The sequence below is a fragment of the Candidatus Merdisoma sp. HCP28S3_D10 genome (genome assembly GCF_052065835.1).
GTDB lineage: Bacteria > Bacillota > Clostridia > Lachnospirales > Lachnospiraceae > Laedolimicola.
In genome coordinates, this window is record NZ_JBQHTG010000001.1 from 687,851 (window position 1) to 745,521 (window position 57,671).

Annotated in this window: 48 protein-coding genes and 5 pseudogenes (2 of these 53 running past the window's edge); 7 read left to right on the forward strand and 46 right to left on the reverse strand. The window is 47.0% G+C overall.

Annotation, left to right across the window (positions count from 1 at the left end; all coding sequences use genetic code 11):
• The 3 genes from ACTNCH_RS03130 to agaV all read right to left on the reverse strand — a co-directional run.
• Positions 1–222: the beginning of a PTS system mannose/fructose/sorbose family transporter subunit IID gene (locus ACTNCH_RS03130; RefSeq protein WP_441014851.1), read on the reverse strand. The gene continues 600 nt to the left of window position 1, outside the view; the window shows 222 of its 822 coding nt (coding positions 1–222); it begins with the start codon at positions 220–222; its stop codon lies off the left edge, out of view.
• Complete coding sequence (locus ACTNCH_RS03135) at positions 212–1,021, reverse strand: PTS mannose/fructose/sorbose/N-acetylgalactosamine transporter subunit IIC (protein WP_441014849.1); 810 nt, start codon at positions 1,019–1,021, stop codon at positions 212–214. Before ACTNCH_RS03135 ends, ACTNCH_RS03130 begins: the two co-directional genes overlap by 11 nt.
• Positions 1,022–1,088: 67 nt before the next feature.
• A complete protein-coding gene (gene agaV / locus ACTNCH_RS03140) occupies positions 1,089–1,565 on the reverse strand; it encodes a PTS N-acetylgalactosamine transporter subunit IIB (RefSeq protein WP_441014847.1) in 477 nt (158 codons plus the stop codon).
• Between the two features lie 218 nt (positions 1,566–1,783).
• Here agaV and ACTNCH_RS03145 point away from each other — a divergent pair, with 218 nt between their 5' ends.
• Positions 1,784–2,980, forward strand: a complete 1,197-nt coding sequence (locus ACTNCH_RS03145) for an AraC family transcriptional regulator (protein ID WP_441014845.1) — start codon at positions 1,784–1,786, stop codon at positions 2,978–2,980.
• Positions 2,981–3,045: 65 nt separating this feature from the next.
• Here ACTNCH_RS03145 and yajC read toward each other — a convergent pair whose 3' ends face one another.
• The 3 genes from yajC to ACTNCH_RS03160 are packed head-to-tail and all read right to left on the reverse strand — an operon-like array spanning position 3,046 to position 4,964.
• Positions 3,046–3,330 carry a preprotein translocase subunit YajC gene (yajC, locus tag ACTNCH_RS03150; protein WP_441014843.1) on the reverse strand — a complete coding sequence of 95 codons (285 nt, stop codon included), beginning with the start codon at positions 3,328–3,330 and terminating at the stop codon, positions 3,046–3,048.
• 2 nt (positions 3,331–3,332) lie between these two features.
• Positions 3,333–3,767, reverse strand: a complete 435-nt coding sequence (locus tag ACTNCH_RS03155) for a PTS fructose transporter subunit IIA (protein ID WP_441014841.1) — start codon at positions 3,765–3,767, stop codon at positions 3,333–3,335.
• Positions 3,768–3,785: 18 nt separating this feature from the next.
• Positions 3,786–4,964, reverse strand: coding sequence for an SIS domain-containing protein (locus tag ACTNCH_RS03160; RefSeq protein ID WP_441014839.1), 1,179 nt, complete (start codon positions 4,962–4,964; stop codon positions 3,786–3,788).
• Between the two features lie 222 nt (positions 4,965–5,186).
• Between ACTNCH_RS03160 and nagA the strand changes: the two genes are divergently transcribed.
• Positions 5,187–6,326, forward strand: coding sequence for an N-acetylglucosamine-6-phosphate deacetylase (nagA, locus tag ACTNCH_RS03165; RefSeq protein ID WP_441014837.1), 1,140 nt, complete (start codon positions 5,187–5,189; stop codon positions 6,324–6,326).
• A gap of 120 nt (positions 6,327–6,446) precedes the next feature.
• Positions 6,447–7,742, forward strand: coding sequence for a class II D-tagatose-bisphosphate aldolase, non-catalytic subunit (locus tag ACTNCH_RS03170; RefSeq protein ID WP_441014835.1), 1,296 nt, complete (start codon positions 6,447–6,449; stop codon positions 7,740–7,742).
• 81 nt (positions 7,743–7,823) lie between these two features.
• Here the strand turns inward: ACTNCH_RS03170 and ACTNCH_RS03175 are convergent, their stop codons facing one another.
• Both ACTNCH_RS03175 and ACTNCH_RS03180 read right to left on the reverse strand, forming a co-directional pair.
• Positions 7,824–9,020 (reverse strand): hypothetical protein, encoded by a 1,197-nt coding sequence (locus tag ACTNCH_RS03175; RefSeq protein ID WP_441014833.1) that lies wholly within the window; start codon positions 9,018–9,020, stop codon positions 7,824–7,826.
• A gap of 96 nt (positions 9,021–9,116) precedes the next feature.
• The gene (locus ACTNCH_RS03180; RefSeq protein ID WP_441014831.1) at positions 9,117–9,965 is read right to left on the reverse strand and encodes a C39 family peptidase; all 849 of its coding nucleotides are present in this window, start codon (positions 9,963–9,965) and stop codon (positions 9,117–9,119) included.
• Positions 9,966–10,134: 169 nt separating this feature from the next.
• Here ACTNCH_RS03180 and ACTNCH_RS03185 point away from each other — a divergent pair, with 169 nt between their 5' ends.
• Positions 10,135–11,826 (forward strand): ABC-ATPase domain-containing protein, encoded by a 1,692-nt coding sequence (locus ACTNCH_RS03185; protein WP_441014829.1) that lies wholly within the window; start codon positions 10,135–10,137, stop codon positions 11,824–11,826.
• Positions 11,827–11,986: 160 nt separating this feature from the next.
• Here ACTNCH_RS03185 and ACTNCH_RS03190 read toward each other — a convergent pair.
• The 3 genes and pseudogenes from ACTNCH_RS03190 to ACTNCH_RS03200 form a co-directional block, all read right to left on the reverse strand.
• Positions 11,987–12,094, reverse strand: a pseudogene (locus ACTNCH_RS03190) (type II toxin-antitoxin system RelE/ParE family toxin); the annotation flags it as partial.
• Positions 12,095–12,142: 48 nt separating this feature from the next.
• A complete protein-coding gene (locus ACTNCH_RS03195; RefSeq protein WP_441014827.1) occupies positions 12,143–13,495 on the reverse strand; it encodes a sensor histidine kinase in 1,353 nt (450 codons plus the stop codon).
• The gene (locus ACTNCH_RS03200) at positions 13,492–14,166 is read right to left on the reverse strand and encodes a response regulator transcription factor (RefSeq protein ID WP_441014825.1); all 675 of its coding nucleotides are present in this window, start codon (positions 14,164–14,166) and stop codon (positions 13,492–13,494) included. The genes ACTNCH_RS03195 and ACTNCH_RS03200 overlap by 4 nt, the downstream gene beginning before the upstream one ends.
• A 157-nt stretch (positions 14,167–14,323) precedes the next feature.
• On the opposite strand from ACTNCH_RS03200, the gene ACTNCH_RS03205 reads away from it, so the two are divergent.
• On the forward strand, positions 14,324–14,809 hold the full coding sequence (locus ACTNCH_RS03205) for an entericidin EcnA/B family protein (RefSeq protein WP_441014823.1): 486 nt from the start codon (positions 14,324–14,326) through the stop codon (positions 14,807–14,809).
• Positions 14,810–14,891: 82 nt separating this feature from the next.
• Here ACTNCH_RS03205 and ACTNCH_RS03210 read toward each other — a convergent pair.
• From ACTNCH_RS03210 to ACTNCH_RS03225, 4 genes and pseudogenes are all read right to left on the reverse strand, one after another.
• Positions 14,892–15,173: pseudogene (locus ACTNCH_RS03210) on the reverse strand (VirB4-like conjugal transfer ATPase, CD1110 family); the annotation flags it as partial.
• Between the two features lie 74 nt (positions 15,174–15,247).
• The gene (locus ACTNCH_RS03215; protein ID WP_441014821.1) at positions 15,248–15,835 is read right to left on the reverse strand and encodes a hypothetical protein; all 588 of its coding nucleotides are present in this window, start codon (positions 15,833–15,835) and stop codon (positions 15,248–15,250) included.
• A 2-nt stretch (positions 15,836–15,837) separates the two neighbouring features.
• A pseudogene (locus ACTNCH_RS03220) lies at positions 15,838–16,119 on the reverse strand (recombinase family protein); the annotation flags it as partial.
• Positions 16,112–16,279, reverse strand: a pseudogene (locus ACTNCH_RS03225) (methionine--tRNA ligase subunit beta); the annotation flags it as partial. The pseudogenes ACTNCH_RS03220 and ACTNCH_RS03225, both read right to left, overlap by 8 nt.
• Before the next feature lie 93 nt (positions 16,280–16,372).
• Here ACTNCH_RS03225 and ACTNCH_RS03230 point away from each other — a divergent pair.
• Entirely contained in the window at positions 16,373–16,717 is a 345-nt protein-coding gene (locus tag ACTNCH_RS03230) for a S24 family peptidase (protein ID WP_441014819.1), read from the forward strand.
• 238 nt (positions 16,718–16,955) lie between these two features.
• Here the strand turns inward: ACTNCH_RS03230 and srtB (ACTNCH_RS03235) are convergent, their stop codons facing one another.
• From srtB (ACTNCH_RS03235) to ACTNCH_RS03365, 27 genes and pseudogenes are all read right to left on the reverse strand, one after another.
• On the reverse strand, positions 16,956–17,756 hold the full coding sequence (gene srtB, locus ACTNCH_RS03235; protein WP_441014817.1) for a class B sortase: 801 nt from the start codon (positions 17,754–17,756) through the stop codon (positions 16,956–16,958).
• A gap of 37 nt (positions 17,757–17,793) precedes the next feature.
• A complete protein-coding gene (gene srtB, locus ACTNCH_RS03240) occupies positions 17,794–18,729 on the reverse strand; it encodes a class B sortase (RefSeq protein WP_441014815.1) in 936 nt (311 codons plus the stop codon).
• A gap of 6 nt (positions 18,730–18,735) precedes the next feature.
• Positions 18,736–20,130: a DUF7601 domain-containing protein gene (locus tag ACTNCH_RS03245; protein ID WP_441014813.1), complete on the reverse strand. Its 1,395-nt coding sequence runs from the start codon at positions 20,128–20,130 to the stop codon at positions 18,736–18,738.
• Between the two features lie 144 nt (positions 20,131–20,274).
• Positions 20,275–20,829 (reverse strand): signal peptidase I, encoded by a 555-nt coding sequence (gene lepB, locus ACTNCH_RS03250; RefSeq protein ID WP_441014811.1) that lies wholly within the window; start codon positions 20,827–20,829, stop codon positions 20,275–20,277.
• Positions 20,819–21,040 (reverse strand): hypothetical protein, encoded by a 222-nt coding sequence (locus ACTNCH_RS03255; protein ID WP_441014809.1) that lies wholly within the window; start codon positions 21,038–21,040, stop codon positions 20,819–20,821. Before ACTNCH_RS03255 ends, lepB begins: the two co-directional genes overlap by 11 nt.
• 42 nt (positions 21,041–21,082) lie before the next feature.
• Positions 21,083–34,927, reverse strand: coding sequence for a SpaA isopeptide-forming pilin-related protein (locus ACTNCH_RS03260; RefSeq protein ID WP_441014807.1), 13,845 nt, complete (start codon positions 34,925–34,927; stop codon positions 21,083–21,085).
• Between the two features lie 306 nt (positions 34,928–35,233).
• The gene (locus ACTNCH_RS03265; protein WP_441038316.1) at positions 35,234–35,566 is read right to left on the reverse strand and encodes a hypothetical protein; all 333 of its coding nucleotides are present in this window, start codon (positions 35,564–35,566) and stop codon (positions 35,234–35,236) included.
• Positions 35,487–35,945, reverse strand: coding sequence for a LytR/AlgR family response regulator transcription factor (locus ACTNCH_RS03270; protein ID WP_441014803.1), 459 nt, complete (start codon positions 35,943–35,945; stop codon positions 35,487–35,489). The genes ACTNCH_RS03265 and ACTNCH_RS03270 overlap by 80 nt, the downstream gene beginning before the upstream one ends.
• A complete protein-coding gene (locus ACTNCH_RS03275) occupies positions 35,942–36,214 on the reverse strand; it encodes a hypothetical protein (RefSeq protein WP_441014801.1) in 273 nt (90 codons plus the stop codon). The genes ACTNCH_RS03270 and ACTNCH_RS03275 overlap by 4 nt, the downstream gene beginning before the upstream one ends.
• Positions 36,198–36,401, reverse strand: coding sequence for a histidine kinase (locus ACTNCH_RS03280; protein ID WP_441014799.1), 204 nt, complete (start codon positions 36,399–36,401; stop codon positions 36,198–36,200). The genes ACTNCH_RS03275 and ACTNCH_RS03280 overlap by 17 nt, the downstream gene beginning before the upstream one ends.
• A 27-nt stretch (positions 36,402–36,428) precedes the next feature.
• Positions 36,429–37,223, reverse strand: a complete 795-nt coding sequence (locus ACTNCH_RS03285; protein WP_441014797.1) for a hypothetical protein — start codon at positions 37,221–37,223, stop codon at positions 36,429–36,431.
• 172 nt (positions 37,224–37,395) lie between these two features.
• Entirely contained in the window at positions 37,396–38,091 is a 696-nt protein-coding gene (locus tag ACTNCH_RS03290) for a hypothetical protein (protein ID WP_441014795.1), read from the reverse strand.
• A gap of 230 nt (positions 38,092–38,321) precedes the next feature.
• Complete coding sequence (locus ACTNCH_RS03295; RefSeq protein WP_441014793.1) at positions 38,322–39,143, reverse strand: response regulator; 822 nt, start codon at positions 39,141–39,143, stop codon at positions 38,322–38,324.
• A 7-nt stretch (positions 39,144–39,150) separates the two neighbouring features.
• Positions 39,151–40,770 (reverse strand): sensor histidine kinase, encoded by a 1,620-nt coding sequence (locus tag ACTNCH_RS03300; RefSeq protein ID WP_441014791.1) that lies wholly within the window; start codon positions 40,768–40,770, stop codon positions 39,151–39,153.
• 198 nt (positions 40,771–40,968) lie between these two features.
• Positions 40,969–41,139 (reverse strand): hypothetical protein, encoded by a 171-nt coding sequence (locus ACTNCH_RS03305; RefSeq protein WP_441014789.1) that lies wholly within the window; start codon positions 41,137–41,139, stop codon positions 40,969–40,971.
• A 9-nt stretch (positions 41,140–41,148) separates the two neighbouring features.
• Positions 41,149–41,304: pseudogene (locus ACTNCH_RS03310) on the reverse strand (DUF6462 family protein); the annotation flags it as partial.
• 209 nt (positions 41,305–41,513) lie between these two features.
• Positions 41,514–43,466 (reverse strand): lysine--tRNA ligase, encoded by a 1,953-nt coding sequence (gene lysS / locus ACTNCH_RS03315; RefSeq protein ID WP_441014787.1) that lies wholly within the window; start codon positions 43,464–43,466, stop codon positions 41,514–41,516.
• Positions 43,467–43,490: 24 nt separating this feature from the next.
• Positions 43,491–43,973 (reverse strand): transcription elongation factor GreA, encoded by a 483-nt coding sequence (gene greA / locus ACTNCH_RS03320; protein WP_441014785.1) that lies wholly within the window; start codon positions 43,971–43,973, stop codon positions 43,491–43,493.
• Between the two features lie 168 nt (positions 43,974–44,141).
• Entirely contained in the window at positions 44,142–45,101 is a 960-nt protein-coding gene (gene dusB / locus ACTNCH_RS03325) for a tRNA dihydrouridine synthase DusB (protein ID WP_441014783.1), read from the reverse strand.
• A complete protein-coding gene (locus ACTNCH_RS03330; protein WP_441014781.1) occupies positions 45,102–45,866 on the reverse strand; it encodes a prolipoprotein diacylglyceryl transferase in 765 nt (254 codons plus the stop codon). It lies immediately after the preceding gene.
• Positions 45,859–46,221 carry a DUF6145 family protein gene (locus ACTNCH_RS03335; protein WP_441014779.1) on the reverse strand — a complete coding sequence of 121 codons (363 nt, stop codon included), beginning with the start codon at positions 46,219–46,221 and terminating at the stop codon, positions 45,859–45,861. The genes ACTNCH_RS03330 and ACTNCH_RS03335 overlap by 8 nt, the downstream gene beginning before the upstream one ends.
• The gene (locus tag ACTNCH_RS03340; RefSeq protein ID WP_441016118.1) at positions 46,208–47,188 is read right to left on the reverse strand and encodes a biotin--[acetyl-CoA-carboxylase] ligase; all 981 of its coding nucleotides are present in this window, start codon (positions 47,186–47,188) and stop codon (positions 46,208–46,210) included. Before ACTNCH_RS03340 ends, ACTNCH_RS03335 begins: the two co-directional genes overlap by 14 nt.
• Entirely contained in the window at positions 47,188–47,472 is a 285-nt protein-coding gene (locus ACTNCH_RS03345; RefSeq protein ID WP_441014777.1) for a hypothetical protein, read from the reverse strand. Before ACTNCH_RS03345 ends, ACTNCH_RS03340 begins: the two co-directional genes overlap by 1 nt.
• A 2-nt stretch (positions 47,473–47,474) precedes the next feature.
• A complete protein-coding gene (argF, locus tag ACTNCH_RS03350) occupies positions 47,475–48,464 on the reverse strand; it encodes an ornithine carbamoyltransferase (RefSeq protein WP_441014775.1) in 990 nt (329 codons plus the stop codon).
• Positions 48,465–48,496: 32 nt separating this feature from the next.
• Positions 48,497–49,432 (reverse strand): SPFH domain-containing protein, encoded by a 936-nt coding sequence (locus ACTNCH_RS03355; protein ID WP_441014773.1) that lies wholly within the window; start codon positions 49,430–49,432, stop codon positions 48,497–48,499.
• 2 nt (positions 49,433–49,434) lie between these two features.
• Positions 49,435–49,875 (reverse strand): NfeD family protein, encoded by a 441-nt coding sequence (locus tag ACTNCH_RS03360; RefSeq protein ID WP_441016116.1) that lies wholly within the window; start codon positions 49,873–49,875, stop codon positions 49,435–49,437.
• A 174-nt stretch (positions 49,876–50,049) separates the two neighbouring features.
• Positions 50,050–51,069 (reverse strand): SH3 domain-containing protein, encoded by a 1,020-nt coding sequence (locus ACTNCH_RS03365; RefSeq protein WP_441014771.1) that lies wholly within the window; start codon positions 51,067–51,069, stop codon positions 50,050–50,052.
• Positions 51,070–51,312: 243 nt separating this feature from the next.
• Here ACTNCH_RS03365 and ACTNCH_RS03370 point away from each other — a divergent pair, with 243 nt between their 5' ends.
• On the forward strand, positions 51,313–52,086 hold the full coding sequence (locus tag ACTNCH_RS03370) for a LytTR family DNA-binding domain-containing protein (RefSeq protein ID WP_441014769.1): 774 nt from the start codon (positions 51,313–51,315) through the stop codon (positions 52,084–52,086).
• On the opposite strand, the gene ACTNCH_RS03375 is transcribed toward ACTNCH_RS03370, so the two are convergent.
• The 4 genes from ACTNCH_RS03375 to coaBC form a co-directional block, all read right to left on the reverse strand.
• Positions 52,064–52,870, reverse strand: coding sequence for a TrmH family RNA methyltransferase (locus ACTNCH_RS03375; protein WP_441014767.1), 807 nt, complete (start codon positions 52,868–52,870; stop codon positions 52,064–52,066). The genes ACTNCH_RS03370 and ACTNCH_RS03375 overlap by 23 nt on opposite strands.
• A gap of 14 nt (positions 52,871–52,884) precedes the next feature.
• Complete coding sequence (gene pfkA / locus ACTNCH_RS03380; RefSeq protein ID WP_441014765.1) at positions 52,885–53,865, reverse strand: 6-phosphofructokinase; 981 nt, start codon at positions 53,863–53,865, stop codon at positions 52,885–52,887.
• A 224-nt stretch (positions 53,866–54,089) separates the two neighbouring features.
• Positions 54,090–57,572 (reverse strand): DNA polymerase III subunit alpha, encoded by a 3,483-nt coding sequence (locus ACTNCH_RS03385; RefSeq protein ID WP_441014763.1) that lies wholly within the window; start codon positions 57,570–57,572, stop codon positions 54,090–54,092.
• Positions 57,573–57,581: 9 nt separating this feature from the next.
• Positions 57,582–57,671: the 3' portion of a bifunctional phosphopantothenoylcysteine decarboxylase/phosphopantothenate--cysteine ligase CoaBC gene (gene coaBC / locus ACTNCH_RS03390; RefSeq protein WP_441014761.1), read on the reverse strand. It continues 1,122 nt past the right edge of the window; only the last 90 of its 1,212 coding nucleotides appear in the window; its start codon lies off the right edge, out of view; the stop codon is at positions 57,582–57,584.

The following is a 57,671-nucleotide window of genomic DNA, read 5'->3' on the forward strand; positions in this document are numbered from 1 at the left end:
GAACTCCAGGTTGTGCTGCATAGAAGCTGAAAGGTCTTCCTTATCGGTATGGATTTTCTCCAGTCCCGGAAGGATACAGTAGAGCCATCCTGCTGCCTGCATTCTCTCATAGTTGAAGGATGCCTGCAGATTCAGAGAACGCCATACCATTTTGTTCAGAGTTTTCTTATCAAGCGGCTGAGCCGGTGTTAAATTCTTGTAAGTTGTAGCATTAGATGCCATCCTCTTCACCTCCGTTTCCACCATTTCCAGCGTTCTGCTTAATAGCAACGCGTGTCTGGAAATCGTACAGTGCAATTGCGATACCAACAAAAGCAATCAGAAGCAGTGCAGAACCTGCCAGCTCCGGAATGTAGCCGATGATGGTTGCAAGTGCGAAACCTGCAAAATAAATTCCCCACAGGTCGTTGGAAAGCATGATACGAAGCAGGATAGCAAATCCAACGAAACGCATCATTCCACCAGCAGTGCTGAGACCAGTCATGATCCAAGCGTATTTCTCAGAAATAGCGGTCAGAGTCTCACCAAGTGCGCTTCCGCCGAGCAGACCAGCTACACAAACGATAGCGAACAGAAGTCCCAGAGCGCCCATAGCCAGGTAGTTCAGACGAACGATACCCTTTGTGTCTGCGTTCTCTGCCATCTTGTCTGCTGTAGACATCAGCGGAGACATAACGGTGAACAGAATGGTTACCATGTACTGTCCGATCAGAGCGAAGGGAACAGCCAGACCAACTGCTGCACTGGTATCAAGACCGGAAGAGATAGCGAATACAGTAGCCATAATTCCACCAATTACGGCGTTAGGCGGCTGAGCTCCACCAACCGGCATGTTACCGATAGTCATTAACTGATAAGTACCACCTACGATAAGACCTGTCTGCAGGTCACCAAGGATTGCTCCGATGACTGCTCCTGTTACGATAGGCTGGTACAGAGATTCCAATAAGTCGAACTGGTCGATGGCCACGATGAAGGACCATACAGCAACCAGTAAAATCTGAATTGCATTAAAACTCATGATTTATACAATCTCCTTTCCAATAAGTATAAAGCTGCTTAAAATCCCCCTCATAGGAATTCACAACTTATTTGAACAGCTTCTCAATGTTCTCCGCTGCCTCGGTCGGAACACGACGAATCTCGAGCTCCACACCCAGATCACGAAGCTTTGCAAATGCAGCTACATCTGCGTCGTCTACAGCTACAGAACCTGCAACCTGACGCTTGCCGTCTGCCATATGCATATTGCCGATGTTTACCTTCTTAATCGGCACGCCGCCTTCTACCAGCTTCAGTACATCCTGCGGATTCTCACATACGATGAAAATCAGCTGCTTATCAGATGCCTTGTGAATGGTAGAGATGGTCTTTTCAATGGTCCAGTAACGCATGGAAGCATAAGACGGAGCTGCCATATCCATCAGTCCCTGACGAAGCTTGTTTCCAGCTACTTCATCATTGGCAACCAGGATTAAGTTCGCGCCGATGCTTCCGCACCACTGTGTTGCAACCTGTCCGTGAACCAGACGGTTGTCAATACGTGTTAAAACGATATTGGGCATTTTCATTCCCTCCTTGTTATGATGTACCCCGAAAATCCCCTTCAAGGTGATTTTATTATATATCCTTTTACTTGCTTTGTATTTGTAGTTTTTAGTTGAGTTCGTGTTGTTTTTAGTTTCTGTTAATCAAGTTTATTCTTTTTTTATAATTGTTCTAGGGTTTTCTGGACATTTTGACTGAAAAAAGGTATAATATTCCCTATATATGGAGGTAATTTATGCAATTAAAGACATCCAGCCTGGAATTTGAACGTTTTGGTTCTATCTATGATCAGCCTGTTTCCCAGAATGAAACCGGCATGATCAGCCGTGAACTGCATCTGATTGCCAAGAGGAGCCTGAATCAGCTCTATCACTTCGACTGTGAAGTATATCTGGAGATCGAGGACGGTATGGCTGTCCTTATCGTAGGGGAAACCCTTGACTCTGGTAAGCTGCAGGAATTTGCGGTTCACCGTAATGTAAAGCTGAAACCCGGATTGTACTGGAATCTGATTGCGGTCACTTCCAATATGACCTGCAAGATGATCGCCACTTCCGATTACAGCTATTCTCTGGAGACCCTGTCCTCCCCCTACCTGTTCCGCCGGATTCTTCCCCGCGTGCGAATCAGCGAAATTCTCGGATATTATTACAATATCCGGAATTCGGGCTATTCCTTCAAAGGAGAGACACACGGATATTTTGAGCTGACCTATGTGGATCGGGGCGAGCTGCTCACGGAAGTGGATGGAAAAAGCTATACCATCCGGGAAAAGGAACTGATGATCTACGGTCCCGGCCAGTTTCATACGCAGAACATTGCCGAGGGACATTCCTGTTCTTATGTGACGATTATCTTTGATATGGAAACCATCGTCTACGATGTGGAGAGTACCCATTACGAGCTGCTGCTCAACAAGATCTTTTCTTACGATAAGAAGATCTATACGCTGATCAAGACCTTCGTATCAGAGAGCACCTCCGAGATTCCTTATATGAACAGTCTGATGCTCTGCCTGCTGCAGGAAACCATTATCCGTCTGCTGCAGTCTGAATTTATCGGCCAGAAGTCCGAAAAACCGGTCACTACGGCCCGGCAGCATTATGAAGACGAGCTGTTGGAGAAGATTCTTACTTATATTGATGAGACGCTCTATGAGCCTATCACAATTGCGGAGATCTGTCAGAAGTTCTCCATGTCCCGTTCTTCCCTGCAGATCCTGTTCAAGGAAAATATGGACATGCCGCCTAAAAAGTATATCAATGAGCTGAAGCTGGAAAAGAGCCGCCAGATGATTTGTGAAAACAAGTACACCATTAGCGAAATTGCCCTGATGCTCGGCTTCAATTCCATCCATTACTTTTCCAGGGCTTTTACCCAAAAATACAACATGGCGCCCAGCGAATACGCCAAAACCATTTATAAATCCTAAGAGAAAAACTGATACAAAAAGCGGAGGCCTTCCCGATTGGGAAAAGCCTCCGCTTTTTATACTTTTTAATTTTCCAGAGACTGGATTGCAAACCGGGAAATCTTAATGACGGTTCCCTTTGCCACCTCGACATTGACGGTCTCATCTTCGATTCCTACAACCTTACCGTAGATTCCGCCTCCAAACATGACCTGACTGCCAATCTTCAGTTCCGTGTGTACTTCTGTAAGCTCTGTACGGCGCTTCCGCACGTTTCTTGCGGAAATGACAGCCAGCACCAGGGCAATCACGCCCATGATAACTGCCAGTGTGATACAGGTCCAGCCAATTACTTCCCAGTTCATTCTCATACTTAGATACCATCCTCTTCTGTGTCGTCATTATGCTCGGCCAGCTCAAACCGGATGATGTAATCCTTTCCGGTCGGGATCAGAGCCTCTGCCATCTCCAGCGGATTCTCATAGATAGCCATGGACATGGAACCCTCAATCAGCATCGGCAGGTTGGAGCCTGCGATAACCTCGATCGCCTGATCCGGTCTTGCGAACTTGCACTCTACCGCTGTCTTGAAGGGTGAACCTCCTGCCAGGTCAGAAAGTACCAGTACGCCGTCGCAGTTTTTCAGTCTGTCGAAAGCCTGATTCAGATTGTGTGCCAGTGTCTCTGTGGAGTGGTCTGCCTCGAAATCCACATATTCAATGTTCTCTGTATTGCCGGTGATCAGGCGCAGGCTGGAGCCCAGTCCTGTGGCGAAATGGCCGTGGCCGGTAATCAGTAATCCTACCATAATCTTTGTCCTCCGAAATTATTTTACTGTGTACGGATACAGGGTTACGCCCTTCACGACACGGTTTACCTCACCTGTCGGGCAGGGGTTGTCCGGTGTGATACCTAAGGACAGAGACTTCAGGACTGCCAGAGTCTGTGCGAAGGTAATGTAGTTGAAGCCAAGCAGTACGTTCTCCAGAGACTGACCGATATGCATTTCTACGGTATAGTCTACCAGACCTTTGATCGCTTCGCAAGGAGTATTCATAACAGCTACGATGCGGTTCTTCTTTCTCTGGGGTCCCATTTCCTTAATCAGATCGATCTCGTACTGTCTCTGATACTCATTGTCGCTTAAGTATACAACAGTCAGTGTGCGGTCATCGATAATGGACTTCGGGCCATGACGGAAGCCAAGCGGTGTATCAAACATGGTTGCTACCTTACCGGCTGTCAGCTCCAGCATCTTCAGAGCGGACTCCTGGGATACGCCCTTCAGGCTTGCGGTTCCCAGATATACGATACGGTTGAAATCAAACTCGTCTACAATCGTCTTTGCGGCAGTCCAGTTCTGATCCAGGAATACTTCACCTGCTGCAGCGATCTTCTCAACTGCCTCGCAGATCTCATCCAGGCGATCCAGGTTGAATGCCAGGTAAGTTGCCAGATACATATTGGAGAAGCTGGAGGTCATAGCGAAGGACTGGTCATGAGTCTCCGGTGTCAGGTTGATAGCAAAGCAGTTATGTCTGTCATTTGCCAGCTTGGAAAGTGTTCCCTCATGGTTGCAGGTTACGAACAGATGATACAGATTCTTGCAGACTGCCTCAGCGTTCTCTACTGCGCCCAGGGACTCCGGTGAATTTCCGGAACGTCCGAAGCTTACCAGAAGGGTCGGCTTGGTTGCGGAAAGGAAGCACTCCGGTGACGGAACCAGGTCTGTCGTTCCGAAGGACTTTACCTTATAATTATACTTCTGATTCAGCGCCTGATACAGAGAGTTTCCTACGAACTCACTGGTTCCTGCTCCGGTCAGAACGATATCGAAATCATCCTGCTTTACAACCTGGTCGATGAACTTCTGAAGCTCATCCTTGCATGCCTTGATCTGCGCGCAGGTTTTTCTCCAGGTGGAGGGCTGCTGATGAATCTCAGTCAGCGTAAATGTGGAAGATGTTTCTTTCATTTTTTCATCGGTTACATTGAAAATGGTCATCTCATTTTCCCCCTTATTATGATATTTGTTTGTTGTGGGTTTGGGCACACCTCTTGTGGGTTCCCGTGTCTGATATCATTATATAGCACACCATTTTCAAAAAACAATATGGCTACTAAAACTCATAATCTTTGTCCTAAAAAATGCAAATTCATTTTAAAAACGGGTGTTATAATAGGGTTAGAACACATTTACGAAATAAAACAGGAGGGAATTTTTATTATGTTGATTCAGAGTAAAAAGGTTTGGATCGCAGATCAGTTCATTGCCGCAGAGCTTGAGATCGAAGATGGAAAGATTACAGAAGTTCTTCCTTATGGAAGCAAACCCGCTGACAAGGATTACGGCGATCTCCGCATCGTTCCGGGCTTTATGGATATCCACTGCCACGGCGCGTTCGGCTTCGACACCAACGACGCCAATGAAGCGGGGCTTCGCAACTGGACCAAGAATATCGTAAGCGAAGGCGTCACCTCTTTACTGGCTACTACCATTACCCAGAGTGAAGAAGTTCTGACCAACGCCGTTGCCAATGTGGCAAAGGTTATGGACGAGGGATACGAAGGAGCTGAAATTCTCGGTATCCACTTCGAGGGACCGTATCTGGATATGGTTTATAAGGGAGCGCAGCCGGAGCAGTACATCGTAAAACCCACCATTGAGCAGTTCAAGCGTTATCAGGAGGCTGCAAAGGGACATATTAAATACATTACCATGGCTACCGAAACCGACGATGATTTCGCCCTGACCCGTTACCTCACCGAGAACGGCGTTGTAGTCAGCATCGGACATTCCGCGGCAACCTATGAGCAGGCCGTGCTCGCTTATGCTCACGGCGCCCGTTCCATGACCCATGTATACAATGGCATGACTCCCTTTAAGCACCGTGATAACGGTCTGGTAGGCGCTGCTTACCGCCTGCGCACCATGTACGGCGAGATTATCTGCGACGGCAACCATTCCACACCGGCTGCCCTGAATAATTACTTTATGTCCAAGGGACCGGATTATAGCATCATGGTTTCCGACGCTTTGATGGCGAAGGGTTCTCCGGCCGGAAGCAAATACATCTTCGGCGGAAATGAGATTATCATTTATGAGGACGGAAGCGCTCACCTGACCTCCACCGGCGGTCTGGCAGGCTCCACTCTGTGCCTGAATCAGGGCCTTCGTATCCTGGTTGAGGAAGCTATGGTTCCCTTTAACTACGCCCTGAATGCCTGCACCATCAACCCGGCCCGCTGCCTGGGTCTCGACGATCACAAGGGTGCTATCGGCGTAGGCTACGACGCTGACATCGTAGTTCTGGAGAAGGATTACAGCGTTGTCCAGACCTACTGTAAAGGCGCAGCCCAGTTATAAAAAATGAATCCGATATGAGGTTTGCATTTTCCGTCTGATATCTCTATAATAAGACTGTATGAATACCATGCAGTCTTGTAGAGTTTTTTACAGATACATATATTAAGGAGGATTACCCACATGAAACACCCACTTCAGAAAATGATGGAAGACCGCCGCAATGGCATCAAGGCAGGCATTCCTTCCTACTGTACCGCTAACCCACTGGTTCTTGAGACGGCTCTGCGCCGCGCAAAGCTTCTGAACAGACCGGTTCTCATCGAAGCAACCGCCAATCAGGTAAACCAGTACGGCGGATATACCGGAATGCTCCCGAAGGATTTCTATAAGCTGGTTCTTGAGATAGCTGAAAAAATCGGCGTACCGGAGCATCAGATGATTCTGGCCGGCGACCACTTAGGACCGCTGACCTGGCAGAATCTGCCGGAGAAGGAAGCTATGGAAAAATCCATCGAGCTGGTATATGAATATGCCCGCGCAGGCTTCACCAAGATCCACCTGGATACCAGCATGAAAGTTGCCGATGATCCGGAAGGACTTCTTTCCACTGAGACCATCGCGCGCCGCGGCGCAATCCTTTACAAGTCCGCTATGAAAGGTTACGAAGAACTGAAGGCTGAGAAGCCGGACGCTATGCGCCCTGTATTTGTGATCGGAAGCGAAGTACCGATCCCGGGCGGCGCTCAGGAAGCTGAGGACACCCTGGCTGTTACCAGCCCGGACGCTTTCCGTGATACCGTAGCTACTTACCGCCGTGTCTTCAAAGAAGAAGGCATCGAGGATGGCATGAACGATGTCATCGCTGTTGTCGTACAGCCCGGCGTAGAGTTCGGCGACGATCAGGTATTCATGTACAATCATGACGCGGCCGTAGATCTGTGCGCAGCTCTGGAGGAATACCCGGAGGTCTGCTTCGAGGGACATTCCGCAGACTATCAGAGTCCCCAGAGTCTTCGCAACATGTGTCAGGACGGCATTGCTATTTTGAAAGTTGGACCGGCTCTGACCTATGGACTGCGCGAAGCGCTGTTTGCTTTAAGCTTCATGGAAAAGGAACTGGTTCCGGAAGCTGAGCAGGCTCACTTTATCGAAACTCTGGACGAGGTTATGCTGAAGAACCCGGCCAACTGGCAGAAGCACTATCACGGCGATGAAAAGCAGATGGCACAGGCAAGAAAATACAGCTTCTCTGACCGCGCGCGCTACTACATCGGCCAGCCGGAGGTAACGGAGGCTATGAATCAGCTTTTCGCAAACCTGCGCAAGTACCCTGTCCCGATGAATATGCTGCATCAGTATATGCCGATTTCCTACAATAAGATTCGCGATGGCGAGCTGGAACTGGATCCGCGGGAGCTGGCTATGGACGGCGTTACCAACTTTATGATGGATTACGAGTACGCAGTAACACTGTAACACTTTATTTCCAAAATCAACCGGATCAAAAAACAGCCCAGGCGACTATGCTGACCGCCTGGGCTGTTTGTATCAATTTGTCTACTTCATCTCTTCTTTTGCATGGGACATCACTTCATCAATATTCCTGTTATATCCATTGGCATTCAGCCAATCCATCCGGTCGCTGTCCAGTCGGAAGTCAGAACCCATATTCTGATAAAGGCGTACCTCATTGCTGATTCGATTCCCCGGTTCACCGTATAAATCATTATAGCTGCAGATGATAATCACATCTTTTTGCCCGTCCCCGTTATAATCCTGAAAGCTGACTGCCAGCACCTCCTGAAACAACAGCGGATCCCGGTAGCCATTTTCCGTAATTCCCGGAAAATCATAGATTTCCGCATTATCCTTTACCAAGGAAAAGCTCACGTCCTGATTGCCGTACATGGTCTGTCCCGGCGCATAGGAGGTAAATATCACCTCTCCCCAGCTTCCGCCCAGGTCTACCTTAAAGCTCTGGTTATCAATCCGGTAGATGGATTTGGAATAGGTCAGACTGTCGTCGAACACATTGGAAAGAATCCGGTAATCCTCTCCCTCCGCCTGCAAGGTCAGGTGACAGGAATGCACATAAGGCCGGTAATTCTCATCTCCCGGTACGCAGTCCAGCTCATAGACGCCCGCTGACAGCTCCCGTCCGCTGACGCAGGTAAAGTTTACATAATTCGTGTCTCCATGCTCCGTGACCCAGACCTTTGCCTTCTCCAGATAAAACCACGGCAATTCCTGGCTCATCTCGTCCAACGTACAGCCAAGCCTTTTGGTCAGAACACGGTTGATCTGTTCCGTCGTAAGCCGGACACAGTCCGTCTCTATATCTTCCCGACCGGATATCTTCAGATACTCCTGCTGCTCTGACTCCGTCAGCGGATCTGTCGCAATTCCCGCGCCGGAATAAAAGATTTCGCCCAGATCGGCGTCCTTCGGATTCCGGTAATCCGATAACAGGAAACCATAGTTACCGCCGTTATCGCCTTCGTTGATCCAGTCGGTAAATTCCTGCAATTCTGCAGCTGTCAATTCCCGGACCTCCGCACTGTCAGAGGTACTCTCTATTCCTTCTGATCCGACAGCTGCCTCCCCTGCTCCGTCGGCACTATCTGTCTGCTCCTCACCCACCTGAGCCACGCCCACGTCTGCACTTCCGGTATCTGACTTTTTAGAAGCTCCGCAGCCGCCAAGCACAAGCGCCGCGCTCAGGCCTCCTATAACAAAATACATCTTCTGTTTCATGCAGGCCCTCCTTTTAGCTGTTTTTTTTTTATTGTAACGTATTTCTGATTCTCTGACTATCTTTTCTTTCTGTTTGTTGCACTTTTTAGCAGGTCACTACACACTGTAAGCCCACAAGTTTTTCATCTGATTCATCAGCTTCTGCAGATCCCAGTGCTGCTTCGTCCGCTCCAGGCTGTTCGGATCCCTCAAAATAATATCGCCGTTCTTATCTACTCCCGTTAACACCAGAAAATGTCCTGCGTCCGTAAAGTCGCCCGGGCCCATCACGCAGATAATCGGCTGGCCCGCCTCCAAGGTGGAACGGATATGCTCCGCGTCAAAGGTCACGTTTGCTACGGTAATCCCCAGCTTTTCCGCTCCGCTGCTCATCAGTTCCCAGGAGGAGCCGGAACCGTCCACATAATAGCCATTGTCCTCGGCCATTTTCGCCACCTCGTAAGGATTCCATTTTGTATCGCCGGTCAGCCCGCAAGTCACCATAGACAGACAGGTGGGTCCGCAGCCTGTCACTGCCAGAAAATCGCTGCCATAGGTCTCGTATCCCCAGCGCTCATCCCACTGCAGGAAATGGGGAATCTCGCCCTTCGTCACCTCTTTCGAAATATCAATTTCTTCCAATCCCTTGTATTTCGGATAATCCAGCACGAAATCCTTCGTCTCCGGGTTACGCTCCACCAATGCGATCAGACTTTCGGGATATCCCTGTTCCTTAAGTTTCCCGGTATTTACTTTTCCAAACCCGCAAAAAAGATTTAACGCCGTATAGGCCACCAGAACCAGCAGAACTGCGCTAAGAAGCGTACCCAGCATGGACGCCAGAAACCGGACACGGGCTCTGCAGCGATTTCGGCGGCGCCTGCTCTTTCTCTTCTCATTCCATTTCTTTCCCGGCTCTGCTGCCCTCTCACCCCGGTAGCCTTCTCTGTGCTTCTGTCTGGTCATGATAGTCCCCTCTTCTTTCGTTCTATGGGTTCAGTATAACAGAGACATTTCCCTTCTTCTTGTACATTCTCTTTCGAATTTCTTATGTTTCTCTTATTTTTCTTTCTTATGGGAGCTTGGAAATGGTATAATAATATTCTCAGCAAATTTTTTCCAAAGGAGCTTTTTTATGAAATCATCAGAGGATTTGCGGAGCAGACTCCGCTCCATCGATCACCGGAGCTATCCGGCTTATAAAGATTTGAAAGGACAGTATGATTTTGGAACATATATACTGTCCATCGACCATGTGCAGGGGGATCCCTTCGCAGCGCCCTCCCGGCTGTCTGTGATTGTGTCCGGGAAAAAGGCAGGCTTTCCGGCTGAATATTATGACGCCCTGCCAAAACGGGTTACCCTGCAAGATCACCTGACCCGGCTTTTCGGCGCACAGCTTGCCCGGGGAAATAAGCAGGCCGGCGGCTCCGGAAAGAGCGGTCTCCTCGCCGTCTCCCGCTGTGGCCAGGAGGTGCTGGAGCGTACTGCCTGCCGGATGGAGCAGGGGACTGTAACACTCCGCTTCGAAGCCGGTTTTCCCGCCCACGGACGGACTATCGACGCACGGGGACTGGAAAAGATGCTCTTTGACATTCTGCCGGGCTGCGTACTGAACAGTCTCTATTTTCAGAATATCAATCAAAACCGCCTGAAGTCTGCCATAGAGCTCTGCGAGGATCAGCAGTACATCCGGGCAGAGCTTCCCACCCTTGGGCTTTGCGCTTTTCTGGCCAATGGCTCCATCCTGCCCCGTCAGAGCGGCGTCTCCGATAAACCTATGGAGCAGGCGGTTCCGTTTCGCTCTCCGGCTTCCATGGAAGTGACGCTTACGCTGCCTCACCGCGGAGCGGTCAGCGGTATGGGCATTCCCAAAGGCGTCACTCTCTTTGTGGGCGGCGGCTATCATGGAAAATCCACGGTGCTGCAGGCGCTGCAAAACGGCGTCTACAATCACATTGCGGGAGACGGACGGGAGCTTGTCATCACCGATGACAGCGCCTGGAAGCTTCGCTCCGAGGACGGACGCAGCATCACAGATGTGGATATCTCACCGTTTATTCGGCAGCTTCCGGGAGGGAAGGACACCGTTCACTTCTCTACCGAAGACGCCAGCGGAAGCACTTCTCAGGCTGCCAATCTGATAGAAGGGATCGAAAGTGGAAGCCGGTTGCTGTTAATCGACGAGGATACCTCTGCCACCAATTTTATGATTCGTGACCGGCTGATGCAGCAGGTGGTTTCCCCGAAAGAAGAACCGATTATCCCCTTTATTGAGCGGGTACGGAGCCTCTATGAGGATCTGGAAATTTCTTCCATCATTGTAGCCGGCAGCTCCGGTTCCTACTTTTCGGTGGCCGACCACGTTATCCAGATGAAGGAATATGTGCCCTATGATATCACCGAAAAAGCCCGGGCTGCAGCTGCGGAGTTTCCGGTTTTCTCGACTGTGCAGAGTTCCTTTTCCAGTCCTCAGCTGCCACGTTGTCCGCGCCCCTGCGCTGCCCTGAAAAAGGATGACCGCATAAAGCTGAAGACCCTTGGAACCAGTGAACTTTCTCTGAATTATGATTCCGTGGAGCTTCGCTACCTGGAGCAGCTCCGGGACAGCGAACAGACCATGGCTCTGGCTTATATTTTAAAATATCTGGAGCTGTCCGCTATGGACGGACGGAAAAGTATGAAGGAACTGGCTAATCTTATCGAAGACCGACTGAACCGCCAGGGACTGGAAAGCCTCTTTGCCGGGCAGGATATCCGGGCTTCCCTGGCACGGCCGCGAAGACAGGAGATTCTGGCCTGTGTGAACCGGTATCGGAGGCTATAATATTGCTCCAGAGATTGTTGTCTCACTAAGGCAGCAATCTCTGGAAAACACTTCTTGAATTTATATTTCCCTTTTCCGTGACCGGATACCGGCTCAATCATATCTGCCTGCACCAAATTGGAAGTCATTGAGAAATTCCAGATATCTCTTAAATGGATTATCTTTGGAATACCAGATAATTATCCATCGGAAAGAATCGAATTTCTCTGCTGTGCCACGGTTCTTCCTCATAGAGCCGATTTCTGTTCGGCATAGTATCCAGATCCCGGCAAAACTCTCTCGCCATTCTTCATGATGGATATACAGCGATAGCTCCTTATATTTTCGGAAATCGGAAAATAAAACTCGTTCCGATACCTTCAATACTTTCGACGTGAATGGTTCCATTGTGGAGGTTTACAATCCAGCGCACCATAGAAAGGCCGAGTCCGGTACCGCCATTTTCTCTGGAACGGCTTTTGTCTATACGATAGAAACGCTCCCAGATTTTGTCCAGGTGTTCCTCACTTATTCCAATACCATCATCTTTCACTTCACCGACAATCTGGTCATTTTCGACCTTCAGGATAACATGAATATGTCCATTTGCTTTTCCGTAATTGATAGCATTGGTTATTAAATTCATCATCATACGCAAAATCAATGTCTGGTCGCCGTTCATAAATAAGTCGTCCTGCTTTTGCAGGGTGATCTCGATATTTTTTTCCTGTGCTTTTGTCTGCAGTTCTTCTATTACAAGCTCGCTTAATAATCCAAAATCCAGTTTTTCCATCAGATGCTGCTCACCCTGTTCGTTTCTGGCGATCATTAACATTTCGCTTGTCAGCTTTGACATTCGTTTTGCCTGCTTTAAGATGACTGCAATCTCTTCCTTATCTTCCGCAGATAGGTTTTCATTTTCCAATAAGTACTCACACTGGGAAATGATAACAGTAACGGGAGTTCGCAGTTCATGAGATACGTCTGATGTGAATTGACGCTCCTTCTCAAACGAAAGTTCCAATCGTTCGAACATTTCGTTAAATTTCTCCGACAATTCGTACAATTCATCTTTTGCTTTTGGCAGAGACAATCGTTTGGAAAGATCTTTTCCATTGCTGATGTTTGCAACTTCATCGCAGATAAGATCCACCTGTCTCAATGCCCGCTTGAGCATAAAATATCCGATGGCCCCGATCAGAATAATGAGTAATGGGAATACAATCAACAGCATTTTCTCGGATGTCTGCATGAAAAGTTCTATAGAATGTACGGAGGTAATTCCTCGTACCCACATTTCGTCATCATCACCGTAAGTGTAAACGCTGTCATATACCATCCATTTTCGATTTGATCCGGTTATCATTCGCGGTGTATTCGACTTGAGGATAGTTTCTTCTGGAAATTGGGATGGAATCATTCCATAAAGCAATCGTCCGTTTTTGTCATAAATACAAAACATAATACCGTCATCGTAAAATTCGGTATCACCGTCAAGATAAAAGAAATCATCCTGAAAATTAATATTTGAAGAAAAACCTGTCACTGCGGCACTGATTTCTTCTTCTGTCGCAGAAATTCCAACCCTATCCACAAAAAGAAGGACGAGAACCAAAATAGTCCCAAGAACTACAGTGATGATACCGGTGTACCATAGCGTAATTTTTTTCTTGATCGTCATCTGTTTCATTCGTTTTCCCTCATTACATATCCGACACCGCGAACAGTGTGGATGAGTTTTTGTTCATATTGTGCATCGATTTTTTTTCGCAAATAGCGAATGTATACGTCGATCACATTGGAACCACCTTCAAAATCAAAGTCCCACGCATTCTGTTCAATCTGCTGTCTTGTCATTACGATATTTTTGTTGCGCATAAGACATTCCAGAACCATAAACTCTTTTGCTGAAAGATCAATCTCATTTCCGGCTCTTGTAACCTTTCTTGTGTCACGATCCAAAATAAGATCTGCTATTTTTAGTTGATTAGATGTAAATTGTGGCTTTCTACGCATCATGACACGGATTCTTGCAAGCAGTTCTTCAAATGCAAATGGTTTGATCAGGTAATCATCGGCACCAAGATCCAGTCCTTTGACACGGTCTTCAATGCTGTCTTTTGCTGTCAGTAACAGGACCGGTGTATCATTTTCTCGTCGCCTTAATTCTCTTAAGATTTCATATCCATCCTTTCCCGGCAACATGATATCAAGAATAATACCATCGTAGGAAGTCATATCGATATAATCCATCGCTTCCAGACCATCCCCACAGGCATCTACACTGTAATGTTCTTTGATTAGCCTTTTTTTGACAATGTTTCTTAAATCATTCTCGTCTTCTACAATCAGTAATCTCATAATGTAATTATTATAATACCAATCGTTTTCGGGTGCTAGGGTCCTTTTTTTCAATTTTTGAAATTACTATTTGTTTTAATCTTTTTTTAATCTTCCCCCTATATGATACATATAACAGCAAAAACAAAACACCCAAGAGACGGAAGGAGAACACGTTATGAAAAAATTATTAGTAGTTTTATTATCCCTCACATTAATATTTGCTTTTACAGGATGCACTTCATCCAATAATGAAACTGCAGAAGATATCGAAATTAAGACGCAGGAAGTTGTAACATCAAATACAGATTACGATGATGATAACATCAGCAACACAGAAAACGCAGTAGAGAATGTGGACGAAAAAGATTATGATTTTTCTTCTTATGAAAACGATATCCGCAATATAACAAAAAGTGTAAACAATGCAAAAACATCTGCAAATGCAGCTGAGAATCACGAACAATTCTACGCTTTGAAAAAACAGGTAGACACAGTTGAGGATGAACTGGATAAGCTTGACGATGAATTTGAGTATGCTTACCAGATGAAAGAGATTAGCTTCGAGACATACAAAGCGAGAGAACGCGCGATTGAAAAACTGGAAGATGAACTGGAATTAACAGAAGAAGCTCTGGAAAACAAATACGGCATTGATGATTAATTCCATCGAGACTATGAGAAAACCTCCCAATCGTTAGACTCAAAATCTAACAATTGGGAGGTTGGTACATATCCATCACTCCTCTGTTGAGCCGACGATTATTGATTGTGATTTTTGTCGTTGCACCACTATCAAGAGAGTTCAGAAGTTCGGAATATTCAAGGAACATCGCTTCCTTATCCTCACGGCTCGCCACTGCATAGTTAATATCCGTAAAGCGGTAGGTCTTTGAATATTTATCCTTTCCCACTTTGAAAATGCCATCATCAAAAATAGCTGCCACGGGAATCACGTCCTGCACCCCTTTCGGTACAACAAATTTTTCTTTGTCCTGCTTAAACAGGTTCGTAAGAGTCTTAATCATAAAAACTCATGACCTCCTTTTGGTAAAAAAATATCGCCACTAATTATAGTGACGATACATCAAATTGGTTTTATTTAGTTCCAGTGCTTTCTTGAATTATATACATTATTGACTGCTTCAATATAGCAAATGAAAGAGGAATGGTTGTAGTCGTTGGAAGTCAAATACTGATTTTTTATTCTCAGATACTGCTCTCTAACTAATGTCCATTTTCCTTTTTCTTTGATATACTTCGCTTTCTCTCTAATGTTTCTTGAATTAGGTGCTTGATTCCAGAAATATCTGTTTGGAAAACATCGCTTATCGTGAATAAGGCGATGATAGTTCCCGTCTGTATCCTCGCAAACAATACAAATATCCATTGAAAATTCTGTACTATTTCCCTGATTAAAGTGTCGCTTTTCCGTTGTCAAAGATGAGGTAGAATCTTGGCAGTCGCTCCACCCATATTCTCTAAGAACAATATTGAAAGCCTTTCTGACACATTCTTTGATTTCTTTGCAATCTTCCCAATCATCTGTTCTTGTGATTTCAAGATTATAATCCAAATCAATCGGTTGATTAGCATTTTGTAATATCAGGTTTCTTGCACCACTACCCACGAGATAGAATGAAGCACCAATATCATATTCTTCTTTAATCGTATGGCAAAGGTCTTGCATTATTTCTTCTCGAAATAGACCTCAATGCCTTTATCCTTCAGCTTACGGATGGTGGTCAGGCTGTCCACCGTGTTTCGTGCAAATCGGCTGACCGACTTGGTAATGATAAGGTCAATCTTTCCGTCAAGGGCATCGTCCACCATCTGATTGAATCCGTCACGCTTTTTGGTGTTCGTGGCGGTGATACCCTCATCCGAATACATCCCCACAAACTCCCAATCCTCATGACCTTCAATGTAGGTCTTGTAGTAGGTCATCTGCGCCTCGTAGCTGGTTGCCTGTTCCGTCATCAAGAGTAAACTGTAACAGCTTCTTTGACTTCGGTACTGCAACGCACTCTTTAACCTTTACTGCACGGAAATCTGACTTGCTGAATGTATCAAAATCAACCATTTCTTCAAACAATGGCTCGACTTTTACCTTAGAAAAATCAATCTTTTCAACCGGTTTTTCAGCCTCTGCCGGAGCTGCTTCAGAAGTCTTGGAAATCCTGCCGATCCTTTCTCATCACTTACTGATGAAGGCAGGGAAAAAGCTATGGATTATATCAATCTGCTCCATGCATCCGGAATGTATGAAAAGCAGACTGCTAAGATAATTCCATTCCGAAACATTGATATTTTTGAAAATGCCGTATCAGCCGGAACCGGTAACTTCCTTGTAGACGGACCGAAAGAGACTGTACGCATAGATGAATCTATCCTACCGGAAGATACTACTTTCGGTGTCCGTATTAGTGGTGACAGTATGGAACCTGAATTCCATGATGGTCAGATTGCATGGGTATTACAACAGGAATCTGTTGCTAATGGAGAAAATGACCGCTTAGACATATTTGGAAAAGTTCTTGGAAAATCTGATGCTTCTGCTATTGAGGATTGAGTTGGAGAATTTATCCAGCCCAATCCTCCAGTCCTCATTTTGACTTTTTAAATCTGCATTGTTACGTCTATGAGATTTAGTTCAAAAATCAATACTATGTTCCTTCCTTTTTACGGTTTGTGAAAAACTGCGGCTTCTTTCATACTGTTTAACTGTCCGTTTCTAGTTTCCGACCTCGAATACTCTTTCAGGTAATATCATCAATCCCGTTTTTTTCGGCTCGTCCTCCTCCATAATGTTAATGTTGTTCGTCTGCCGCATCATCGGCGGCCGCCACGATCACAAGCCGTCCGTCTTCTTTGGAATATTCACAGGTCGATAACGTCAGAAGTTTCGTTCCCGGATGCGGTAATTCACTGCTTTTCCAGACAGCATATTCGCTGCAGCCGTCCAAAAACTCCTGATATCTGTCTTTATTGGACAGATCCACATAGTCATAATATGGGAACGTCTCTGTTTCTATTTTGGATATTACAATCACAAAAACCACACGATATCTAGTGCTCTCCTCTAAAGTGTCCCACAAAATCCATTCATTCGATGTGCAAAACGCAGCATCCCGATACAGCATCAGGTTTTGAAACATCGTTCCGTCTTTCATGTGATGACCATAAATGATCAGATTGTCCGATGTCTCAAGACTGCAGTTCACATCCAGAAACGGCGTTCCATGTACGTTGTCATTCCGTTCAAAATCATGTGTCAGATAATAATCATTGTCCGTTGCCGTCTGCATGACCGGATAATCGATCACAGTTCCGTCGATTTTCAGCCATCCGACAAGTTCCTCATTTTGCTGCTGCAGCTTTTGGATTTTTGTGTTGATCCCAAAACTGTGATTTTTGGAATGATTCTTTTGAGAATCTTTGGCTTTTGTGTCTGACTGTGGTTCTGACTTTGAAGAGTCCGCCTGCTGCGCCAGTTTCTCGTACAGCTCCTCGGTCTGCCGGGTGGATGCCTTTATCTTCCACAAATTCCAGCATGCAAAAACAAGAATAATCAGGCAGAGCGGATAGAGGATTTTCTTTAACTTTTTCATGTTTTCCTATCTCTTATGCTTTCCTGTTCCCGGCTTTTTATGATTTCCTGTTTTTTCTTTCTCTGAGTCGGTCGATACTTTCAAATACGGCTATAAATAACAGGATGCCGATAATCACCCGCATCCAGAACTGCGGATTCTGTGTGTCTCCGGTTTTCTTTAAGCCGTTTCCGATGATCTTATCATTCTTTTCCTTGTCGACCTGCTCATCCACAGGCTGATTATCTTTTGTGCGGATTAAAATCAGTATGGTTCTGTCATTGGTACTTCCATCTGAACAGGTGACAAGTGCTGCCACTTCCATCCGCTCGGGATGTTCGATCAATGCCTGAAGATAACCGGAATGATACCATTTACTGTTCTCCTGAAGGAATTTCCCCAGACCGTCCAGATTGTCTTTCCATCTGTCAGGATTAAAGATTTCTTCTGTTCCTGCCGATATCTGGAGAATAGCTGCCGTATAGAAGGTTCTTTTCTCTCCTGGAATCAGAAGCGTTGCCGTACGGTTCGTCTGGAAGAATGTTCTGTCCTTGAAAAGGGCAAGATCCCCGAACATCAGATGTTCATCCATATTATGACCATAAATCAGGGAATAGGAATCCGAAAAATCGGCTTTGTTTCTCGTGTCCAGAAAGATACTTCCCGCCAGGGAAAAATTTCCATAGACGTCTTTGTTCATATAAGCCAGATTTGTTTCACCCTGAAGAACGGGATAATCAATATTGGTGCCGTCTACGGTAATCCATGCAACCACGTCCGGATTGATGGCACGCAGCTCATCAAAGCCCGGGCCACCATCCGCATCACTCTCAGGCTTCAGCTGGCGGATCTGATCCTGAACCGCTTCCGCCTGATGATAAATCTGTGCATTATCCCAGATGGCATATCCCGCAAATGCAGCCGACGCCATAAGGAAAGTGCTCAAGATCAAACCATATATTTTATTTAAGCTTTTCAGGATCAGCCAGCTCATTCGTCTTTACTCCTCAATTATGCTCTTTTTTCGGATGAATACAACTACGACAATCCCAATAAGAAGCAGCAATGCCACATAGGGTGCATCGGAGGTCATTACACCGATGTCAATCACAGATGTCTTGTTGTTAGTAATCGTTATCGTATCGGAATCATCGGAGATAGAACCCGTTGCTTTTGCTTCATTCCATTTTTCAGCTGCTGTCTTTGATATATCTGTACTCTCTGCTGTTACTCCATCAGCAGCTAACGAAACACCATCGAAGGTTACAGTGACATCTTCTTTTTCGTGTTTAAACGTATGTGTATACTTGTCATCACTTGGCTGTGTCTCTGTAACCGTATAGGTCACACCATATGGGATATTGTCAAACATGACAGTTGTGCCGTCCTTGACATAGAATTTTACTTCTTTCGTTTCATTGGTATGTGTTGTGGCGGTATCATTGGTTCCAACTGTATCTGTCCAGCTCAAAGAAGTTGCAGCTGTTGTTTGAGTACCATCAGCTTTATAAAAATTCTTATAGGTAATATCACTGTTCATGTTTGCCTTGGATTCATTCTTGAATGTGACGGTAACTTGAAACAGCTCATTCTTATCACCGGCATTTCCGGTTACTGTTTTTTTAATGTTCAAAGAGCCTGCATAATATTTGTTCTGGATATCTGCTACTTTTTTGTCATTCTGACCTTCCGTGTTCTTGTTATTGTTACTATACCATGTTTCATAGTCTGCATTTGTAATAACACTTGTTACGTCAGGTGCTGTTTTATGAAGCGTTACGGTACGGATATACTCTTCTTTCTTTGCTCCATTGGTGACCTGTACATGGATGTAATAAACTCTCTCATGAGCACCGTTTGCACTTGTCGTATCTTCTGTCTCGCTGTCATTGGTACCGTAGATAACACCTGCTGTATTGTTATCCATCTCTGTTACCTTGTACCAGTAATCGCCAACGGCATTATAGGTCGGAACAGTCAGTTGTACAGATGGTTTAGTTGTAGGGTTTGTTCCTGCTGCACCTGCAGTTGCCTCAATTGTAAAAGTGTTTGTAGGAGGTGTAGTGCCACTGTTGGAAAATGTTGGCATATTATCCTTGTTATACTTTGCCTTACCATTTCCGTCTTCTCCGACATTCCACAGTCCATATCGATCAATCGTAAAGGTAAATGTTTCTGCTGGACTATTTGTGTTCTGCTGCGATTCCGAACCATTGACATAGTCCTTTTGAAGTGTAATTGCAGAGGTATCCGATATCCCTGTCGCACTGGTTTTTAATCCGGTGCCGGTTGTTGTGGTGTTACCTGTTTCTTCTGCAAATACAGTGGTTCCCATTCCAAGCGTCATTATGCCGACAATTGCAAGGGCAATTCCTTTTTTGAAATATTTGTTCATTCCTTAAGTCTCCTTTCTGACATCAAGGCTGCCCTCCCCCCCTAAAATTTTTCAATATTTTCATTTTAAGGGAAATGTCATTTTTGATTTTATTTTTTTACTGTTTTTATTTTTTTGTTTTCTTGTCATCTTTGTATGCTTCGATCAGATACCTCTGCGTCTGAAGATACTGACGACTTTTGCTTTGATATTTTCCACCTTCACAGGTCCGAAGGTTCTGCTGTCGGTGGTATTCGTACGGTAATCACCCAGGAGATACACACATCCGTCCGGTACCGTATATGGATAGCTTTGCTTGCCGGGATTCGTCGGGAAAGCGATCTCTCCCGTCTGCTCTGTTCCATTGACAAGCAGTCTGCCATCTTCTGTCATATCGACACTGTCACCGCCTCTTGCGACCACTCTGCCAATGACTCTCCTGCCGTCTGCTTCACACACCACGACATCATTTTTCAGATAGTTTGTATCCAGTCGATAGCCAAGGACAATATCGCCATCCAGAATCGCCGGATACATATCTGTTCCACTGGAAACTGTGATATAAAATACCTGTGTAAATGCAATCAGTACGATAATCAGTATGATTGCAGCATTTTTTGCCAGTTCCAGATAACCTCTTTTGAGCATCAGCTGCTGTCGTTTCTTTTGCAGCTGGTTTTGAACATCCGCAAATGGATGCAGCATCGAATTAGTATTCATGGCCTGCACCACCTGACGGATTCGTTTTTAAGAGGGCATTGTATCTGGCACGTTCAGCCAGTAGTGCTTTTTCGTAGAGGGTGTTCAGCTCCTCCATCTTTTTTAAGACATCTGCCTCATCCACACCACCAAATACTTGCTTTTTAAATTTCAGTTTCTTGATCCACGAAAGAATTTCCTCATGGACTTCATTGCTGTTTGCATCTTTCATTAAGGCGGCACCTCCTTTCTCCTTGCGCCCGGGAAGTGATTGTTATACCGTTCCATGCCAGTTTTCACCTCGCCTGCGCTTTCTCCTGTATCGATCTGCCAGCCACACTACCGGAATAAGCAGTGCTACTGCTGCCAGCGGCGTCTGATTTTCCGTATTAACGCCAACATCGATGGTCACATCTTTCTTATTCGTCAGTTCGATTTCTATCGTTCCGACACGATCCAGTGTTACTTTGACCTGTCCTTTGTTCGCTGCTTCGTGGGTAATCTCCTTTTCTGAGTCGTCCTGCTGTTTCATTTTGACTACCGCAGTGTAATTCAGTTCATTATTCTCTGTAATCACCAGGGTGGAACCCACCGGAATAGCATCTGTGCCAAACGCCTTTGCAGCCTCTCCTGACAGTCCAGCTAAACCATCTTTAGATGAATACTTACCACCATTTTTCAGCGTGATCTCTTTTTCTCCAACTTTTGTTCCGTCCGGTTCATAGACTTCCAGCTTGATCGCAAACGATCCATTATAGTCGCCCATATTTCCGGATACGGATTTTGTCAGGTTAAATGCCGTTGACTCCATATTTTTAGCAATCAAGTCACTGCCAGTGTTTCCCTCCTCCGGTTTTAGGGTTACCGGGCAGGAGCTTACCGTTTTTCCATCCTTGGTAATCGTTCCATTAAATTCATCCAGTCGGCGAATGCTGACTTTTCCGGCACTGTCTACATCAAGAATCACTCCGGTCCTGGCTTCCTTGCTCAGATAGTACCCACTGATGGATGCCGTCTCACTAAGCAGATAAGAATTATCATGCTTTAACAGGCCATCCGGGAACACAATCTTACCCTCGTCATTCGTTGTAAGCGTATAGATATCCTTAGCTTTGTCATAAGTAATGTTGCTATATCCAGCAAGATTGAAATCTGCCGTAAAACTGCTTTTCGTTCCGTCTGCCTTGTTATATGGTGTCAGAGTAAATGTTACACCTTGTAGCGTTTTGGTCTGATCTGCATCATCTACTTTTGTCAGTGTCACCCGGACTTTTTCATCACGGATGGAAATGGTTGTCTTACCGGTATCCAAGGATGCACAGCCTGATGTAGATTCCTGCGTGGCTTGTATCGTTTCCGTCTTTGGTACATAACCTCCGGAAGCTGTCATGCTGCCCTCGTCAATCGTTCCGTCTGTCTTGACTTTAAATGTAACTTGTGCAGTTGCCTCGTAGCCATCCGGTGCTTTCGTTTCCGTCAACGTGTAAGTATGTCCACCGATCACTCGCTCAATCGGAATCAGGATACCATCTGTACTGTTTACTAGAAGTGTCTCACTTTCCCTGCCATCTGCCAGCTTATTGCTTGTCTCACAGGTATCCTTGCCGGATTCATCCTTCGGACAGGTGTCTTTTAATGTAAAGGTGGCACCGGTCAGTCCGTCCGTTCCGGATTCCCCAAGTTTCTTCACATAAATCTTGATTGGTTCATCCTGCATGCTGACCCCCGGAATACTCTTTACGTTTCCACTCTTCTTCTGAATCTCTACCTTGCCCTGGCGGTCGATTGTGAAAGTTGTCGGCGTTGTCTGCAGTATATAGCCTTTTGGTGCTTTTACCTCTACCAGATGATAGGTTTTTTTGGCAGTATCACTACTCGTATCCGTTGGCAGACCATAGATCACAACATTTCCGTCTGAATCCGTCGTTACTTTATTTGTCTGACTGTTTTTATCAGTAGCGGATGTATAGAAGTTGACTTTCGTACAGCCAGTATGTTCCCCACCACAGTTATTCCCTTCATGGATCTCAAATTCTGCTCCTGCCAGTGGTTTGTTGTTCAGTTCTAACGCTGCATCTGTAATACTTGTTTTATTCAGCACAACGCTGTTCTTTGCATTTATTTCTTCATGACTGACCGAAAGCCGATTTGTTTTTCCATCAATGATATAGGTATGTGTGTTTGTCGCATTGCCCGCACTGTCTTTTTCCAGCTTGTATCCGGACAATTCTGTTTTTTCCGTCAACACATAAGTTCCCCAGTTGAGACCGGTAATAGAAATCTTGCCTTCCATGTTCGTTCCTGTCTCTTGGATTGTCCACTTTTCACTGATTTGTTGTCCGGATTCCTCCGTTTGCTTTCCGGATTTGTCAGTCAGCTTAATAGTTTGATAGTTATGACCTGTCTTGACTTCCACAGAATCCTTCAGCAAATAGTCGCTCAAATCGTTTCCTTCCGCAGCTTTTGGCACATCTGTTCTTTTCAGCGTATAGACAACTTCATTTAAAGGTTCTTTTGTTCCTGCATCAGTCTTTGTCAGTGTCAGTTCCCCGGTCAGACGCTTGTTTGCTACGCCATTCTCATCTTTCTTTAGAGAAGTAGTCGTTCCATAGCCGTAGGATGTCAAAGAAGCGTTATCTGCCAGCACAAAGGGAAAACTGTTGTTTGCATCCCACTGATAGCCTGCAGCAGCCTTAGTTTCTTTCAGGATGTAGGTACCCTTTTCATGAATCTCAATAGAAATGTCTCCGTTTCCATCTGTCGTAAAGATACCTGTATCATTCACTTTTTTATAAATATTTGCTTCGGAGACGGAATCTTTGTAAAGCGTAAATTCCGTTCCCGGAATTGCGGCTTTCTGTCCTTCTTCATCTGCATCGTACTTATGCAGTTTAACCGTTGCCTTGTAAGGCAGGTTGACTGCCAGCTTCTTCTCTACCTCTGCAATGTCTGTATAGGAAACATCCACCGCCTTGTAATGATTGTAGCTCGTTGTCTCTACCCTGTCTGAAAGTGTTCCCACCTTATGATCAGCGGCATTTTCCGCTTCCACAAGGTTTATAAACTTATTTTTCATGTAAGAAACACCGGAAGCTGTTTTGCTTCGATACTCCTCATAATTCTGATCGATAATGGTTACATGATAGCTTCTGCCATCGTTATACACATCACTCGGTGCAGTGCGTTCGGTAAAGACATAGCCAAGTGCATTCTGTTTCAGAATAATAGAAGAATCGATAGCAGGTTGACCAGATGTGATAATTGCTCCCTTTGCATCATAAATCAGCTTCGAAGCATAACCCTCGTCAGTAATACTCTTCCATACAAGGTATCCTTTTTCATTTGTCACTGCCACGCCCAGCTGCTTGATTGTTTCTGTGCTGTTTCCGGAACTTCCGGTTACACTTACCACCTCGCTTACGGTAAATTCTACATCTTTTATCGCTTTCCAGCTTTTTCCATCATAACCTGCCACTACCTTTTGCAGATCTACCGGCGCAATGATGGTTTCATCTACCATTGTCAGGACATTGTCTTGCAGGTTGGTCGTTTTCTTCCACTCATTTCCGTCTATACTTGTCGGTGTTCCGGTGCCAGTCCATACATACAGCTGAGATACCATCGTGGAATCTTTTGTAGTTGTTCCTGACAATTTAAAGTACAGATTCTCCGCTTTCAGATACCCGATCGGTGCTTTCGCCTCATGCAATGTATAAATGGTATTTTCTTTCAGCGTTCCCTCCGGAAGTGACGCATTGCCATCAGCGGCTGCCCCTTCCGGAAGTATCCAGTTCCAGCTGCTCTGGTTGTTTCCCAGAGTGGCTTTTTTCTTGTCGGCAGCTGTTGTATCTGTTCCTTCATAGATCTCCAACGTGGCCCCGGATAATGCTTCGCCGTTCAACGACTTCTGATCACCAGTTTTCTGTTGTAAACCGTTTCTGGTTTCGATATCGTTTTTCTTGGCAATCGTAAGCTTTGTCTTTTCATTCTGGACTTTTAGATTCAGTGCGATATGTTTTTTATTGTCTGTATCTCCTTCCGAGATTTCAGGATCCTGTTTTAGGGCAAGTCCGGAATCCAAATACCTAACCTCTTTGATCTTGTTGTCTGAATCGACCTTAAACGTCACCAGCGTAATTGGCTGACTATTCTCTGTCCGGGTCATATAGCCGTCCGGTGCTTTTGTTTCCTTCAGCGTGTATGTACCCTTTCTGGAAATATCCGGTTTTACTTTGTTTCCAGCGCTGTCTTTTTTGATTTCAGTACCGCTATCGTCCAGCAGATAAAGCTGACCCCCCTGGTCTGTCATACAATTCCAGCTCATGGTACCTGCAGAGCCAGGTTGTGATTGTGTGATGGACGTATAACTTAAGCTGAATTTTCCTCCGGCAAGTTTTCTCTCTTTATCCTTGCTGTCTACTTTCACCAGTTCCAGTGTTTTCGGAATGTCTGTTACCGGAGTATTGGTTACAATCGCTGTTGTTCCATCCGTACCGGCGGTCACATCGGTACGGCCTGTCGTCTCATAAGTCACCTTTGCATACGCTTCGTAATCAATATTTGTAATCTCATTCGATCCTGTATCTGACTCTGGTGACTTTGGCGTAATGGTAAAGTACAGATTCTCCATCAAACGATACTGATCTGATGCGCCTCGTTCCACTTCTTCAAAGTAATAGCTTCCAACATCAAGACCATTTTTTAATGCCGAGCCAGTGATTCGGTTCGTGATCGAAGCATCGCAAACTTTCAGATCTATCTTTCCGCTGGCATCCGTTGTCAGGTAAACATCCTCTGCCAGAACCGGCTTTACATTCGTCGGTTTTCCATCTTGATCTGTTCCATCATACTTGTACAACTTGAAGGAAATATTGGCAATTGGCTTCTTTGTCTCAGAATCCTTCTTTTCCAGCGCCACGTTTTTCAGATGTCTTGCGACATCTCGCATGACGATCCGGTTTTCGTCTGCATCCGGCTTGTAATAGTTCTGATAATCTGTTCCGTCTGCGCTTAATGGATTCTCATTTTGTATCGTGTCCGGCTTACTTCCGTTTTCTTCCACTGTAATCGTACCATCTGCATTCATCGTAAACGTAATCTCTTTGGCAACGATATAATTTGCATGAACACTGCCTGCCGGTTCGGACAGGGTATAGGTTTTTCCTGCATCCAATAGTCCTGTCAGCGTCCACGCACCGGTACCGGTATCATAGGTCACGCCTTCGATTTGGGTTGTTCCGTCCGTCTTTGTCGCTGCCGGAGTTTCTTTTTGATTCAGCCGAATCGTTTTTTCCCCGGACGGGAATGTAAGCCCAGAATCTACAGCTTTCAATTCCAGATAACCAGTGTCACTTAACGGAACCTTCCTTCCATACTGATCCATCTTATAAAGTGTGACTTTGTTTGGCTCATTGCTCCATTTGTAGTCGGCCACTGCTGAATCTGTATTCTCAGTTTGCAGTGAAATTTTCGCCTTATTAGACGGATATATGCCGGTAAGATCTTCCTCCATTACTGTCTGGTCAATCTTTGCAATGACTGCTTTTCGAACCTGTGTATCCAACTTATAACCGGCCGGTGCTGTCAGCTCCTTGATGTAGTAGGTGCCGGAAAGAAGGGTGAAGGGATAGCTGTCGTATGTCGTATTGGATTCGTAAGCGCGAAGATACGGCACGTTATTTGCATCTTTTACTTCGTCAAGCGTTTTGTTGTCCTTCGCCTTATTTGTCAGAACCATTGTGGTCTTATCCGTTGAACCTGCTACTACAGATGCTTTTGGCACCAGACCTGCCACCTGTGTTGTACATGCTTCATCCAGATATACGCCAAAATAAGCACTACTTGCACCCGTCGCCTCGCCATAGGCGTTCAAATCCTCATAGCCTTCTTCTGTCTTAGGTCCGGTCTTTGTAAAAGTAAGAACACCACGGCTTTCCAGATTGACCGCTGTACTATCGTTTGTAGCCGCCTGGCAGGTATCCTGAAACGTATGTGTTTGATTGCCTGCAGCTTTATACTCTGTTTTCAGCTTCAGACCGCCCGTCAATGGCGTTTTTTCGGTACTGATCCAGGCGGTTCCATGTTCTCCGGTATCTTTTAAGTCGTCTATCAGCAGTTTCTTTTCTCCACTTCCCACTGTAAATTCAATGCCCTTACTCCAGACACTATACTCACTGCCTGTGGATACTTCTTTTAATACATACGTTCCGGCAACCAGATATTTTTTCTCATCTCCGTATTGTCCGTTCTTATGAATCAGATTTCCATTCGTATCTGTTTTGATATTGGATGCATACAGTGTTTCCCCGGTATCGAACAGCCCCTTTTTATAAATGTTAAAGGTTACATTTTGCAGATCTTTGTCTTCCTTGACATCCGGTGCCAGGTAGGCTGCCTTTTTGCTTAAATTGACAAATCCATAGATAACACGGTTTGTCGCAACCGTCAGATCCGTTTGAAATGCCGGTTCTGACTGAGCGTCCTCTCCATACTGGTAAGAAACAACGTAGGCGCCATTGGTCTTTGACGTTTCATCTACTGATTTTCCATTGATTTTCGTTTCTACCGCACGGTAGATGATTTCTTTGCCATCTGTCGTGTACAATGGAAGCTTCTTCCATGTTGCTTCTTTCGTATCATTTGGCTTTGAGGAAATCAGCGTGATCGGATCGCATCCATTTACATCTTCCCAATCACCGTCCGTGCTGTCTTCTTTCCTGATCATCTGCTGGAGTTTGAAAGTTGCAGTGTACCCGTCATCGGTCTTCTCGGAATAGTCCGTATTCTGCCAGATCTTTCTTACCGTGTAATCCTGCAGTTCGATATTGGTAAACGTATATTTTGTAATATCCGTTCCAGGCGTTGTTTCTGTTGCCGCTTTCTTTTCTGTTTCTTCATCTGTCTTATAGCCATCAATGGAATGTTCGATGACCTTGTATTCAAGTTCATACCCATCTCTGTCATATTTCGGAAGGTCTGTCCATGTCACTTTCTTTTCCGAGATTCCCGGTTCTGTGAAAGATACCGTATCAACGATGCGGGTTTCATAAGAGTGCCAGCTTTCATCGTTCTTTGCTTTCGTCTTGTACAGGAGTTCAAACTCTGCCGTTTTTTCTGCTTTGTCCACACATCGCCAGATTTTTGTAACCTCGATGGATTTCGACGGATTATCTGTTACCAGCACATTCGTGATCTTACTTTCGTTGCGTCCCTCTTCCTTATTGTATACATGATCTGCATTTGTAGCGCTAGTCGAATAATCCGTGGTATCTTTGTAATTTTGTGCACCACTGACAGTTGTTCCATACTGCTTTTTGCCAAAAAAGCTTGTCGAATCATCGGTATGTAGTTCTACTGCTCGGAAATAAAGGGAATAAATCGTATATGTTGTCCCATCCTCTCCGGTATAAACTTCCACTGTCGGAAGATCTTCCAGTGTCTTCTTCCATTCCCCCTTATTATTCGGGGTAATAATAAAGGTATATGGTGTTCCGTCTGATTTTAATACATCCGCCCATTCGCTTAACTGTGGTTCTTCCGTTTTTTCAGAATCCGAATTTTCTTCTTTCGCATTCTCATTCCCGTTTTCATTTTCTACTTTTACGCCACGCTTTTGCAGGACAAATGTCAGGCTTTTCGGTCTGGACTGATACTTGTTATCCTGATCGCCTGCCCATCTCTTCGTGACAACAAGAGATGTGGATTTCAGTGTATTCTCTATCACTGTCTTCGTCTCATTTTGCGTGGAATATCTGCACTCATAAGCACCGGCTGTATATTTCACTGTCTGGTCTTCCTGTATAATCTTATTGATCGGAACACCTCCGATTGCCGTTTCCACACAGCGGTAGGTATAGGTCTTTCCTTCTTTGTTCTGCACCGGCAGATTCGTAAAGGTATATCCCCAGGAATTATTTCTTGTATTTCGAATCACATTCGATGCATTTAATGTAACAGATACGATGGATGTTCCGCTTTCATTTTTCATTACACTTGGCAGACCGGTCCATTTTCCTGTTGTCTCATCATAGCTGCCGTATTCAGTCTTCCATTCAATATCTTTCCAGCTTGTGCCCTTATCCACGGAACGCTGCAATTTCACAGTTATACTATTCGGACGCAGATTATACTTATTATTTCCGTCCATCCAGTTCTTGCGGACATAATAAGAACCATTAAAGCCGTTGGTCATTGTTCCCAGCTGAAGTTCCTCCGTATCTGCTGTTTTTGTGATGTCCGGTGCTTTCTTATAGCCTGTAACCTGTTCTTCGGAAAGCGCATAGATATACGGCATTCCGTTTGCGCCATAGCGTTCCAGATTGTAGATTGTATAGGTCCAAGTATCCGAGGTATTATTCTTGCCTGTATTCCAGACAATATATGGCATTTCGACACTTTCGTCTTTCTGATCTTTTACCTCCAGTGTGATCTTAGTTGCATCTACTTTGTTTTGCTGACCCTTTTCATTGTTTGTATGACGTGTCAGTGTAACTTTGAAGTCTGAAACGGATGGGCGAAGTCCTTCCCCGTTGTTGTAATCATCCCATTTCTTCTCACCGGATATTGTGACATTTCCGGGATCACTGTAGGTATTTGTCGTTGCAACGTCCGTATTGATTGCAGCATCCGGCTTATCCCAATTTCCCGGCAGGCTGGTCACATCCATTCGCTGATTATTCGTTAATGTCTTATCATCAAGTCCGTCTTCATCATGATAACTGATCCCATAACCGCTGATTGCCTTTTCTTCTATATAGTAGCAATACTGCTTACCTGTCGGTGAATAGATCAGAAGATCTTTAAATTTATAGGAAGCCTTTCCATTCTGCCCTGTAAATTCCTCTGCATTGATCGTATGCGTTTCAAGTTTTGTCGTTGTATCTTTTTCTTTATCCTTTTCATAGCGATACAGCGTATATGTAACTGACGGATACCGCTTTTCGTTGTCTGCAAGGTTCTCACGCCCCGCCCAGTTCTTTGTGACGGTAATCGTCCGTCTGTTCAGATCTTCTCGGAACAGATTGGATATCGTGCCGTTGATATTTGTCGATATATACAACTGGCTGGCAATCGGATCCTTAATCGTCTCCCGAACAAGATATGTATATCGATTGCCGTTCGCATCAAACTTCGGCAGCATCGCTTTTCCATCCTGCATGGAAATCAGACCTTTATCAAGTTCCTCTTTCGTAACATCCTTGTCCGGGAACGTATAACGTGTCTTGTCATTTCCGTCTGTTTTACTGCTGCCAAGATGCGTCGTGTCCACAAGTGTCAGCTTTCCAGCATCGATCAACGCTTTTATCTCGTCATCGCTTTTCGTCTGTACTTCTATAATCTCCGGATCTATTGTCCGATACAGGGTTAGCAGCGGATCCGGAAGTTCATCTTCTACGGTCTGATAACCAGCCAGGCCTGTCCAGGTCTTATTGCCCTGTATGGTCATGTAATCGCTGATAACATTGGTAAAGACTTCATAGGTATCTTCATAAACAGCTGCATCATTCTCACTGGCGATTGACTTTGTCTGAGTAGACGGAAGATAGGTACCAAGCACAGTTTTTCCATCGTTGTTCATTTTTTCTTTGAATACATAACCGTACTCACTTCCGGATTCGTCAAACTCCGGCAGATCAGAGACGGTGATTTTCCAGTTGTAGCCTGTTTCCAGTTCGATGCCTTCCGCAGGTTCCGTAGGTTCGGGTGTCCAGATCTGATCCTTATATTCCGTATACAGAGTAAGCTGATCTGCTGAAAGATCCTCCACCGTTGCCTCCGGATTTTCTTTCTGCAATTCTCTCAGATCTTTTTTCAGATAACGATACAGATTCATATAAAGATCTGGTCGGCTGTCTGAGCTGATACCGGAATCTTTCCAGTATTTGTAAGCTATATGACCGGTTGTTCCTGTGATCGTATTTTCAAACGCAAAGGTGTAGGTCTGTGTTTTGCCGGTTTCTGTTACCTGAGGGTCTGTCTTTTTCAGGACATAGCTGTAGCCTGCTGTTTTTTCTTCCACATCATCTGCATTGTCTGTCTGGACTTCATCCAGGCTGTAGGAATGCGGCACAGCCGTCGCAGAAAACATAGCAAGCCCTTTGATGGTAAAGCACCATTCACGCTTCCCGTTTTCTTCTTTGTCTATGCTGCTTACTGTGATCACGCCGGTGCTTTGATTCAGTACTACATTACAACTATCACTGCCATCCTCTTTTTGGGACGAAACTTTAACCGCGTCCGGAATGTCTGTATAGGCAACTCCGTCCCGATAAAGCTGAAACTGTATAGACTTTGGCCGTACTCCCTCGGCATTATTCTCATCGTTCCAGACTTTTTTCGCAGAGATTTCAGTCTGACCGATACGGGTGTTTGTAATAAATACCTCTCCATTTTCCGCCTGCATCTGTGTCCGATAAGAACGTTCTTTATTCTCTGCTATTCCTGACAGAATGACATTATTTCCAGATGCCGCAGCAATCAGCTGCTGATATGTATACTCTGCCGGTGTTGCCTGATCCTTATTCGGATCTCCGACGTAGTGTTCTACTACAATGTAATTGGTCCAGCTGTCTTTTTTTCCGTCCTTTTTTCCATCTGTCCACGCATTGCCGTCAATGTTTTTCTGCAAAGTGGAGTAAGAAATCTGATTCGTATATTCCCCCTTATTGCTGAGTGTGGTCTGATAGTATTTGACACCTTCCAGATTATTAAGATCTACCGTGTCTGTGTCATTTTTATTCAGCGTTTTTTTCTGTTTCTCCAGTGCCTCTTTTATCTGGGTCTTTCGGTAGACACGAATCTGAACGTTTTTTCTCGTTTCACCATCTTTCACTTCGTCGCCGTTATCCTGCCAAAGTTTCGTCACAAAGATATACGATGTACCATCCTCTGTCAGTCTCCAGTTTACGATTTTCGTTTGTTCAGGTGTCCGATAATGTCTGACGGACCAGTTTCGCTTCTTGGAAGTGTCCTCTAAGGTTATGTTTTCGCCGCCTTGGTTTATAAAGCCAATTTCTGTTGCGCGGTAATAATACACATAACCTTCTGCATCATACTTTGGAAGATCTTGAATCGTTTTTTCCCACGTTCTTCCCTTCTCTTTTGCAATCTGCCACACTTCAGATGCTGTATCGCCTGTACCGTTTTTTACAACTTCATAATCGGCAAGTGAGCCGTCCGCCTTATCCTTTGTAGAACGACGTTCCAATTTGAAGAGCACCTGAGAAATATCCGCAAATTCATTTTCCTCAAGATTTTTATCCCATTCTTTTACGACTTTGTACTCTCTGCGTGCAGTAATGGTATTCGTCTGTTCATAGCGATACTCGCCGATACCATCGCCAAGCATTACCTTATTTTTATAGGAAGACTTTACCACATACTGGCTGCCATCGATGTCTATGATCTGATCGCCGCTTTCATTTTGTGTGACGGAATAGGTTTTCTCTCCGATGGTAACAGTTTCCTGGATTATGGCATGCTCCATGTCATAAGGGCGTCCTTCTTTGTCATATGTATTGACATAATAAACCACATCTCCCTGGGATATGCTGGAAGTAAAGCCTGAAATCGTCTGTGCCTGTTCCTTCTCATTATTCTTTAACATATCATAGGATTTTGGTTTGTCCGAATAAACGGTCAGTTCATCATACGTTGTTCCTCCATCCGCACTGGCTGTTATCTTGACCGTAACAGACGCACCATCGATCTGTGCCAGACCAGAGGGATTCTTCCAGATCTTTGTAATTGCTACCGCTTCTTTCTTGCGGCGGACGTTGGTAATGATTCCATTAACCGGAGCACCATTTTCATAAATTTGCGTAATGTTGTTATTATTCTGACCAGTATATTGAATCGTATAGTCCTCTGCATGCTCTCCGGACAGGCTCTCCCTTACGAAGTACACGTATTCCTGACCTTGATCATCATGTGATGGCAGTGTATAATCCTGCGACATCCCACTGACTGTCTCGCTTGTGAAAGTGATTTCTAATGGATCCTCTGCCGTTCCCTTTGTCTTATCCATCTGATAGGATACGATTCGATCCTTCGTCTGACCATCCCCGGTTGTCTGGAAAATGACCTGTGTTGCAATGCCCTTTGTATAGGCATCATCAATGTCTTTGGCTTTCTTTTTTACATATCTCCAGAGCGTAACGACTGCATCCGGACGGTTCGTGACATCTCCGGTTTGATCCTTCCAGATTTTCTTTGCATGGAATTCAACTTCTTTATTCAGAACTTCTGTGATGATTCCGTTATTATGGCAGAGTGCGGTATCGTTTACAAAACTTCCGCTGCCATTGCTGTAGTAAGTCTTATAGTATTCCAGTCTTCCCTGGGTCACTGTCTGATCTTCTCCGATAGATCCCTGTACCAGCACATAGTCATATTCTTTATTGTCCACATGATATCTGGTAAGATCCGGAATCTTCACCTGCCAGCCTGACCCTCCTGTTGTGACTGTGCCTTCCGGCAGGGTATCATAAACAAGCTCATAAGTTCCGCCCTCTGTCCGCCGATACAGTCTCAGTTTTAAATCCGAAGCATTCTTAGGACGGTAACGATGTCCTTCCTCCCCCTGTCCGTCTATATCATTCCATGTGATTGTTGCCTGAAAGCTTGTCTGTTCTTCAAATATAATCTCACGTCTTCCTGTATCCTCGTGATCTTTATAATCAGAGACGTAATTGTCCGGATTTTTCTTAACAACCACACAGTATTCCAGAGCTTTCCCCTCTGCATCTACCGAAGGGCAGCCTTTATAGGCATACTGATTAACAGATGCATTTGACTTGTCAAAGGCAGGCATTTTTTCCAGATTCAGTTTTTCGCATTCTGCTTCTGTCAGTTCCGTCCATTTGCCATCTGCTGTCCGGTATTGAAGCAGGAAAGAATCCTCAGAAAGTGTCGGTCGTGTTGCCTTGTTATTGTCAACCCAGCTGACATCAAAGCCCACTTCCACATTTTGTGCGTAGTTGACTGTGATAATCGTGACATCTGTCTTCTCTGCAATGGTTCCTGATACAGAGTTTTCGGATGTTGACGTCTTTGTTTCCGTTTCTCCTGCATCGTTTGTTGTGGTCTCTGTGACTGTATATTCTTTATTCAGCCGATAGCCATCCGCTGCTTCCTGCTGCAACGTATAAGTGATTCCCACCGGCACCAATACTTCCGATGGGGTTTTTTCGTTTGATTTATACGTTAGTTCTAATTTTCTTCCCTGATCTCCCTCTCCTGTAAGCTGCGGATATGTAAATACTGCTTTCATATTAAAAGACGGATTGTCGGTTCCACCTTCCGGAATAACTGTGGGCTTCAAGGTTAATTTCTGGCTTTTCAGGCTCATCATCAATGTGCCCACTGCACTGGTCAGATTGGCAGGATCTTCCATATCCACTGAGATTGGCGTGTCGCTCTCGTAATACGGCAGTGCCGGTTCTACATTGACTGTGCAGGAAGTCACCTGACGCTCCACTCCATTTTCATCTGTAATGCTCTTTGGAATATTTTCAATGATAAAGTCACCGCCGCCATCTCCGTCATGTGCAAATTTCAGATAATAGTTCTCCTTCGATATATCATGCTGGGCATAGGATGTTACTGTCTGTACCTCGCCGTTGCTGTCGATATAGGTTTGCACAATGGTAATCGGTTGGTCAAACTCTAACGGTCGAACCAGGTCTTTCCAGTCTGTGCCATACAGATTCTCATCGAATACTATCGTGCCGGACACTTTAAAGGTTCCTGTCACAACTCCCTGTGCAACCGGTTCTTGCTCTTGTGCGTACATTTGAGTCTCTTCCGTTTCCTGAGTCCCTTCCGTTTCCTGAATCTCTTCCGTTTCCTGAGTCTCTTCCGTTTCCTGAGTCTCTTCCGTTTCCTGAGTCTCTTCCGTTTCCTGAGTCTCTTCCGTTTCCTGTATATTTTCTGTCTCAAGATCGGCAAATCCTTCTGTTTCCCGGAAATCCTTCATCTCCGAATCGGCGGTCTGTCCCTCCACCGTATTCTGTGCTGTCGTATGATATTCCGTCGCACTTGCCGGAATATTAACATTCGAAGCCAACATCAGACCTGCAAGTATTCCGCTTAATACTCTCTTTCGTATCGATTGTTTCATCTATCTTCTCCTTTAAACTTGCTTTGAGAGATTATCTATGCCGTAAAATCCCATAACTGCATCATTGTCATAAAGCGGAACGACGACGATGGAATGAATATTCTGCCGTTTCAGGTTTTCGTACTGCAACGGATCATCCTCCCGCATTTTCTCTAAGTCATCAAACAGGATATTTTTATTACTGCAAAATAGCGGTACCAGTTTTCACAAATTTCCGGAGGCAGATTCCTTTGCGTTCTCAAAATAATCCCATAAGTAACTCATCTGTCCTGTCACTTCCCTTTTTGATTTATCTGTATCTAGTAATCATAAAAAAGCCGACGTTAAAAAAACGTTAATTTTCCCCTGTTTTGGTAAAATATATTGCACAAATTTCCCCATATTTTTTTTGCAATATTTATAGATTTCTTTCAGAAAAAAAATCCCGTCCTGCCCTGTTTTGAGGGTAAGACGGGATTTCCCACCTGCCACTGCTTCTTTCCTAAACCCCGATGTCCGGTTTTTCTTCAGCTCATCCATAAGCTGGTAGAAAGTGACCCGATACAAGGTCTGCATCTTTTCATCCGCACACCTGTCCTGCCACAGACAGGCTATGGCTTCCCCGGTCGTCAGCCCTGTTTCCCCTCTGTCCACCAGCATAGCGAGCAGCTCCTGTTTTTTTCCGCCCGGAGCCAGCCGCTTCCAACGCTTCCCCGATCTCCGCCTTCGTGTACGGCTTCATGATATATCCAAGTGCCTTCACACCAAATGCGTCCAGTGCATACTGCTCAAACGCCGTCATAAAAAATATCCTGATGTTGCAGTCCTTTTTCTTTAACTCCCTCGCAAGCTCAATGCCTCCCATGTCCGCCATCTCTATGTCCAAAAAGGCTACGTCTATCCTGTTCTCCCCTGCATACTTGATTGCCTCCTCGCAATCCGAAAGCAAACGGAGGCTTTCGATTTCTGGAAACCCCTTCGCCTTTAACTGGAACGTGTCAAGTGCCGGCTGTTCATCATCCACGCATATTACTTTCATTTCTTTTTTAACTCCGTCTTCTGTGTTTTATGTTTTCCGGGAATCGTAATGATTATTGTTGCACCCTGTCCCGGTGCATTTGCCATGTCAACCCCCACACAGTCATCGGAAATCTCAATGATGCTGTCGCCGTTTTCCGCCCATGTGTGCAGGATGACGGTTCTTCCCTGCTTCTTATGAAGCAACCCGTGCCTGATTTCATTTTCCACCAAAGGCTGGAGAACCAGCGGAGGAATCTTGAAATTATCTGCCTCAATGTTTTTTTGCAAACTGTATCTTTTCGCCGAAACGCACCTGCTCAAGAAAGACATATTCCTCCAGATGTTCCCGTGATTTTGTAAAGGCTTCCGGCTCGTCCTTCTCCATAATGTTAATGTTGCTCCTTAAATAATGGGCGAACATGACCAATGTTTCATCCGCTTTCTGTGGGTCATATTCACACATACCACTGTTCAAAGTCTTACTCTCCAAATCTCTTCAAAATTACTTCCTGTAATCCGAAAACCTCTGATACTCCGGCACCATATATCTGCCTTTATAACTTTCTATAATGTCCTCTGCCAATTGTTCCTCGACCGGCTCTGCGCTGCTTATATCCCAGTCCCTGCTGTATGCCATATACCACAGCTGATCGGGTGATGCTGCCGCATTGTAGAGAATTGCCTGGACAACTGAAAGTTCCTTGCCATCCATAGCATAATAGAACCATGCGCTGTTAGCAGCTCCCGATGATGCCTCATTTGCAATAAGATAGCCGCCTTCCTCCAGTCCGGCGATATAATAACGATCACGCTCCTGCCCGACAAAAATCTGTACAGGAACGCTGTCTTCCAGGGTATACAATTCAAAGAGCATTTTATTCACAAATTCATCTCCGTGAATGGCTCCGATCATCAGCTCACATACCCCATCGCCATTTACGTCCAGAAAAGCATATCCGACATTTTCCAGAGCGTTTCCCTCCTGACAGTAGAGGCTTAACTGGCTTAATCCTTCCCTGGATAGTTTCTGTCCATCCCATTTTTCGCTCAGAGCAGCATAGTATTTATCCAAAACCTCTCCATACTGTTCTTCATAAGATCCCAAAGCATCTGTTTCCTCTTTTTTAACAGATTCCTGCACAGTGCTTTCTGTCTGTTCTGTGACACTTTCTTCTCCTGCTTTTGCCGATTCCACACTTTGCGTTTTAGTGCCGCAGGCAGTCAGGACAAAAAGCATCATGCCGATGCTACAGGCTGACAACATCTTTTTCTTTATGACCATTTTTTTCCTTTCCATGTGTTATTATCTTCTTCGGTCAATGCCGGTCATGCGGAAATACTCACTTTTATCCTCAAGATTGTTTTGAAATTCCCTCTCCCATACTGAACCGACCGCCAGCATTACCGAGTTTTCAGCTGCGTTTTCCCACAGAACCGCTATACGCTTTTGCGGGTTATCTTCATCTGTTTTACGGAACCCAGTATCGGATAATCTGTACGATCTGTTCCTGTCTGACCGTGATCACTGTATTGTTACAGCCAAACGACATATCACTATTTTCAATGGCATCCGGCAGGTCTTTTAACTCTACTATCGGCAGGTCTGACTCTTGTTCAGAACCTGCCTGATCTTCAAATGTTATATCATCCGCCAAAGGAATCGTTACTTTGCCAACAGAATAATAAACCGGATAATCGTTAAAGGTCACAGTACGATACAAGCCGTCCTCTTCCATCAATTCAATTCCATCATTTTCAATGCCCCCATTAATCTGAATAAACCCTGTTTCGGTATTTTTTTCCACCTTGTCCACTGTTATTTCTTTGTTGCAAAATTGAATTTTGGAACCGCTCGCTAATTTGTCTATGGCTTCCATCTCATAACGGTCATATTCATATACTTCTACTGTCAATTCATATCCAGCGTCTGTTTTAATAAGATCATCTGCTGTAAATGAAACAGAATATCCGCCATCAGCCAGAGCATCCTGAGCCGTTTCCAAAGGATATAACGGTTTTACCACAGCTTCCGATTCTTCCATATTTGTCCCGGTTTCCGTGTTTACCCTGGTTTCTGCATCTGGTGCAGAAGCTCCGCATCCAGTTGCTGCAACTATGGTCAATACTGCTCCCACTAACATAGTAACTAATAAATTCTTTTTCACAATCTTTCTTACCTTTCCTTTTTATTTTTTCTGAATAATATGATTATAAAAAACCGGTGTTAAAAAAGCGTTAATTTTTTCCCTGTTTTGGCAAAATATATTGCACAAATCCCCCCCCCCACACATTTTTTGTGTAATATTTATAGATTTCTTTCAGAAAATTCAAAAAAATCCCGTCCTGCCCTGTTTTGAGGGTAAGACGGGATTTCCCACCTGCCACTGCTTCTTTCCTAAACCTCACTGCCCGGTTTTTGAAAAACTGTGGCTTCTTTCATGCTGTTTAACTGTCCGTTTCTAGTTTCCGACCACGAATACTCATTCAGGTAATATCCCCCGTAACTTTTCAATCCCTCCGTCTCCCCGTCCAGTATGCGGTACAGGTCACATTCCACCATGTCCTTCACGATATACTTGCTCTTTTCACCAGAACCTATAATATCCTCAATCCCATTTTTCTTCAGTTCATCCATAAGCTGGTAGAAAGTGACCCGGTACAAGGTCTGCGTTTTTTCATCCGCACACCTGTCCTGCCACAGACAGGCTATGGCTTCCCCGGTCGTCAACCCTGTTTCCCCCCTGTCCACCAGCAATGCAAGCAGCTCCTGTTTTTTTCCGCCCAGAGCCAGCCGCTTTCCGTCCACACGCACGGTAAAATTGGGAATTGTTTCGATTTCCACCCTCTTTTTGGGACGGGAGTGCATCAATGCAGCCGTTTCCAACGCTTCCCCGATTTCCGCCTTCGTGTACGGCTTCATGATATACCCAAGTGCCTTCACACCAAATGCGTCCAGTGCATACTGCTCAAAAGCCGTCATAAAAAATATCCTGATGTTGCAGTCCTTTTTCTTTAACTCCCTCGCAAGCTCAATGCCTCCCATATCCGGCATCTCTATGTCCAAAAAGGCTACGTCTATCCTGTTCTCCCCTGCATACCGGATTGCCTCCTCGCAATCCGAAAACAGACGGAGGCTTTCGATTTCCGGAAACCCCTTCGCCTTTAACCGGAACGTGTCAAGTGCCGGTTGTTCATCATCCACGCAAATCACTTTCATTTCTTTTTCACTCCGTCTTCTGTATTTTATGTTTTCCGGGAATCGTAATGGTTACTGTTGTACCCTGCCCCGGTATGCTTTTTATGTCCATTGTCCCTCCCACCATATACTTCAGGCGGAAACGGACATTTTTCATTCCGACAGATTCCTGCCCCGGTGCATTTGTCATGTCAAACCCCACACCGTCATCGGAAATCTCAATAATGACGTCGCCGTTTTCCGCCCATGTGTGCAGGACGACGGTCCCTCCCTGCTTCTTATGAAGCAGCCCGTGCTTGATTGCATTTTCCACCAAAGGCTGGAGAACCAGCGGAGGAATCTTGAAATTATCTGCCTCAATGTTTTTTGCAAACTGTATCTTTTCGCCGAAACGCACCTGCTCAAGAAAGACATATTCCTCCAGCTGTTCCAGTGATTTTGTAAAGGCTTCCGGCTCGTCCTTCTCCATAATGTTAATGTAGCTCCTTAAATAATGGGCGAACATGACCAGTGTTTCTTCCGCTTTCTGCGGGTCATATTCACACATACCACTGATTGTATTCAGGATATTGAATACAAAATGCGTCCGTATCTGGCTCATGGCGAGGACTATGTGGCTATTTTTCAGTTCCTCCCTGAGCTTTTCCGCCCTGATGGAATCCTGCCGGTTCTTCGCCACCAGCCATGCTGCTCTGACAAAATGGAACACAAACAGCACCGTAAATATTATTTTAATGCAGATGCCGCCCCGCCACCAGCCCGTACAGGAGTTAACAAGCTCAAGCAACAACACGGTCAGCAGCACAATTGCGGAAGGCAGCATCAGTCCCCTACGCTTTCCGCCGTCCTCTGCCTCCATAACGGTCAAAACGAGCAGAAGCAGGCTGACAGCTCCCTGCACCGCTGCCCAATAAATACCCGTGTCATAAATCCCCTTTGCCCCGGCAAGGGACACCACCATAAGAACAAAGTCAGTGAGCATCAGCACATATACTGCAATTTCCGATACTTTTCTGCGTTTCCCATGCAGCAATTCAGCCACACACGCACCCATCAGCCATGCCGCACCCATCATAGCAAGCCGTCTGGCATATGTATTGAATGCCATCTGCCCACTCCAGAGGGAAATGTCCTTTGCGTCAAGATACATATACACCCCCATCATGAGTGACATGAGTCCGGACTTTAGCAGCAGACTGTTGCCAGGGAGACGTAAAAGCCTGTAGCCAGCCGCTGTTCCGATGAGTGCAATGGAAACCACAAGAATGAAAATACTAGTTGCCTTATACGGCAGGCTCTGCCGCTCAAAATAGTTTTTCATTACCACATCACTACCAATGTAGATGGAATCCAGAAACTGATTATATGCGTCCCTGTTTCCAAAACCATGGGGATTATACAATTTTATTTCAAATACGTCCTCCGGCGATGCTGACGGAAACACCCACGATACCCACGTGCTACCGCACATATCCGGGAACTTTTCATGGCTTGATTCATATAGGATTTCCCCGTCCCTGCATATATCCACACCGATGTGGTTTAGATAAAATCTTATTTCTGCCCCCTCCAACAGTTCTGTATCAAATCTGCCACGGAGCGTTACAGCCCCGTTATAAGAAGACAGATCTGTTTTTGCGTCAAGCATCTGCCATTCTCCGCCACCTTGACTGTACTCGCCTGTAAAATGAACAGGCATGGGGATTGGCATGACAGCCTGATGACTTTGGCAACTGGCTGATATTACAAGAAGTCCTGCTATGAGGAACATAACTGTATACAGAATTAAATTTATTGGTATTTTCTTCAAAGTATCATTCCTTAGTGAAAAATTTTTTTTATTATATCATAAATAACCTCGCCATTCCACAAAAAAGGACGTACCACCAGCAATATATTCAGTTTCTTCTACACTAAATCCATATTCCTGAGCTACCGCTTCGACCCTTATGTATCTTTTTATTACCTCTCCACCATGAAGGTAAGCCCTAACATCCGGCTGTAATTGTGTTACCATCCTTTTCACCTACTTATAAAATTCATCATCTACTATATGGAATGTCTCAATATACTCATCAAATATTTTCAAATTCACAAGTACTAACTGACCTAGCTTATAGATTGCTTTGGCATCCTTAGCCATCTGCATAAACTTTGATATACTCATATGATACATTTCTGCTCCTTCGCTATATCAGCTGTTCCTATAACGCAAAAAGAGGACATCTTCTAAATTTCTTTAGAAAATGTCCTCTAAGTAATACAATCTTTAATTTTTCAGACTAAGCAATCTGTACTAACGTGTATTGACCTTTATATGACTATAAGTTTTTTTGGTCAAAACTTGGTCAAATGACCTTGACCAATCAAATTTAGATGAATTTAATTCTCTTAATACAGCTTAGCTCCAGCAGGAATTACATCATCTAACATAAGCAGATTCAGTCCTTCGTGTCCGTCATACTCGTACACTGCTGAAATTAACATTCCTTCTGATGGGATTCCCATCATCATTCTGGTAGGAAGGTTTGTGATTGCTACGCATGTCTTTCCTACAAGCTGTTCCGGCTCATAGTACTCATGAATACCGCTTAAAATCGTGCGTTTCTTGTCAGTTCCATCATTTAATGTGAACTTGAGAAGCTTCTTTGACTTTGGCACTGCTTCGCAGGCTTCAATCTTTACGACTCTGAAATCAGATTTTGCAAATGTATCAAAATCTACAAATTCCTCAAAAAGTGGCTCAATTTTTACTTTTGAAAGATCGAGCTGTACGCTCTCTGCGGACACACTTGTTGTCGGCACACTTTCTGCCGGAGCTGCTTCGGAAGTCTTGGAAGCCTTCTTGTCTGAGCCTAATGACTTCATTGTCGGGAACAGCAGTACGTCGCGGATAGCTGCGGAATCTGTCAGCAGCATACACATACGGTCGATACCGAAGCCGATTCCGCCTGTGGGCGGCATACCGATCTCCAGAGCGTTCAGGAAGTCCTCGTCTGTGGTGTTGGCTTCGTCGTCGCCCTGTGCCAGCAGCTCCTCCTGTGCCTTGAAGCGCTCCCGCTGATCGATGGGGTCATTCAGCTCGGAGTAAGCATTCGCCATCTCCCAGCCGTTCATGAAGAACTCAAAACGCTCTACATAATCCGGGTTCTCCGGCTTCTTCTTGGTCAGCGGAGAAATCTCGATGGGGTGATCCATTACAAAGGTGGGCTGAAGCAGATGCTCCTCTACAAACTCCTCGAAGAACAGGTTCAGGATATCGCCCTTCTTATGACGCTCCTCGAACTCCACGTGATGAGCCTTTGCAGCCTCACGCGCGTCCTCCAGCGTGTGAATCTCATTCCAGTCCACACCGGAATACTTCTTAACGGCGTCGACCATGGTGATACGCTCAAAGGGCTTGCCCAGATCCATCTCAATGCCATTGTATACAATCTTGGTGGTTCCCAGTACATCCTGTGCCACGGTACGGTACAGGTTCTCTGTCAGATCCATCATGCCGTGATAATCGGTATATGCCTGATACAACTCCATCAACGTGAACTCCGGATTGTGACGGGTATCGATACCCTCGTTACGGAATACACGGCCAATCTCGTACACGCGCTCCAGACCGCCGACGATCAGACGCTTCAGATACAACTCCAGGGAAATACGGAGCTTGAAGTCCTCGTCCAGGGCGTTGGAATGTGTAATAAAGGGACGCGCTGCCGCGCCGCCTGCGTTGGCTACCAGAAGCGGAGTCTCCACCTCCATGAAGCCCTGGGAATCCAGATAACGGCGGATGCTGCTGATAATTTTGGAACGCTTGATAAAGGTATCCTTGACATCACTGTTCATGATCAGGTCGGTGTAGCGCTGACGGTAACGCACGTCCGTATTGGTCAGACCATGGAACTTCTCCGGAAGAATCTGAAGACTCTTGCTGAGCAGGGTTACCTCTGTCACATGAATGGAGATCTCACCGGTCTTGGTGCGGAATACCTCACCGTGGATACCGATGATATCGCCGATATCGAATTTCTTGAAATCCTTATATGCTTCTTCACCTACGTTATCTCTTGCCACGTAGCACTGGATATTGCCCTTCAGATCCTGCACATTGCAGAAGGAAGCTTTACCCATGACACGCTTGGACATCATACGTCCCGCGATGGTTACATTCTTACCCTCCAGCGCGTCAAACTCATCTTTGATCTCCTGGCTGTGATGTGTCACGTCAAATTTTGTAATCTGGAACGGATCCTTTCCGCGCTCCTGCAGATCTGCCAGCTTCTCCCGGCGGACCTTCAAAAGCTGGTTAATATCCTGCTCCTGTCCATTCTGATTCTTCTGTTCTCCCATTCCCGTACTCCTCTCGTATCTCTCTTACTTGGATCTCTGGATCTCAAGTACCTTATATTCAATTTCGCCTGCCTGCGTCTCTACCTTGATGGTGTCGCCTACACGCGCGCCAATCAGGGCTTTTCCTACCGGAGACTCATTGGAAATCTTGCCGTTCAGACTGTTTGCCTCGGAGGAGCCTACCAGCTTGAACTCTTCTTCCTCATCATATTCCACATCCAGAACCTTAACCACGCAGCCTACGCTGATCTTGTCCAGATCTACCTCGTCCTCTACTACAACCTCTGCGTTCTTCAGGATCTTCTCGATCTGCTCGATTCTGGCCTCGATATCACGCTGCTCGTCCTTTGCTGCATCGTACTCGGCATTCTCGGACAGGTCTCCCTGCTCTCTTGCCTCTTTGATCTTCTGCGCAACCTCTTTTCTCTGGACAACCTTCAGATCCTGAAGCTCGTCCTCCAGCTTTTTCAGTCCCTCATAAGTCAGTAAGTTTTTCTTCTCGCTCATTTTTTACATCCTTCCTGGTTCTTATCTATTCCATTATATCTTTTTCTGTCACAATTATTCCTGTCAGATTTCTGAGAAATGGCGTAACCCAATACTCTCCCATCATCAGAATATCCACGATATTATACACTCAAAGCTTCCGGTTGTCAATCATTCGTGGGTTTTTCCCTACATTTCACGCAAAAGCGCTTCCATTTCCTCCAGGCTCTCCACACTGTTGATTCTGCCCCGTAGCTTTGCGGATCCGGGCAGTCCCGTGGTATACCAGGAGATATGCTTCCGCATCTCCCGGATGCCTGTATAATCGCCCTTATGCTCCACCTGCATCCGGGCGTGACGGAGCATCATTTCCTTTACCTCTTCCTTCGAGGGCTTCTCCGGCGCCTTCCCGGTTTCCAGGTATTCACTCACCCGGCGGAATAGCCAGGGGTTGCCTCTGGCAGCCCGTCCAATCATAACGCCATCGCAGCCGGTCTCCTTAAGGAGCGCCTTTGCCTTCTCCGGGCTGTCCACATCGCCGTTTCCGATAACCGGAATCGACACGGCCTCCTTCACCTGACGGATAATCTCCCAGTCGGCCTTTCCGGAATAAAACTGCTCCCTGGTCCGTCCGTGTACGGCCACAGCCGCCGCGCCGCTGGCCTCAGCAATTCTGGCAATCTCCACCGCATTTACATGGTCATCGTCAAAGCCCTTCCGGAACTTCACCGTCAGCGGCTTTTTCACAGCCCGGGATACCTTGGTAATGATCTCCTCTATCAGCTTCGGATTCTTCATCAGCGCCGAGCCTTCTCCGTTTCCCACAATCTTCGGTACCGGGCAGCCCATATTGATATCCAGAATATCGAAGGGGCGTTCCTCGATCTGCGCCGCGATTTCCGCCATCAGATCCGGTTCGGATCCAAAAAGCTGCAGGGATACCGGATGCTCCCTTTCGTCCGTCTCCATCAGCTTCTCCGTATTGCGGTTATGGTAAGCAATGGCCTTGGCGCTGACCATCTCCATACACACCAGCCCCGCGCCCTGTTCCCGGCATAACATACGAAAAGGCAGGTCGCTTACACCTGCCATTGGCGCCAGTATGACCGGATTCGGAAGCTCCACGCTTCCTATCTTCAATGTCTTCATTTACTGTTCCTTTTCTTTTCTGCCGAAGCCGAAGAAAAAAATCGCTCCGAATACAAACATAAAAATTGCGATAAACTGGGAGGTAGACAATACGCCTACGCTTCCTCTTTCCAGGTCGCCCCGGAAGTACTCCAGCACGAACCGGCCCGCGCTGTAAAGCATAAAATACAGACCTGTTACCTGTCCGTCCTTCTTTTTCCATTTTTTAACAAAATAAATCAGAATCAGAAAATGAAGGAAATCCAGCCCACTGGAAATGATCTGTGTAGGAACCAGCGGTACGCCGTTGGGAGCATAAGCGGAATTGTGAAAGGTGATGGCAAAAGCGCCTGTTGTCTCCCGTCCGTAGCAGCAGCCTGCCAGCAGACAGCCGATACGGCCGAAGCCCTGGGCCAGAGCCACAGAGGGCAGGGTCAGATCCAGATAAGCCAATAGCTTCATGTTCCAGCGTCTGCAATAAAGGACAACACCCACAAAGCCTCCGATCAGCGCGCCGTAGATGACAAATCCCTCCAGCAAATCCCGGTAAAGCAGGCTGGGATCCGCCGCAATCTGGGGCAGCACCGTAAGGTAATACAAAAGCTTTCCGCCCAGGATTCCGCCGATAACAGCCCAGAAGGTCATGCCAAATACCCGCTCATCATCAAGACCGATTTTCCGGGCCCGGTATTCCGCCAGACAGTAGGCTGAGAAAATACCGATGGCAATCATCAGGCCGTAACCGTATACGGTAAAGGGTCCGATTTTTAAAAGTTCATTATGCATGTTCTGTCTCCTCGTTCAAAAAGAATACGCGGTAAAACATTTCCAGGGAAGCCAGAAGCTCTCCCTTCTCTCTCCGCAGCTCCTTGATCTGCAGGCTGCTTCCGATCTCGTCAAAGAAGAAATCGTCCTCGTGGCTGGATACCCGGAAAACCAGGGTACCGTCCGGCTCAAACTCCAGAAGCAGGCTGCCGCCCACCTGATTGACAAAAAGGACACATAGGATCTTCAGCTCATCCTTGATGGCTGCGGGAAGCGCCGCAAACTGTTCATTAAAAAAGTATTTCTCCTCGTAGGAATTGGCTCCGCAGAGGACTGTATTTTCCTGTTCCATCATTTCTCCCTTATACATAGCCATACACGCCGCGCACCGATACCTCTCCGGCATAGATGGCCTCTGTGTGTCCGTCCGGGCAGCGCACCAGCAGCTCACCCTGGGCGTTGATCCCAAGGGCGGTTCCGGTATATTCATGTCCCGGCTCCAGCACCCGCACCACCTGATCCCGGTTCACCAGCAGACGGTCGTATTCCTCAAGCAGCAGGCTCAGGTCCTCGGTTTTTTCAAACAGCGTATAATATTTCTCAAAATACTTCATACACAGGGCAATCAGCTCTGCCCGGCGGAAGCTGTGTCCCACTGCCTGACGCAGGGAAATCGCCTGATTCAGTTCCTTCGGAAATTCCCGGGTATTCACATTGATCCCGGTGCCAATCACTACATAGTGAATTCCGTCCATCTCCGCGCTCATTTCCGTCAGGGTTCCCGAAGCCTTCCGCCCCTTGATTACCACATCGTTGGGCCATTTGATACCCGCCAGCTCCTGTCCCATCAGTTCATTGGACGCGTCTGCCACTGCCATTCCCATGACCAGTGTCAGCATGGATGCGTGCTCCGGGCGGATATCCGGCCGCAGCAGCAGGCTCATATAAATTGCCTCTCCCGGAGGAGAGTCCCAGGCGCGTCCCCGCCTGCCCCGGCCCTTTGTCTGCTGATCGGCGCACACCAGGGTTCCGTGGGGCGCTCCCTCCTCTGCCAGTCTTTTGGCCTGAATATTGGTGGAATCCGTATCCGCGAAGCAGATCAGCTTCCGGGCCATAATCTCTGTCTGAAGATAATTGCGGATCTCTGCCTCCGTCATAGCGTCCGGTGACGTCAAAAGACAGTATCCCCGGTTCGGCACACTGTCAATCTCGTATCCTTCTTCTTTTAATCTGCTGACTGCCTTCCAAACAGCTGTCCGGGACACCGAAAGCCGCTCACACAGCTCCTGTCCCGACACATAACCGCCGCTCTCCCGGAGCGCCGTTAAAACCTTGTCTTTTATCATAAAAACCACATCCAGATGATATTGAAAATCAGTGCCACTATCATGATTCCCGAAAAAATCGAGCAGATATAGCCTGTCACCTTTTTATTTTTCGCCAGCTCCATAATGCCTGTCACTGCGGACATTCCCGCTCCCAGAAGAAAGACAAGGGGAATCAGCATTCCCCTTTTTTCTCCAAATAAAATTAACAGAGCCAGAATCAGCACCGCGCAGGCCAGGACCATGGAAATCATTTTCCAGTAATAATAAGGGTCCCTGCTCACATGGCTTGCTTTTTTCATGCTTAAGCCCCCAGTGTCGCCGCCATCACAGCTTTGATGGTATGCATCCGGTTCTCTGCCTCGTCAAAAACTACGGACTGGGCAGACTCAAATACCTCGTCGGTGCATTCCATCTCGTCGATACCGAATTTTTCCTGAATCTTCTTTCCGATTCCGGTCTTCAGATCGTGGAAGGCAGGAAGACAATGGGTAAAGAGCGCCTGAGGTCCCGCATTCTCCATGACCTTCTTATTCACCTGATAGGGCATCAGTTCACGGATCCGGCTCTCCCATACCTCGTCCGGTTCTCCCATGGACACCCATACGTCCGTATAAATAACATCCGCGCCTCTAGTGCCGTCTATCACGTCCTCTGTCAGGGTGATTGTAGCTCCTGTCTCCTTCGCCACGTTCTCACAGTAGGCTACCAGCTCCGCATTGGGGAAATACTGCTTCGGCGCGCAGGCGGTAAAGTGCATACCCATCTTCGCGCAGGCAATCATCAGGGAATTACCCATATTGTAACGGGCATCGCCCATATAGACCAGCTTCACGCCCTTCAGATGTCCCAGGTGCTCCTTCACCGTCAGAAGGGTTGCCAGCATCTGTGTGGGGTGATATTCATTAGTCAGGCCGTTCCATACGGGAACGTCGGAATATTTCGCAAGCTCCTCTACGATCTCCTGCCCGAAGCCCCGGTATTCAATACCGTCAAACATCCGACTCAGCACTCTGGCTGTGTCCGCAATGCTTTCCTTCTTGCCAATCTGGGATCCGGACGGATCCAGATAGGTGGTTCCCATACCCATATCGTGGGCAGCCACCTCGAAAGCGCAGCGGGTACGGGTGCTGGTCTTTTCAAAAATCAGCGCCACATTTTTCCCGCGCATATCGCGCTCTACGATTCCGGCTTTCTTGCGGGCCTTTAAGTCTGCAGCCAACTCTACCAGATACTCAATCTCCTCCGGTGTAAAATCCTTCAGTGTCAGAAAATCGCGTCCCTTTAAGTCCATTTCTTTTGTCCTCCAGCCTCGTCTTATGTCAACTAATTCTCTTTTGCTACCTCGGCAACTGCCTTTACCATACCTGCCAGTCCCTGAATATCGGACGGAATGATAATCTTAGTTGCCTGACCGTCTGCCGCCTTGGCAAAGGCCTCCAGGCTCTTAAGCTGCAGAACCGCACTGTCTGCGGAAGCCTCCTTCAGCATTTTCAGACCGTCTGCATTCGCCTGCTGCACCTTCAGGATAGCCTGTGCCTGACCTTCCGCCTCGCGGATAGTCGCTTCCTTCTTTGCCTCTGCCCGGAGGATCGCAGCCTGCTTCTCTGCCTCTGCGTCCAGAATCGCGGATTCCTTCTGTCCTTCCGCTACCAGAATGGTGGACTTCTTCTCACCCTCTGCCCGGAGGATCGCCTCACGGCGCTCACGCTCTGCCTTCATCTGCTTCTCCATAGCGTCCTGAATCGCAGCGGGCGGAATGATATTCTTAAGCTCTACACGGTTTACCTTGATACCCCAGGGGTCTGTGGCGATATCCAGAGATGCCCGCATCTTGGTATTAATAACCTCACGGGAGGTCAGGGTCTGATCCAGCTCCAGATCTCCGATGATATTACGAAGGGTTGTCGCTGTCAGGTTCTCGATAGCCATAATCGGATTCTCCACGCCGTAAGCGAACAACTTCGGATCGGTAATCTGGAAGAATACGACGGTGTCGATCCGCATGGTTACATTATCCTTGGTAATGACAGGCTGGGGAGCGAAATCTACCACCTGCTCCTTCAAAGTTACGCGCTTTGCCACCCGGTCGATAAACGGCGCCTTAAAATGAATTCCCACGCCCCAGGTTCCCATATAAGCTCCGAGACGCTCAATTACCAGCGCCTGCGCCTGGGGAACAATCTTGATACAGGAAGCAAGAATCATCAATATAAATAAAACAAGAATCAATACTAAAATAGTTCCTACAAAACCCGCCATTTTCAGTCCTCCTTCTTCTTTCTCACAATCAGTTTCACGCCTTCTACGGCAATGATTTCCACATGGGCATCCTTCGGTATGATCTCCGAATCCTCTTCTGTACGGGCCGTCCAGGTCAGACCGTTCACAAATACTTCACCCCGGCCCTCCAGATTGCAAATCTCAGCCGTCACCACAGCCGTCTTTCCCATCAGGCTGTCCACATTGGTCTTTTCCTGCTTCTGTCCGTTGAAAAACTTCAGCGCCCAGGGTCTGGTTCCAAAAAGTAAAACCAGGGATACCACGCAGAACACCGCCCACTGAATAACAGGGGACACGTCCAGCATGGCGAGAACAAACGCCGCCAGCGCGCCTCCGGCAAACCAGATGGTGGTCAGGCCCAGCGTAATAATCTCAATCACAACCAGCACAATCAGTAATACCAGCCAGTACATGGCATCCATCACTTACCACGCCCCTTTCCTGCCTGTTCCTTTTCTGTACGGTCAGACTTTCTGCCAACCCCGGAACGGCTGTTATAATCATACTATAGTTTGCTCTCCAGCACAAGAAAAATAATTATCCCATCACAAATTCAGGGATCTGTGAAGCTTCACAGACCCCTGTCATTTCTCTCTTTAATAAAATACGTGATTGCCAATCACAATGTGATCACTGCCCACCGGAGACGCCGCATTTTTGAAATGGGTAAAGCCTCCTACATTGGTATAACCATTGATGGCTTCCTGGGCTGCCTGTCTGCAGCTGGCCTTCGGATTGCTTAAATATCTTCCGATGGTTCCGTTGCTTACCACGCCAAACTGTCCCGGCGCGTAAATCACTCCCATGATACTGCCGTAACGGCCGCTGCGCACACGGTTCATAACAACAGCGCCCACTGCCACCTGGCCTTCATAGGGCTGGTTGCCGGCCTCCGCCTGAATCAGAGCTGCCAGAAGCGTTACCTCGTCGCCGTTGGCCTGCAGCGCGCTTAACTGCTGCTTCAGCTTCTCCCGCTTCTCCTCAGCCTCTTTCTTCTCGATTTCGTCCATGGTCATGGCTTCGCCCAGCTCGTAATTTACGTCCACATATTCTGCGGAAACAAAGCCTGTCTTATCCTCTGCGTACTCTACCTGTACCCATTCGCCGGCCTGCTCTACCACGTCCAGCTTGGCGCCTTCTTCCACATTCTTCAGAATCTTCGCGTCGGTGCTGGCTTCGGAACGGATCCGCAGTCCTCCAGTCAGAGATGTGGCGGTCAGGGTAGCCTCCTCCAGGGATTCGTTATAAGCGTCCTGCCCGAAATGCAGGTATTCGTCGCTCACATAGCCTTCCACATTTCCGGAACGGACTTTTGTCCAGCCCAGCTCTGTACGCTCCAGAATCTCTCCTCCGTCGCCCTTGAACATCCGGCCGACAGCCTGGGCGTCCGCATTGGGCTCCTGGCGGACTGTCACATAGTCCTCCACATTGGCGAGAACCTTTTCTCCCCATTCCTCTTCTATCTTCAGTGTTTCAAAATCTTCGCTTGTCAGATCCGCCATCACGGACTCGATACCTGCCGAGGTCTCCACTTCCAGATTATCAAAGCCGCAGCCCAGAACCCAGACAAAAACCAGAGCGAAAAATAACGGTACCTTTTTGCTGATTGCGTTCATAAAAAACCTCCTGTAAGTCTTAATCGTGATAGTAACATTACATGTTATTTAACATTTCATGTCACATATTACAATTAATTATTACAAATGTTACATTTTTGTTACAAGAAGTATTGTAGCAGAGGAACGGGGATTTGTCAATCTCATCTTGTTTTTGTGCAGAAAATGCCCTATAATATTCATAAACCACTTGTTTTTGTAAAAAAATCACTTGTATTAACCGGAAAAAGAGGAGAGTTCCCTATGAATATTTCAGACCTGGTCAACCGTTCCGCCGACATTATTAACCAGTATTATCAGAATAATATTACGCCCTTTCTGGAGGCCTTTCACGAGGACGCCCTCTGGATTGGCCCTGCGGAAAAGCAAATCCTGCGTACTCGGAAAGCTATTCAGGAGGCATTCCATAGGGAAAAGCATGAGCTGAAGTTCGTCCTGCATGATCTGACCCTGACTCCACTGACCGTAGGCAGCCGGCAGGCCTGTGAAATCATGGTCTTCTACCGGGTAGATACCATCTGGCCCGACGGCAGCTCCAATCAGGTGGTTCAGCGGGTCCAGCTGAGTTGGTGTCTCCAGAATGGCGAACCCCGCATCCGGGTCTGCCATATCTCCAACGCCATTTCTTACGACGAGCGTGACACGATCTACCCGGTGCATTACGCGGAAACTTATCGCACCATGGCCCCGGCCGGACAGGCCCGCTCTGAGCGCCTCTCCTTCCGCAGCCCGGACAAGTCCTTCATCTATCTGAACCACAGTCATATTATCTATGTTGAGAGCAACGGCCATCACGCCATTCTTCACACCATTGACGGCGATTATGAAACCCGGGACAGCCTTCCTTCTATAGAAAAGCGATATGCGGATTACCTGCTCCGCTGTCATCAGAGCTATCTGGTGAACCCGGAGCACGTAACCCAGATCCAACGCTTCCGCCTTCATCTGACCGGCAGTATCACCCTTCCGATCCCGGAAAAAAAATATACCTCCGTCAAAGCGGCCCTGTTAAAGTAAGCCTTCTCTGCCGGTAGGCCTCATACATCAAAAGCGCGGAAGCCACGCCTGCGTTCAGGGATTCCAGGTGTCCCTCCATGGGAATCCGGATCAGCGTATCCGCTTTTTCTGTCAGCTCCTCTGTCAGCCCGTTCCCCTCATTTCCGATAAGGAACGCGGTGCCGCCCCGGTAGTCCTCCTGATCATAGCAATTCACGCCCTTCAGATGGGCCGCGAAGGAACGGATTCCATGGGTCTTCAGCAGCTCCACGGTATCGCACAGGTTCTCTGTATACAGAGTCGGAACCCGGTACACGGAACCCATGGTAGACCGGATCGTCTTGGGATTATACAGATCCACGCAGCCCTTACTTAAAATCACGCCGGTTACGCCCGCGCCCTCCGCGGTTCTAAGAATCGTTCCCAGATTACCCGGATCCTGCAGGTTCTCAAGAAGTAGCAGCAGCGGTTTTTCCGCCTCCAGAAGGGTCTTCAGCTCGCTTTCCTGCTGCCGCACGATACAGAGCACGCCCTGGGGCGTCTGGGTATCGCTGGCTGCCTTGAAGACATGATCCGTCACAATCTCATAATCCAGCTTTTCCTGCTGTATCCGCTTTTCCAGCTCCGCCTTATGCTTTTCAAAAAAGCTTTCGGAAAAATAAACCTTTTCTATCCGCTCCCCGGGGGCCTCCCGGAACATCTTCGGTCCTTCCACTATAAAGACGCCGCGCTCATCTCTGAGTTTTCTCTTTTTATTCAACTGAACCAGCAGTTTCATCTGCTGGTTCGCTGTGCTTGTAATCATAAAATTCTATTCTCCTAGCAATGTCTGGACAGGTCCTTAGCCACCTGATACTGGTACGGATCAATACCCTTCACCATAGCCAGAGCTTCATCAATATCAAAATCCTGGAACCGTCCGTGCTGATAGCCTACTACCCGGTTGGTCTTGCCCTCGCAGAGCAGATCCGCAGCCATAGCTCCCATCATGGACGCGTATACCCGATCCTTACAGGTGGGGCTTCCGCCTCGCTGCATGTGTCCCAGAATCGTCGCTCTGGTCTCAATACCGGTAGCAGCCTCGATCCGGCGCGCCATACTGGTGGAATGTCCTACGCCCTCCGCGTTTACGATGATATGGTGCTTCTTGCCCCGCTTCCGGTTCGCAATGATATTGTTGATAATCTTCTGCTCATCGTAATCGTAATTCTCCGGAAGCAGAATATCCTCCGCGCCGTTGGCAATTCCGCACCACAGGGCAATGTAGCCTGCATTCCGGCCCATTACCTCGATAATACTGCAGCGCTCATGGGAGGTAGAGGTATCACGCACCTTGTCAATGGCCTCCATGGCTGTATTGACCGCCGTGTCAAAGCCGATGGTATACTCGGTACAGGAGATATCCAGATCAATGGTTCCCGGAACGCCGATGGTGTTGATACCCAGCGCAGCCAGCTTCTGGGCTCCCCGGAAGGAACCGTCTCCGCCGATGACCACGATACCGTCGATTCCATGCTTCCGGCAGATCTCCGCGCCGCGCTTCTGTCCTTCTTCTGTCATGAATTCCTTACAGCGTGAGGTAAATAACATGGTACCGCCGCGCTCAATGGTATTGGATACATCGTTTGCGGACATATCTATGATTTCCTCGTCCAGAAGTCCCGTATAGCCCTTCAGGATACCCTTTACCTTTTTGCCGTTTACCAGAGCCTTACGTACAACCGCACGCACTGCCGCGTTCATACCGGGCGCGTCTCCTCCGCTTGTCAGTACTCCGATGGTTTTGATCTCTTTTGCCATGATGATTCCTCCTCGCCTCTGTCCGGATTCACATTTCCGGGCTATTCCTGTGATCGTTACATGAAACGCCTTTGTGTCCGATTTTACACAACTATTCAGTTCCCTCATAGTTGTGATTCGCAAATCCATTTAAAATCTGCTTTGCAGATGGGATTTGCTCACTCCTGAATCACTTTCTTACGTTCTGTGCAATAAATGCACAGAACTACCTTTAGCTTTTGATTTTACTTCATACGACGTATATTTTCAATACGTTTCTCCACAACTTTTACATTTCCTTTCCCAAAGCTTTTTTCCAGCTTTTCCATCAGATCCGGTCCCGCATTTACGCTTTTTCCGGCCGGAAGACGCTTCACACGCTTCTCTGCCGCCGCGTAAAGCACCACCGGATCCTTCCCGTCGCTGTCCGCCAGCAGAGAGAGAAGCTCCGGCTCCCGCTCCAGACACGCCGCCTGATCGGGAAACTGAATCCACAGCTCCTTTTTTCCTGCGTCAAAGGGGATAATCCGGTCGCAGATCAGCTTGGCCGCCCGGTCGTCCCCGGCGTCCACGTGACCGCTCAGAAAGATTTTCGCATCCTCCTGAAGTGCCTCCGCGCTTCGCTCATACACGTTGGGGAATACCACAACCTCCACCGTTCCCAGCAGATCCTCCAGCTGCAGGAAGGCCATAACCTTATTATTCTTCGTATATTTGATGGTTTTTCCGGTAATCATACCGCCGATGACCACGGACTCCCCGTCATGCAGCTTCGTCTCGCCCGTCTCCTCGTCCAGCGCAAAATCCGTGGTCACCGCCGTGATATTTTTCTTCCAGCGATCCATGTATTTTTCCAGGGGATGGCCGCTGACATAGACGCCCAGCACCTCTTTTTCAAAGAAGAGCTTCTGCTCCTTGTCGTACTCGTCCACATCGGGAAGCTTGGCCTGGAAGCTTGCCTTTTCTTCCTCGCCCACCAGATCAAACAGGGAGAGCTGTCCGGCCATCATCGTCTTCTGGCTCTGGGTTACCCCGTCCATGATCCCGGCGTAGGCCAACATAAACTGCTGCCGGTTGCCGCCCAGGCTGTCCAGGGCGCCCGCCTTGATGAGATTTTCCACCACCCGCTTGTTGACGTCCTTGCCGCCCAGCCGCTCGATAAAATCCGTCAGGCTCTTGAAGCGTCCGCCCAGCCTTCTCTCCTCGATGATCGCCTCCACCACCGGACGTCCAATGCTCTTGATAGCGCAGAGCGCAAATCGGATGGAACCGTCGGCTACGGAAAACCGGGCCTCGCCCTCGTTGATATCCGGCGGCAGTATATCGATTCCCATCTGCCGGCAGGTCAGGATATACTCGGATACCTTTCCGGAATTGTCGATGACGGAAGTCATCAGCGCCGCCATGAATTCTACCGGATAATAATATTTCAGCCAGGCTGTCTGATAAGCCACCACCGCGTAAGCCGCCGCGTGGGATTTGTTGAAGGCATACTTGGCGAAATCTATCATTTCATCGTAAATCTTCTGGGCCGTCTGCTCGGGAATGCCGTTTGCGATACAGCCGGGCACGCCCTCCTCCGGGTTTCCGAAGACGAAATTCTGACGCTCCTTCTCCATCACCGCCGCCTTTTTCTTGGACATGGCGCGGCGCACCAGATCACTTCGTCCCAGGGTATAGCCGGCCAGCTTCTGCACGATCTGCATAACCTGCTCCTGATAAACGATACAGCCATAGGTGGGCTTTAAGATCTCCTCCAGCTGGGGACAGTCATAAGTAATGCTCTCCGGGTGATCCTTTCCCCGGATATACTGGGGAATAAAGTCCATGGGGCCCGGACGGTACAGGGAAATGCCCGCAATCACGTCCTCCATGCTCCTGGGTCGGAGCTCCTTCATAAAGCCCTTCATGCCGCTGCTTTCCAGCTGGAACACGCCGTCGGTTTTTCCGGTTCCTAAGGAAGCATATACCGCCGGATCGTCATAATCGATATGGTCTATATCAATGGTCTGTCCGGTCCGCTCCGAAGCCATACGGGCCGCGTCCTGGATTACCGTCAGGGTACGCAGTCCCAGGAAATCCATTTTCAGCAGTCCCAGCTCCTCCAGGGTCGTCATGACAAACTGTGTCGTGATGGAGCCGTCGGAGGCTCTGGACAGCGGCACATACTCGTCTACCGCCTTCTGGCTGATCACCACGCCCGCCGCATGCATGGAGGTGTGTCTGGGAAGTCCCTCCAGGCGCATGGACATATCGATCAGCTCCTGCACCTGCGGATCATTTTCATAGCTTTTCCGGAGCTCCGGATTCATTTTCAGGGCCTTTTCCAGGGTAATATTCAGCTCCTGGGGTACCATTTTCGCAATAGAATCCACAAAGTTATAGGGCAAGTCCATCACCCGGCCCACGTCCCGGATTACGCCCCGGGCCGCCAGGGTACCGAAGGTTACGATCTGTACCACCCGGTCCTTGCCGTATTTCCGCACCACATAATCGATCACCTCCTGCCGCCGTTCATAGCAGAAGTCAATATCGATATCCGGCATAGACACACGCTCCGGGTTCAGGAAGCGCTCAAACAGCAGCTGATAGCGCATGGGATCGATATTGGTGATCCCCATAGTATAGGAAACAATGCTTCCGGCCGCGGATCCACGTCCCGGTCCCACTGCGATTCCATGCTCCCTGGCATAATGGATAAAGTCCCAGACAATCAGGAAATAATCCACGTAGCCCATATTTTTGATCACGCCCAGCTCATAGGTCAGACGATCCCGCATGGTACCGTCATCGTCCGGGTAGCGCTCTGCCAGTCCGTCAAAGCAGAGCTTATTCAGATATTCCCAGGAGGTATAGCCCTCCGGCACATCGTATTTGGGGAGCTTGGTAACGCCGAATTCAATCTCCACATTACAGCGCTCCGCGATTTTCCCTGTATTTTCCAACGCCTCTTTCGCATACGGAAAAAGCGCTTCCATTTCCTCCGGGGATTTCACATAATACTGACCGCCCTCGTAGCGCATCCGGTCCTCATCCGCCAGCTTCTTGCCGGTCTGGATACAGAGCAGGATATCATGGGGCTTCACATCCTGCGCATAGGTATAATGACAGTCATTGGTGGCTACCAGGGGGATCTGAAGCTCCTGACTCATACGCAGCAGCGCCTGATTCACGGTCTTCTGTTCCGGAATGCCGTGATCCTGCAACTCCAGGAAATAATTTCCTTTTCCAAAGACTGCTTCATATTTTAAAGCAGATTTTTTCGCTTCCTCATAAAGTCCCTTCTGGATATACCGGGGCACCTCGCCCGCCAGGCAGGCGGACAGGGCGATGATTCCCTCATGAAACTCCTGCAGGACCTCCATATCCACACGGGGCTTGTAGTAAAAGCCCTCCACATAACCGCAGGATACGATTTTCATCAGATTGGCGTAGCCCTGGTTGTTCTCCGCCAGCAGCACCAGATGATAATACCGGTCGTCCCCTCCGGTGGTCTCCTTGTCAAAGCGGGAATTTGGAGCCACATAGACCTCGCAGCCTAAGATCGGCTTAATCCCCTCCGCCCGGGCCGCCCGGTAGAAATCAATGACGCCGAACATGGCTCCATGATCCGTAATGGCCGCCGCCGTCATGCCCAGATTTTTCACCTGGGCCACATATTCTTTTATCTTATTGGACCCGTCCAGAAGGCTGTATTCTGTATGGGTGTGTAAATGTACAAATGACATGAAGTCTCCTTATCCCAGTTTTTTACAGATCTCGTTCAAAATCTCATGGGCCGTCTCTTCTTTGGAAAGCAGCGGAAGCTCCCGTTCCCCTTCCCGGCT

Bases quoted from the DNA above. Each gene is read 5' to 3' on its own strand.
- ACTNCH_RS03135 (WP_441014849.1), bottom strand. From the start codon at position 1,021: ATGAGTTTTAATGCAATTCAGATTTTACTGGTTGCTGTATGGTCCTTC.
- agaV (WP_441014847.1), bottom strand. From the start codon at position 1,565: ATGCCCAATATCGTTTTAACACGTATTGACAACCGTCTGGTTCACGGA.
- ACTNCH_RS03145 (WP_441014845.1), top strand. From the start codon at position 1,784: ATGCAATTAAAGACATCCAGCCTGGAATTTGAACGTTTTGGTTCTATC.
- yajC (WP_441014843.1), bottom strand. From the start codon at position 3,330: ATGAGAATGAACTGGGAAGTAATTGGCTGGACCTGTATCACACTGGCA.
- ACTNCH_RS03155 (WP_441014841.1), bottom strand. From the start codon at position 3,767: ATGGTAGGATTACTGATTACCGGCCACGGCCATTTCGCCACAGGACTG.
- ACTNCH_RS03160 (WP_441014839.1), bottom strand. From the start codon at position 4,964: ATGACCATTTTCAATGTAACCGATGAAAAAATGAAAGAAACATCTTCC.
- nagA (WP_441014837.1), top strand. From the start codon at position 5,187: ATGTTGATTCAGAGTAAAAAGGTTTGGATCGCAGATCAGTTCATTGCC.
- ACTNCH_RS03170 (WP_441014835.1), top strand. From the start codon at position 6,447: ATGAAACACCCACTTCAGAAAATGATGGAAGACCGCCGCAATGGCATC.
- ACTNCH_RS03175 (WP_441014833.1), bottom strand. From the start codon at position 9,020: ATGAAACAGAAGATGTATTTTGTTATAGGAGGCCTGAGCGCGGCGCTT.
- ACTNCH_RS03180 (WP_441014831.1), bottom strand. From the start codon at position 9,965: ATGACCAGACAGAAGCACAGAGAAGGCTACCGGGGTGAGAGGGCAGCA.
- ACTNCH_RS03185 (WP_441014829.1), top strand. From the start codon at position 10,135: ATGAAATCATCAGAGGATTTGCGGAGCAGACTCCGCTCCATCGATCAC.
- ACTNCH_RS03195 (WP_441014827.1), bottom strand. From the start codon at position 13,495: ATGAAACAGATGACGATCAAGAAAAAAATTACGCTATGGTACACCGGT.
- ACTNCH_RS03200 (WP_441014825.1), bottom strand. From the start codon at position 14,166: ATGAGATTACTGATTGTAGAAGACGAGAATGATTTAAGAAACATTGTC.
- ACTNCH_RS03205 (WP_441014823.1), top strand. From the start codon at position 14,324: ATGAAAAAATTATTAGTAGTTTTATTATCCCTCACATTAATATTTGCT.
- ACTNCH_RS03215 (WP_441014821.1), bottom strand. From the start codon at position 15,835: ATGCAAGACCTTTGCCATACGATTAAAGAAGAATATGATATTGGTGCT.
- ACTNCH_RS03230 (WP_441014819.1), top strand. From the start codon at position 16,373: ATGGATTATATCAATCTGCTCCATGCATCCGGAATGTATGAAAAGCAG.
- srtB (WP_441014817.1), bottom strand. From the start codon at position 17,756: ATGAAAAAGTTAAAGAAAATCCTCTATCCGCTCTGCCTGATTATTCTT.
- srtB (WP_441014815.1), bottom strand. From the start codon at position 18,729: ATGAGCTGGCTGATCCTGAAAAGCTTAAATAAAATATATGGTTTGATC.
- ACTNCH_RS03245 (WP_441014813.1), bottom strand. From the start codon at position 20,130: ATGAACAAATATTTCAAAAAAGGAATTGCCCTTGCAATTGTCGGCATA.
- lepB (WP_441014811.1), bottom strand. From the start codon at position 20,829: ATGAATACTAATTCGATGCTGCATCCATTTGCGGATGTTCAAAACCAG.
- ACTNCH_RS03255 (WP_441014809.1), bottom strand. From the start codon at position 21,040: ATGAAAGATGCAAACAGCAATGAAGTCCATGAGGAAATTCTTTCGTGG.
- ACTNCH_RS03260 (WP_441014807.1), bottom strand. From the start codon at position 34,927: ATGAAACAATCGATACGAAAGAGAGTATTAAGCGGAATACTTGCAGGT.
- ACTNCH_RS03265 (WP_441038316.1), bottom strand. From the start codon at position 35,566: ATGCTGGTGGACAGAGGGGAAACAGGGCTGACGACCGGGGAAGCCATA.
- ACTNCH_RS03270 (WP_441014803.1), bottom strand. From the start codon at position 35,945: ATGAAAGTAATATGCGTGGATGATGAACAGCCGGCACTTGACACGTTC.
- ACTNCH_RS03285 (WP_441014797.1), bottom strand. From the start codon at position 37,223: ATGGAAAGGAAAAAAATGGTCATAAAGAAAAAGATGTTGTCAGCCTGT.
- ACTNCH_RS03295 (WP_441014793.1), bottom strand. From the start codon at position 39,143: ATGAAAGTGATTTGCGTGGATGATGAACAACCGGCACTTGACACGTTC.
- ACTNCH_RS03300 (WP_441014791.1), bottom strand. From the start codon at position 40,770: ATGCTTGACGCAAAAACAGATCTGTCTTCTTATAACGGGGCTGTAACG.
- ACTNCH_RS03305 (WP_441014789.1), bottom strand. From the start codon at position 41,139: ATGGTAACACAATTACAGCCGGATGTTAGGGCTTACCTTCATGGTGGA.
- lysS (WP_441014787.1), bottom strand. From the start codon at position 43,466: ATGGGAGAACAGAAGAATCAGAATGGACAGGAGCAGGATATTAACCAG.
- greA (WP_441014785.1), bottom strand. From the start codon at position 43,973: ATGAGCGAGAAGAAAAACTTACTGACTTATGAGGGACTGAAAAAGCTG.
- dusB (WP_441014783.1), bottom strand. From the start codon at position 45,101: ATGAAGACATTGAAGATAGGAAGCGTGGAGCTTCCGAATCCGGTCATA.
- ACTNCH_RS03330 (WP_441014781.1), bottom strand. From the start codon at position 45,866: ATGCATAATGAACTTTTAAAAATCGGACCCTTTACCGTATACGGTTAC.
- ACTNCH_RS03335 (WP_441014779.1), bottom strand. From the start codon at position 46,221: ATGGCTATGTATAAGGGAGAAATGATGGAACAGGAAAATACAGTCCTC.
- ACTNCH_RS03345 (WP_441014777.1), bottom strand. From the start codon at position 47,472: ATGAAAAAAGCAAGCCATGTGAGCAGGGACCCTTATTATTACTGGAAA.
- argF (WP_441014775.1), bottom strand. From the start codon at position 48,464: ATGGACTTAAAGGGACGCGATTTTCTGACACTGAAGGATTTTACACCG.
- ACTNCH_RS03355 (WP_441014773.1), bottom strand. From the start codon at position 49,432: ATGGCGGGTTTTGTAGGAACTATTTTAGTATTGATTCTTGTTTTATTT.
- ACTNCH_RS03360 (WP_441016116.1), bottom strand. From the start codon at position 49,875: ATGGATGCCATGTACTGGCTGGTATTACTGATTGTGCTGGTTGTGATT.
- ACTNCH_RS03365 (WP_441014771.1), bottom strand. From the start codon at position 51,069: ATGAACGCAATCAGCAAAAAGGTACCGTTATTTTTCGCTCTGGTTTTT.
- ACTNCH_RS03370 (WP_441014769.1), top strand. From the start codon at position 51,313: ATGAATATTTCAGACCTGGTCAACCGTTCCGCCGACATTATTAACCAG.
- ACTNCH_RS03375 (WP_441014767.1), bottom strand. From the start codon at position 52,870: ATGATTACAAGCACAGCGAACCAGCAGATGAAACTGCTGGTTCAGTTG.
- pfkA (WP_441014765.1), bottom strand. From the start codon at position 53,865: ATGGCAAAAGAGATCAAAACCATCGGAGTACTGACAAGCGGAGGAGAC.
- ACTNCH_RS03385 (WP_441014763.1), bottom strand. From the start codon at position 57,572: ATGTCATTTGTACATTTACACACCCATACAGAATACAGCCTTCTGGAC.